45 protein-coding genes (2 of these 45 cut by a window edge) are annotated in these 57671 nt (G+C 60.6%); 36 read left to right on the forward strand and 9 right to left on the reverse strand.

Annotated features, from left to right (window positions below; genetic code table 11):
- Positions 1-559: the beginning of a hypothetical protein gene (locus ACFQDI_RS21950; RefSeq protein WP_377170975.1), read on the reverse strand. It extends 635 nt beyond the left edge of the window; 559 of the gene's 1194 nt are visible here — the first part of the coding sequence; the start codon lies at positions 557-559; the stop codon falls past the left edge of the window.
- 103 nt (positions 560-662) lie between these two features.
- Between ACFQDI_RS21950 and ACFQDI_RS21955 the strand changes: the two genes are divergently transcribed.
- The 16 genes from ACFQDI_RS21955 (at position 663) to ACFQDI_RS22030 (ending at position 24103) form a co-directional block, all read left to right on the forward strand.
- Positions 663-3812, forward strand: a complete 3150-nt coding sequence (locus ACFQDI_RS21955) for a PSD1 and planctomycete cytochrome C domain-containing protein (RefSeq protein ID WP_377170977.1) — start codon at positions 663-665, stop codon at positions 3810-3812.
- A gap of 4 nt (positions 3813-3816) precedes the next feature.
- On the forward strand, positions 3817-5226 hold the full coding sequence (locus tag ACFQDI_RS21960; RefSeq protein ID WP_377170979.1) for a DUF1501 domain-containing protein: 1410 nt from the start codon (positions 3817-3819) through the stop codon (positions 5224-5226).
- A gap of 81 nt (positions 5227-5307) precedes the next feature.
- Positions 5308-6492: a sialidase family protein gene (locus tag ACFQDI_RS21965; RefSeq protein WP_377170981.1), complete on the forward strand. Its 1185-nt coding sequence runs from the start codon at positions 5308-5310 to the stop codon at positions 6490-6492.
- Between the two features lie 16 nt (positions 6493-6508).
- Positions 6509-7753, forward strand: coding sequence for a hypothetical protein (locus ACFQDI_RS21970; protein WP_377170984.1), 1245 nt, complete (start codon positions 6509-6511; stop codon positions 7751-7753).
- Between the two features lie 37 nt (positions 7754-7790).
- Positions 7791-8798, forward strand: coding sequence for a Gfo/Idh/MocA family protein (locus ACFQDI_RS21975; RefSeq protein WP_377170986.1), 1008 nt, complete (start codon positions 7791-7793; stop codon positions 8796-8798).
- Entirely contained in the window at positions 8795-9832 is a 1038-nt protein-coding gene (locus tag ACFQDI_RS21980; RefSeq protein WP_377170988.1) for an alkaline phosphatase D family protein, read from the forward strand. Before ACFQDI_RS21975 ends, ACFQDI_RS21980 begins: the two co-directional genes overlap by 4 nt.
- Positions 9833-9835: 3 nt before the next feature.
- On the forward strand, positions 9836-11950 hold the full coding sequence (locus tag ACFQDI_RS21985) for a PSD1 and planctomycete cytochrome C domain-containing protein (RefSeq protein ID WP_377170989.1): 2115 nt from the start codon (positions 9836-9838) through the stop codon (positions 11948-11950).
- Positions 11951-12007: 57 nt separating this feature from the next.
- Positions 12008-13345 (forward strand): DUF1501 domain-containing protein, encoded by a 1338-nt coding sequence (locus tag ACFQDI_RS21990; RefSeq protein WP_377170991.1) that lies wholly within the window; start codon positions 12008-12010, stop codon positions 13343-13345.
- Between the two features lie 4 nt (positions 13346-13349).
- Complete coding sequence (locus tag ACFQDI_RS21995) at positions 13350-14831, forward strand: DUF1501 domain-containing protein (protein ID WP_377170993.1); 1482 nt, start codon at positions 13350-13352, stop codon at positions 14829-14831.
- A 42-nt stretch (positions 14832-14873) separates the two neighbouring features.
- The gene (locus ACFQDI_RS22000) at positions 14874-16691 is read left to right on the forward strand and encodes a DUF1549 and DUF1553 domain-containing protein (RefSeq protein ID WP_377170995.1); all 1818 of its coding nucleotides are present in this window, start codon (positions 14874-14876) and stop codon (positions 16689-16691) included.
- Positions 16692-16704: 13 nt separating this feature from the next.
- The gene (locus ACFQDI_RS22005) at positions 16705-18090 is read left to right on the forward strand and encodes a DUF1501 domain-containing protein (protein WP_377170997.1); all 1386 of its coding nucleotides are present in this window, start codon (positions 16705-16707) and stop codon (positions 18088-18090) included.
- 25 nt (positions 18091-18115) lie between these two features.
- Complete coding sequence (locus ACFQDI_RS22010; protein ID WP_377170999.1) at positions 18116-19234, forward strand: lactonase family protein; 1119 nt, start codon at positions 18116-18118, stop codon at positions 19232-19234.
- A 56-nt stretch (positions 19235-19290) separates the two neighbouring features.
- Positions 19291-20727: a Gfo/Idh/MocA family protein gene (locus ACFQDI_RS22015; RefSeq protein WP_377171001.1), complete on the forward strand. Its 1437-nt coding sequence runs from the start codon at positions 19291-19293 to the stop codon at positions 20725-20727.
- 17 nt (positions 20728-20744) lie between these two features.
- Positions 20745-21656, forward strand: a complete 912-nt coding sequence (locus ACFQDI_RS22020; RefSeq protein WP_377171003.1) for an aminotransferase class IV — start codon at positions 20745-20747, stop codon at positions 21654-21656.
- Positions 21657-21659: 3 nt separating this feature from the next.
- A complete protein-coding gene (locus ACFQDI_RS22025; protein ID WP_377171005.1) occupies positions 21660-22646 on the forward strand; it encodes a Kelch repeat-containing protein in 987 nt (328 codons plus the stop codon).
- A gap of 32 nt (positions 22647-22678) precedes the next feature.
- Positions 22679-24103 (forward strand): hypothetical protein, encoded by a 1425-nt coding sequence (locus ACFQDI_RS22030; protein ID WP_377171007.1) that lies wholly within the window; start codon positions 22679-22681, stop codon positions 24101-24103.
- 7 nt (positions 24104-24110) lie between these two features.
- Here ACFQDI_RS22030 and ACFQDI_RS22035 read toward each other — a convergent pair whose 3' ends face one another.
- Positions 24111-24476: a hypothetical protein gene (locus ACFQDI_RS22035; RefSeq protein ID WP_377171009.1), complete on the reverse strand. Its 366-nt coding sequence runs from the start codon at positions 24474-24476 to the stop codon at positions 24111-24113.
- 93 nt (positions 24477-24569) lie between these two features.
- Between ACFQDI_RS22035 and ACFQDI_RS22040 the strand changes: the two genes are divergently transcribed.
- Positions 24570-25508: a glycoside hydrolase family protein gene (locus ACFQDI_RS22040; RefSeq protein ID WP_377171011.1), complete on the forward strand. Its 939-nt coding sequence runs from the start codon at positions 24570-24572 to the stop codon at positions 25506-25508.
- Positions 25505-26845, forward strand: coding sequence for a neutral/alkaline non-lysosomal ceramidase N-terminal domain-containing protein (locus ACFQDI_RS22045; RefSeq protein ID WP_377171014.1), 1341 nt, complete (start codon positions 25505-25507; stop codon positions 26843-26845). Before ACFQDI_RS22040 ends, ACFQDI_RS22045 begins: the two co-directional genes overlap by 4 nt.
- A gap of 1 nt (position 26846) precedes the next feature.
- Here ACFQDI_RS22045 and ACFQDI_RS22050 read toward each other — a convergent pair whose 3' ends face one another.
- The 3 genes from ACFQDI_RS22050 to ACFQDI_RS22060 all read right to left on the reverse strand — a co-directional run bounded on the left by ACFQDI_RS22050 (position 26847) and on the right by ACFQDI_RS22060 (position 30595).
- Positions 26847-27551 (reverse strand): 3-keto-disaccharide hydrolase, encoded by a 705-nt coding sequence (locus ACFQDI_RS22050; RefSeq protein ID WP_377171017.1) that lies wholly within the window; start codon positions 27549-27551, stop codon positions 26847-26849.
- Positions 27548-28993 carry an amidohydrolase family protein gene (locus ACFQDI_RS22055; protein ID WP_377171019.1) on the reverse strand — a complete coding sequence of 482 codons (1446 nt, stop codon included), beginning with the start codon at positions 28991-28993 and terminating at the stop codon, positions 27548-27550. Before ACFQDI_RS22055 ends, ACFQDI_RS22050 begins: the two co-directional genes overlap by 4 nt.
- Before the next feature lie 225 nt (positions 28994-29218).
- Positions 29219-30595: a DUF1501 domain-containing protein gene (locus ACFQDI_RS22060; protein ID WP_377171021.1), complete on the reverse strand. Its 1377-nt coding sequence runs from the start codon at positions 30593-30595 to the stop codon at positions 29219-29221.
- Positions 30596-30760: 165 nt separating this feature from the next.
- Between ACFQDI_RS22060 and purM the strand changes: the two genes are divergently transcribed.
- The 7 genes from purM to ACFQDI_RS22095 all read left to right on the forward strand — a co-directional run bounded on the left by purM (position 30761) and on the right by ACFQDI_RS22095 (position 39648).
- A complete protein-coding gene (gene purM, locus ACFQDI_RS22065; RefSeq protein WP_377171023.1) occupies positions 30761-31762 on the forward strand; it encodes a phosphoribosylformylglycinamidine cyclo-ligase in 1002 nt (333 codons plus the stop codon).
- Between the two features lie 32 nt (positions 31763-31794).
- Positions 31795-32475 carry an SGNH/GDSL hydrolase family protein gene (locus tag ACFQDI_RS22070; RefSeq protein WP_377171025.1) on the forward strand — a complete coding sequence of 227 codons (681 nt, stop codon included), beginning with the start codon at positions 31795-31797 and terminating at the stop codon, positions 32473-32475.
- Between the two features lie 146 nt (positions 32476-32621).
- The gene (locus tag ACFQDI_RS22075; RefSeq protein ID WP_377171028.1) at positions 32622-33887 is read left to right on the forward strand and encodes a hypothetical protein; all 1266 of its coding nucleotides are present in this window, start codon (positions 32622-32624) and stop codon (positions 33885-33887) included.
- Between the two features lie 55 nt (positions 33888-33942).
- Positions 33943-35235 (forward strand): diaminopimelate decarboxylase, encoded by a 1293-nt coding sequence (lysA, locus tag ACFQDI_RS22080; RefSeq protein ID WP_377171030.1) that lies wholly within the window; start codon positions 33943-33945, stop codon positions 35233-35235.
- Positions 35236-35255: 20 nt separating this feature from the next.
- On the forward strand, positions 35256-36179 hold the full coding sequence (metF, locus tag ACFQDI_RS22085) for a methylenetetrahydrofolate reductase [NAD(P)H] (protein WP_377171033.1): 924 nt from the start codon (positions 35256-35258) through the stop codon (positions 36177-36179).
- The gene (locus tag ACFQDI_RS22090) at positions 36176-37123 is read left to right on the forward strand and encodes an ROK family protein (protein WP_377171035.1); all 948 of its coding nucleotides are present in this window, start codon (positions 36176-36178) and stop codon (positions 37121-37123) included. The genes metF and ACFQDI_RS22090 overlap by 4 nt, the downstream gene beginning before the upstream one ends.
- A 221-nt stretch (positions 37124-37344) precedes the next feature.
- A complete protein-coding gene (locus tag ACFQDI_RS22095; protein WP_377171037.1) occupies positions 37345-39648 on the forward strand; it encodes an alpha/beta hydrolase family protein in 2304 nt (767 codons plus the stop codon).
- A 54-nt stretch (positions 39649-39702) separates the two neighbouring features.
- Here ACFQDI_RS22095 and ACFQDI_RS22100 read toward each other — a convergent pair whose 3' ends face one another.
- Genes ACFQDI_RS22100 through ACFQDI_RS22110 form a run of 3 tightly spaced genes read right to left on the reverse strand, consistent with a single transcriptional unit; the run spans position 39703 to position 43294 of the window.
- Entirely contained in the window at positions 39703-40287 is a 585-nt protein-coding gene (locus tag ACFQDI_RS22100) for a GNAT family N-acetyltransferase (RefSeq protein ID WP_377171039.1), read from the reverse strand.
- A gap of 2 nt (positions 40288-40289) precedes the next feature.
- Entirely contained in the window at positions 40290-40715 is a 426-nt protein-coding gene (locus ACFQDI_RS22105) for a SufE family protein (RefSeq protein ID WP_377171041.1), read from the reverse strand.
- On the reverse strand, positions 40712-43294 hold the full coding sequence (locus ACFQDI_RS22110) for a protein kinase domain-containing protein (RefSeq protein ID WP_377171043.1): 2583 nt from the start codon (positions 43292-43294) through the stop codon (positions 40712-40714). The genes ACFQDI_RS22105 and ACFQDI_RS22110 overlap by 4 nt, the downstream gene beginning before the upstream one ends.
- A gap of 180 nt (positions 43295-43474) precedes the next feature.
- Here ACFQDI_RS22110 and ACFQDI_RS22115 point away from each other — a divergent pair, with 180 nt between their 5' ends.
- Positions 43475-43906 carry a YkgJ family cysteine cluster protein gene (locus ACFQDI_RS22115; RefSeq protein WP_377171045.1) on the forward strand — a complete coding sequence of 144 codons (432 nt, stop codon included), beginning with the start codon at positions 43475-43477 and terminating at the stop codon, positions 43904-43906.
- Between the two features lie 2 nt (positions 43907-43908).
- On the opposite strand, the gene ACFQDI_RS22120 is transcribed toward ACFQDI_RS22115, so the two are convergent.
- Positions 43909-44481, reverse strand: coding sequence for a c-type cytochrome domain-containing protein (locus ACFQDI_RS22120; protein WP_377171047.1), 573 nt, complete (start codon positions 44479-44481; stop codon positions 43909-43911).
- Positions 44482-44566: 85 nt separating this feature from the next.
- Here ACFQDI_RS22120 and ACFQDI_RS22125 point away from each other — a divergent pair, with 85 nt between their 5' ends.
- The 10 genes from ACFQDI_RS22125 to ACFQDI_RS22170 form a co-directional block, all read left to right on the forward strand.
- Positions 44567-45433, forward strand: coding sequence for an RluA family pseudouridine synthase (locus tag ACFQDI_RS22125; RefSeq protein WP_377171049.1), 867 nt, complete (start codon positions 44567-44569; stop codon positions 45431-45433).
- Between the two features lie 198 nt (positions 45434-45631).
- Entirely contained in the window at positions 45632-49516 is a 3885-nt protein-coding gene (locus ACFQDI_RS22130) for a beta strand repeat-containing protein (RefSeq protein WP_377171051.1), read from the forward strand.
- Positions 49517-49701: 185 nt separating this feature from the next.
- Positions 49702-50394, forward strand: a complete 693-nt coding sequence (gene rpsB / locus ACFQDI_RS22135) for a 30S ribosomal protein S2 (RefSeq protein WP_377171053.1) — start codon at positions 49702-49704, stop codon at positions 50392-50394.
- A 22-nt stretch (positions 50395-50416) separates the two neighbouring features.
- Positions 50417-51013, forward strand: a complete 597-nt coding sequence (tsf, locus tag ACFQDI_RS22140) for a translation elongation factor Ts (RefSeq protein WP_377171055.1) — start codon at positions 50417-50419, stop codon at positions 51011-51013.
- A 372-nt stretch (positions 51014-51385) separates the two neighbouring features.
- Positions 51386-52450, forward strand: a complete 1065-nt coding sequence (locus ACFQDI_RS22145) for a 3-deoxy-7-phosphoheptulonate synthase (RefSeq protein WP_377171057.1) — start codon at positions 51386-51388, stop codon at positions 52448-52450.
- The gene (locus ACFQDI_RS22150) at positions 52447-53442 is read left to right on the forward strand and encodes a bifunctional heptose 7-phosphate kinase/heptose 1-phosphate adenyltransferase (protein WP_377171059.1); all 996 of its coding nucleotides are present in this window, start codon (positions 52447-52449) and stop codon (positions 53440-53442) included. Before ACFQDI_RS22145 ends, ACFQDI_RS22150 begins: the two co-directional genes overlap by 4 nt.
- Positions 53439-54020 carry a D-sedoheptulose 7-phosphate isomerase gene (locus ACFQDI_RS22155; RefSeq protein ID WP_377171061.1) on the forward strand — a complete coding sequence of 194 codons (582 nt, stop codon included), beginning with the start codon at positions 53439-53441 and terminating at the stop codon, positions 54018-54020. The genes ACFQDI_RS22150 and ACFQDI_RS22155 overlap by 4 nt, the downstream gene beginning before the upstream one ends.
- A gap of 21 nt (positions 54021-54041) precedes the next feature.
- Complete coding sequence (locus ACFQDI_RS22160; RefSeq protein WP_377171063.1) at positions 54042-55343, forward strand: flippase; 1302 nt, start codon at positions 54042-54044, stop codon at positions 55341-55343.
- A 6-nt stretch (positions 55344-55349) separates the two neighbouring features.
- The gene (locus tag ACFQDI_RS22165; protein WP_377171066.1) at positions 55350-56900 is read left to right on the forward strand and encodes a DUF3844 domain-containing protein; all 1551 of its coding nucleotides are present in this window, start codon (positions 55350-55352) and stop codon (positions 56898-56900) included.
- Positions 56893-57671, forward strand: partial view of a glycosyltransferase gene (locus tag ACFQDI_RS22170; RefSeq protein ID WP_377171068.1) — the 5' portion only. The gene runs 328 nt beyond the window's last position; only the first 779 of its 1107 coding nucleotides appear in the window; its start codon is at positions 56893-56895; the stop codon falls past the right edge of the window. The genes ACFQDI_RS22165 and ACFQDI_RS22170 overlap by 8 nt, the downstream gene beginning before the upstream one ends.

Below are 57671 nucleotides of genomic sequence, written 5' to 3' on the forward strand. Positions count from 1 at the left end.
TCATGCCCTGCACTTTCTCAGGCGTCATCTTCGCATCAGCTTCTTTGCCAATGCTGCCCCGCAGCAGGTTGTCCCCCTCCCAGTGCCCGAGATAAAAAGTCTTGCCTGTGCCGCTATAGGTCTTCAGCAGATGCACCACCAGTGCATGCAGTTCCTGATATTCCTTGTCTGCATCCGCTTTGGAAAGGCCCTGCTTCCACGACGTGCTGGCAAAGGGCTCCGCCCAGAGCTGGAAATTTGCAAAAGGCATGTCCAGCACCCGGCGGTGGGAGCGCTCATCGCGAGCCAGTTCCACCAGCGAATGCACACCCGGGTATTCCTTGGGCTTGGCCCGCAGGTCAAACTTCATGCAGCTCGCTCCCATGGCTCGAATGACTTCGGCAGACTCCACCAGCGGGTCCTGCTGGGTAAAGTGATATCTGCCCCCGATGGCCTGGGTGCCGAGGATGTAGTTAAAACGGTCGACTTCAGGCAGTTCAGCAGCCTGGATCAGAGGTGCTGTGCTGGTCACGATCAGCAGCAGTAGAGTGGCCAGGCATTTGCGAGGGCAGGGGTGCATCTGGGCCAGGAAAGCACGCTTTGCCTGTCGGAGCACTCAAACTGGCGGGTTTTTGCCAATTTTTGTGTCCAAAAGCGTACTACTCCCGCCTTTTGCTACTGACATGACACGGTCACGCCTACCAGCCTTCCTTTTCCTGCTCTCCTGCCACACTGCGGGCGGGGTGTTTGCCGCTGACGCCGATGCGGAACGCGCGGCCATGAAGTTCTTCGAAAACGAAGTGCGTCCCATCCTGGTGAAACGCTGCTTTGACTGCCACAGCAACACCAAGCAGAAGGGCGGCCTGCGCGTGGACAACATCGGCTACCTCAAGACAGGCGGTGACACCGGTCCGGCCCTTGTCCCCGGCCATCCGGAAAAATCCGCCATGATCGAGGCCATCCACTACAAGGATGAAGACTTCCAGATGCCGCCGAAAAACAATGGCGGCAAGATGCCCGATGCCGAAATCGCCACCTTGGAAAAATGGATCAAACTCGGCGCGCCCTGGCCTGATAATCCTGCGCAAAAAGTGGTCGTGACCGAGGGCGGCTTCACCGAGGAGCAGCGCAACTACTGGTTCTTCAAGCCGGTGGCCAAGGTCTCTCCGCCCAAAGTCGCTGGGAGTTGGGTGCGCAATGACATCGACCGCTTTATCGCCGCCAAGCAGGCCGAGCTCAAGCTCACTCCCGCTGCCGAGGCGGACCGCAATGAGCTGGTGCGCCGCGTTTATTTCGACCTCCACGGCCTGCCGCCCACGCGCGAGCAGATCGACAGATTCGTCAACGACAAGGATCCGCGCGCCTATGAAAAGCTGGTGGATGAGCTTCTCGCCAGCCCAAGCTACGGCGAGCGCTGGGCCCAGCACTGGCTGGACCTCGTCCGCTACGCCGAAAGCGACGGCTACAATGCCGATGAGTACCGCCCCTCCGTGTGGCCTTACCGCGACTATGTCATCAAATCCTTCAACGACGACAAGCCCTACGACCAGTTTGTGCGCGAGCAGCTTGCGGGCGATGAGATCGCACCGGATGATCCCAATGTGCTCATAGCCACCTGCTTCCTGCGCAATCCCGTGTACGAATGGAACCAGCGCGATGTGAAGGGCCAGTGGGACATCATTCTCACCGACATGACGGACACCACGGGCGAGCTCTTCCTCGGTCTAAGCATGGGCTGCGCGCACTGCCACAATCATAAGTTTGACCCCATCCTGCAAAAGGATTACTACCGCCTTCGCGCCTTCCTCGCACCCGTGCAGTGGCGCGACGATCTGAAGCTGGCCACCCCCGCCGAAAAGAAGGCCTTTGCTGATCAGCAGGCCAAATGGGAGACCGCCACCGCAGATATCCGCGCTAAAATGGACGCGATCACCGGCCCGATCGTTGAGCCCAGGGTGGAGCGTGCCCTCACTCGCTTCACGGAAGATCTCCAGGAAATGGTGCGCAAGCCCGATGCTGAGCGCGGAGCTTTGGAACGACAGCTCGCCGGCCTGTGCCAGCGCCAGATGCAGCGCGAGCGCAAGACCTTCGACCCCATGAAGAGCCTCAAGAGCGAGGAGAAGAAGGCCGAATACAAGGCGCTCGAGGAGGAGCTCAAGAAGTTTGACCACCTGAAGCCCAAGCCGCTCATGGATGCCTTTGTCGCTACCGATGCCGGGCCCGTCCCTCCCTCGGTCGCGCTCAAGACCCGCAAAGGCGAGCAGGAAATCGCCCCTGGTTTCCTCACTCTGCTTGAGCCCAAGGAGCCCGAGATCAAACCCATCGGCAACTCCACCGGACGCCGCACCGTCCTAGCCGACTGGATCACGCGTCCGGACAACCGCCTCTCCACCCGCGTCATCGTCAACCGCATCTGGCAGTACCACTTCGGCCGTGGCATCGTCGCCACCGCCAGTGATTTCGGAAAGCTCGGCGAGAAGCCCACTCATCCTGAGCTGCTCGACTTCCTGACCACCAAGTTCGTGGCCAATGGCTGGCACCTCAAGCCGCTGCACCGTGAGATCATGCTCTCCGCCACCTACCGGCAGACGGCGCGTCGCGAGCCCGTCGGCGACATCGCCAAGATCGACCCCTCCAACCATTACCTCTGGCGCTTCAATCCCCGCCGTCTCGATGCTGAGCAGGTGCGAGATGCACTCCTCGCAGCAAGCGGAGAGCTGGATCCCAAATCCGGCGGTCCTGCTGAAGATGGCAACGGCTCGCGCCGCTCCATCTACATCATGAAAAAGCGCAACAATCAGAATGAACTGCTGCGCGCTCTGGATGCCCCGGCCGGATTTGCCAGCACGGCTGAACGCCAGAGCACCACCACACCCACGCAGGCCCTGCAGCTCCTGAATGGCGACTGGCTGCTGGCCCGTGCCCGCAAGCTGGCCGGACGTGTGGAAAACATTGACGATGCCTGGCTGGCCGTGCTGGGCCGTCTGCCCACCAAGATGGAACGCACCAAAGCGGAGGCCTTCCTCAAAAGGCGTGCCGGAACTTCTAGCCAGCCCGTGGCACCTGCCGCAGAGGTTGTTGAAAACAACAGCGGCTTCAAAGAAAACAGCCCGCACGAGCGCCTGCTAGTTCAGAGCGGCACGGAGGAAGGCGACGAGTTCACCGTGGAAGCCATTGCAAGTCTCAACAGCATCGATGCGAATGCCTCCGTGCGCACCATCGCCTCCCGTTGGAATGGAGGGAAGGACAGCCTTGAGTCCTTTGGCTGGAGCCTTGGAGTCACGGGTGTGAAATCACGCTTCAAGCCGCGCAATGTCATCATGCAGGTCGTGGGCGAAGATGAAAATTCGAACATCGGCTATCAAGTAGTGCCGTCAGACATTCATATCGAACTGGGCCGCCGCTATCACATCGTCGCCCGCGTTTCCTGCACCGGTCATACCGTTGCCTTTACCGTGCGCGATCTCGACACACCCGGTGCTGCGCCTGAGTCCGTCGTGGTCCCCATGGACATCCGCGCTAAGCTCAGCGCCGGCACGGCTCAGCTCGTGGTCGGTGGTTTGAACAAACGCGCACCCACCCACCAGTGGGATGGGCAGATCGAGGCCCTGCGCGTGGCAGCCAGTGTGCTGGAAGACAAAGCCCTCAGCAGCGATCCTGAGAAATGGTCCGCAGGCCTCGTCACCTGGCGCTCCGCAGACCCTCTCACCTCACAGTTTGCCTGGTCCGGCTCCGACACCAAGACGGTCGAGGCAGATGATCCTTTCCGTCAGGCCATGAATGACCTCTGCCAGGTCCTTCTGAACACGAACGAGTTTTTCTACCTTCACTAACACCATGAGCTGCAACCGATTCGACATCCCACATACGCGTCGTGACTTTCTGCAAAGCGCAGGCTGTGGCTTTGGTGCCGTGGCCCTGGCGGGCCTCATGAGCGAACAGAGCTCCGCCGCTGCTGCCCTGCAGCTCCCGCAGCGTGTGGCCAAGGCCAAGAGCGTCATCTTCCTCTTCATGGAGGGTGGTCCCAGCCATCTGGACACCTTTGATTACAAGCCCCTGCTCAACAAGCTCGCGGGGCAGTCGCTCCCCGCCAGCTTCAAGCCGCCGATCACTGCGATGGGCGAGGCCAAGTCTCCGCTGCTCGAGTGCAAGCGCACCTGGAAGCAGTACGGCCAGGGCGGCCTCTGGATCTCGGACTGGTTTCAAAACGTGGCGCAGCATGCGGATGACCTTGCTGTGATTCACTCCTGCGCCTCTAGCGGCATCAATCATGCCGGCGGTGTGTGCTCCATGAACACCGGCTCCGTCTTTGGCGGGCGTCCCTCTCTTGGAGCCTGGGCCTCCTATGGTCTCGGTACCGAAAACAAAAACCTTCCCGGCTTTGTCGTCATCAAGGACAGTGAGGCCACCGTGGTGAACGGCGTGCGCAATTGGGGCACGGGCTTCATGCCTGCGGTGTACCAGGGTGTCGAATTCAACTCCGACGGCGTGCCGATCAAATACCTCGACAACCCCAAGGGAGTGGATCGCAAGCGCCAGCGGGACAAGCTCGATCTCCTCGGTGACCTCAACCGCGACTACGGCGCCTCCCGTGCCAGCAATACCGAGCTGGATGCGCGCATCCGTGGCTATGAGCTTGCCTACAAAATGCAGGCTGAGGCCCCGCAGGCGGTGGATCTCAGCAAAGAGAGCGAAGCCACCAAAAAACTCTACGGCATGGACAATGAGGCCACCGCCGTCTATGGCCGCAACTGCCTCCTCGCCCGACGCCTCGTGGAAAGCGGCGTGCGCTTCGTCCAGCTCTACAGCGGTGCTGGTAGCAAGTGGGACAGCCACAAGGGCATCGAGGTCAACCACTCCAGGCTCTGCAATGCCGTGGACAAGCCCATCGCCGGCCTGCTCGCCGACCTCAAGGCGCGTGGCCTGCTCGATGAGACGCTTGTCATCTGGGGCGGTGAATTCGGCCGTACTCCCATGAGCGAGCAGGGCGACGGACGCGACCACAACCCCACCGGCTTCACCATGTGGATGGCAGGCGGCGGGGTCAAAGGCGGCCAAACCTACGGTGCCACCGACGACCTCGGCCTCTATGCCGTGGAGGACCGCCTGCACGTGCACGACATCCATTCGACCATCCTGTACCTGTTGGGAATCGATCACACCCAACTCGTGTACACGCACAAAGGCCGCCCCGAACGCATCGATCAGAACGAAGGCCATCCTTTGACCAAGCTGCTTGGGGCGTGAGCCGGCCGTGCTGCTGGTGATGTGGCTGGACCATCGAGATTCCTTTGCAAAGCCTGCATGGAGTTGCCCGTTTGCCTTCCTATGCATCTTCGCGCCATCGGTCTTCTTATCCCTCTGCTGCTCACGTCCGCTTTTGCCCAGACCGGGCTGCAAAAGAAGGACGTCGTTCTTGCACCGCCGAAAAACCTCAAGACCAAGCTCGCTCCGGGCTATGCCATCCCTGTCGTCGATATCAGCGGAGACAAGGAACGTCAGGTCATCGTGGACCGGGAGAAAGGCCAGTACCTAGGCCACCCCACCACGCTCCTGCTTGAGGACAACAAGACGATGCTCATCGTCTATCCCAAAGGCCACGGGCGTGGCCCCATCGTTTACAAGCGCAGCACCGACACCGGTCTTACTTGGAGCGACCGTCTGCCCACGCCAGAATCATGGAAGACCTCCATGGAAGTGCCCACGCTGCATCGTGTGGTCGATGCCAGCGGCAAAAAGCGCATCATCATGTTCAGCGGCCTTCACCCCATCCGCATGGCCGTCACCGAAGACGATGGCGCCAGCTGGAGCGAACTCGCTCCCATCGGCAACTTCGGCGGCATTGTCACCATGGGCACGGTGATCGATCTGAAAACTCCCGGTCACTACCTCGCCTTCTTCCATGACGATGGCCGCTTCATTCGTGGTGCTCCCGCCAAGGCCTGGCGCTTCTGGGTTTACACCACGCTTTCCAAAGACGGCGGCCTCACTTGGAGCGCGCCAACGCCCATTGCCATGCTGCCAGACGCCAACCTCTGCGAGCCTGGCGCGTTGCGCTCTCCCGATGGCAAACAGATCGCTGTCCTGCTCCGTGAAAACTCTCGCAAGTACAACTCCTTCGTCATCTTCTCCAACGATGAAGGCCAGACCTGGACGGAGCCCAAGGAACTGCCCGCCGCTCTGACGGGGGATCGCCACGTCGCCAAATACACGCCCGATGGCCGCCTCTTCATCAGCTTCCGTGACACCACCCACGTCAGCCCCACCAAAGGCGACTGGGTTGGCTGGGTGGGCAAATACGAGGACATCGTCAATGGTGCGGAGGGCCAGTATCGCGTCCGTATCATGGACAATACCAAAGGCGCCGACTGCACCTATCCCGGCATCGAAGTTCTTCCAGACGGCACCATCGTCACCACCACCTACGGTCATTGGACCGAAGGCGAGGCTCCATACATCGTCAGTGTCCGCTTCAAGCTAGCAGAGCTCGATGCCAAAGCCGCGAAAAAATAAACATCCTTTTTTAATCATGACTTCTCCCGCCACCCGCCGTCATTTCCTTTCCACACTTGCCTTGGGCTCCCTGGCCGCACGTGGGCAGGAGGCTCCAAAGTATCCGCCAACACGCGTCATCACCCAAGGCCCCGGCTTCCACTGGTTCGGCTATTACGACAAGCTCCAGTTCTCCCCGGACAACCGCTTTGTGCTCAGCAACAAAGTCAGCTTCGAACATCGCTCCCCTACCGCCGATGATGAGATCGAAGTCGGCATGGTCGATCTCCAGGACAACGACAAATGGATTCCCCTCGGCAAGAGCCGCGCCTGGTGCTGGCAGCAGGGCTGCATGCTGCAGTGGATTCCGGGCAACGAATTCAAGGTCATCTGGAACGACCGCGAGAAGGATCAATTTGTGAGCCACATTCTCGATGTCAAAACCGGCGAAAAGCACACGCTGCCCAGTCCTATCTACTCGCTGGCTCCCAATGGCAAAGAGGCTGTGAGCTGTGACTTTGCCCGTGTGGCAGACTGCCGCCCCGGCTACGGCTACGCAGGCATCAAAGATCGATTCTTTGACCAGATGGCCCCCGCAGGCAGCGGCGTCACGCATGTGAATCTCGAAACCGGCGCACCCAAGCTGATCGTCTCTCACGAGACTCTTGCCAAGACTGGCACAGTGATGGAAAACCACCCTGACTCCAAGCACCATGCCTACCACCTTCTTGTGGGGCCGGATGGCAAACGCTTCATTATGCTTCACCGCTGGACTCAGCCCAAGGGGGGGCATCTGACACGCTTGATCACGGCAAACATGGATGGCAGCGATCTCCGCATCGTCATTCCGAATGGCTACGCCTCCCACTTCATCTGGCGGGATGCCACCCACATTCTCTCCCAGGCCAAGGACTGGCTCGGCAACAAGGACTGGGGCGACTTCCTCTTTGAAGATAAAGATAGCGGCATCGTCTCGGAGATCGGCCATGGCGTGCTCGACAGCGGAGGCCACCTCACTTACCTCCACAACAACGAGTGGATCCTGAACGACACCTATCCTAAAGGCGTTCGCCGCATCCAGACCCCGCACCTCTACCACATCGCCACAAACAAGCGCATCGACCTCGGTGAATTTCACTCTCCTCGCGAATACACCGGTGAATGGCGCGTGGACAATCACCCCCGCTCCAGTCGCGATGAGCGCTGGGTCTGCATCGACGCTCCGCAGGAGGGCAAAGGCCGCCAGCTTCACCTCATCGACATTCAGGGGCTTCTCACCTGATCAACCCCGGGCCTCCACGACGTAAGATTCACTCCCGATGAAACACGCTCTCTTTATCGCCATCGCATTCCTTGTCTGCACCGCAGACTCCGCATTTTCGCAAGACACACTCAAGCCTCTTCGGGCTGGCATCATCGGCCTCGATACCTCGCACGTGCCGGCGTTCACCAAGCTCTTCAACAACCCCAAGGCCGATGGCGATCTCGCTGGCATCAAGGTGGTGGCAGGCTATCCCGGCGGCACCGACATGCCCGCCAGCAAGGACCGCGTGGCCAAATTCACCGAGCAGGTGCGCGGCATGGGGGTGGAGATCGTGGACTCCATTCCAAAGCTGCTCGAAAAGGTGGACGTCGTGCTCATTGAGAGCGTCGATGGCCGCATCCATCTGAAGGAGGCGCGGGAGGTCTTTAAATCCGGCAAGCTCGTCTATATCGACAAGCCCCTCGCAGGCACTCTCCCGGAGACTATCGCACTCTTTGAGCTTGCGAAGAAACACAAGGTGAAGACCTGGTCGAGCTCATCGTCACGCTTTGGTGCGGATCTTCTCGCTCTGAAAGGGAACGAGGAAATTGGCGACATCCTGGGCGTCACCACATGGGGGCCATGCTCCTACCAAAGCGGCACGCCGGATCTTTTCTTCTACGCCATCCATGGAATCGAGTCGCTCTTCACTCTCATGGGCACCGGCTGTGAAACGGTTTCCCGAAGCAAAGGACCTGTCACCGATCAAGTCACCGGCATGTGGAAAGACGGCCGCATCGGCACCTACCGTGGCATCGTGCGTGGAAAGTCTGAATTCGGTGCCATAGTCTATGGCAGCAAGGGCGTGCGTCAGGGAGCCAAAACGATCAGCTACGAGGCACTGTGCCGCCAGATCGGCAAATTCTTCCGCACCGGCGAGCCTCCAGTGAGCGAGGCCGAGACGATCGAAATCTTCACCTTCATGGAGGCTGCGGATGAGAGCCTGCGCCAGGGCGGCAAACCCGTGGCACTGGCGGAGGTGCTGGCAAAGGCGAAGGAGGAGGCTGCGAAACTGGTGCCATGAATTCTTCCCACACTCCGCTCTCCGGCATCAACAGCCGCCGCCGCTTTCTGGCGGGTCTTCCCGCCATCGGATTGATCGCCGCCCACGCGGCCGATGAAGCCCCCTTGCAGGACATCGTCTTTGGCTCCTGTCTGGACACGCACGATCACCCCATGCTCGATCGCACGCTGACCCTGCCGCGCGATCTTTTCATCTTCATGGGAGACAATGTCTATGCCGACAAAGGCGGCATCCCCATGATGCAGGAAAAGTACACGCTGCTCAAAAACAGCCGCTTTTTCAAAGGCCTCAAAAACAAGCCCATCCTCGCCACCTGGGACGATCACGACTTTGGCGAAAACGACGGCGGTGGCAGCTATCCGCATAAAAAGGAGGCCCAGGTGGAGTTCTGGAACTGGTTGGATGAGCCCGCATCTTCGCCACGTCGTCAGCAGGAGGGAGTTTATCAGGCCCAGACTTTTGGCCCTGCCGGGAAACGTGTGCAGGTGGTCCTCCTAGACACGCGTTATTTCCGCAGTCCCCTCAAAAAGGTGCCGAAGGACAAGGCCATGCTCGGCGGTTCCTACGTGCCCACGGACGACACCTCCACGACCATGCTCGGTGCCGCACAGTGGAGCTGGCTCGCGCAGATCCTCCAGCAGCCCGCCGATCTCCGTATCATCGTGTCCAGCATCCAGTTTGCCCCGGAGGCCCATGGAGGCGAATGCTGGGCCAACATGCCTCACGAGCAGCAGCGGCTGCTGAAGCTCCTGCAGGGGCAGACCTCAGTCATCCTGAGCGGCGACCGCCACTGGTGCGAGTTCTCACATAACGGCGTTTATGACTTCACCTCCAGTTCCATGACGCAGAAGCACCCGCGCGGCTCTCCCACACCGAACAAGTTCCGCTGCGTCTCCAAGACTTATCATCTTCCCAATGTCGGCCAGCTTCACATCGACTGGTCCGCCGCCACGCTCACGGCAAAAATATTCGGCACCGAAGGTGACGCCAAAATAGAGCAGACGCTGGCTTTCAAAGATCTCAAAGTGACCTAGCGAATGCGCCTCGTCATTCCATTCGTGCTTGCAGCCTCCAGCAGCGTTCTCGCCGCGGAGGCGCGCGTGGAATTCAACCGCGACATCCGCCCCATCCTGGCCTCCAAATGCTACGCGTGCCACGGCCCCGATGAAGACAAGCGCGAAGCCGACCTCCGCTTGGACGTGCGGGCCGAGGCCGTGAAATCTGCCATCCGGCCCGGCAAGCCTGAGGCGAGCGAACTGTGGAAGCGCATCACCCACACTGATCCTTCGGACGTGATGCCGCCCCCCTCGTCGCCCAAGCAGCTCACCCAGGTGGAACGTGATCTCATCCGTCGCTGGATTGCCGCGGGCGCCGAATACCAGAACCACTGGGCGTTCGAGCCCATCAAGCGCCCGCAGGTTCCAGCCTCCAGCGGCACCAATCCCATCGACGCTTTCATCGAAGCCCGGCTAAGCGCGCACGGCCTCCAGCCTGCGCCCGCTGCCTCGCCCATCACGCTGCTGCACCGCGTTTATCTCGATCTCACCGGCCTGCCGCCAGCTCCCTCAGACCTCTCGGTTCTCACTCATTGGTCTGACAAAACCTACGAGCAGGTCGTGGACCGCCTTCTCGCATCTCCCGCCTTCGGAGAGCGCTGGGCCCGCCACTGGCTCGACATGGCCCGCTACGCTGACTCCAATGGATTTCTTGGCGACGGCCTTCGCCCCAGTGCCTACCTCTATCGCGACTGGGTCATTCGTGCCTTCAATGCCGATCTGCCATTCGATCAATTCACCATTGAGCAGCTCGCTGGTGATCTTCTGCCCAGCCCCACTCTGGACCAGCTCAGAGCCACCGGCTTTCATCGCAATGCTGCGCTGAATACCGAGGCAGGTGTGGACAAGGAAGAGGCGCGCTACCAAAACCTCGTCGATCGCGTCAATACCACCGGCCGCGTCTGGATGGGCCTCACCGTGGGCTGCGCCCAGTGCCACACCCACAAATACGACCCCATCACCATCCGCGACTACTACAGCTTCTACGCCTTCTTTGACAACACCGAGGACCGCGATGAGGCCGGGACCAAGGCGCAGACTCTCGCGGAAGTCACCAAAGACCGCCGCCAGACCTACGTCCACATGGCCGGAGACTACACACGCCGTGGGCCGGATGTCATTCCCGCCAGCCTTTCAGCGCTCCCTTCCATGAAAAAGCCGCTGCAGCCCGAGCCCACGCGTCTCGATCTTGCACGCTGGCTTGTCTCGCCGCAGCATCCGCTCACCAGTCGCGTGGCGGTCAATCACATCTGGAGCAAGCTCTTCGGCTTCGGCCTCGTCCGCACGCCCGATGACTTCGGCACTGCTGGCGAATCTCCTTCGCATCCAGAGCTCCTAGACTGGCTCGCCTCCGAGTTCATGCGCAAGGGCTGGAGCCGTAAGCAGCTCATCAAGCTCATCGTCATGAGCCACACCTACCGTCAGTCCTCCGCTCACCGCGAGGACATCGTTGAAATCGATCCTCTCAACTGCCTCCTCGCCCGCCAGAACCGCATCCGCCTCGATGCCGAAATCCTGCGCGACTCCGCCCTCGCTGTCAGCGGTTTGCTCAAGCCCACCTTGGGTGGCCCCAGCTTTCGCCCTCCGCTGCCGGAGGACGTCTTCGATGTCGGCCGTTCTTCCAACTGGAAAGCCAGCCCGGGAGACGAAATCTACCGCCGCAGCCTCTACATCATCACTCTGCGCAGTGTGCTCTATCCCACGCTCACCACCTTCGATTCGCCCGATGCTGCAGACGCCTGCGTGCGCCGCGAGCGCAGCAATACCCCACTGCAGGCCCTCACGATGATGAATGACGGCGTCTTTGTCGAGGCCGCACGCGCTCTCGCCCTGCGTGCCTTGTCCGAATCTCCACCAGATACCGCAGCTCGTCTGCGGCACCTCTTTAAGCTCGCGCTCAACCGCGCTCCCCGGCCTGAGGAGTTCCAGCGCCTCACCGACTTTCACACCGAGCAAAAAGCTGCGGTAAAAAAAGACGGTGCATCATCCCTGCAGATTCTTGGCGGCACAGCGCCATCAGATCCGGTGGAGGCGGCGACTCTCGTCGCGGTCGCGCGTGTGCTCATGAACCTCGATGAGTTCATCAATCGCGAATAGTCCCGATTCCTCGCATCGTCGTAGCAAAACCTTTCGCCCTGCCGCCGTATAGACCCCATGCTCACTCTCTTTTCCCGTCAGTCTTCCAGCCGCTGCTGCGATGGTCTTTCCCGTCGCTCCTTTCTCCGAGTCGGCGGGCTTGGGCTGGGTGGCCTGAGCCTGCCAGGACTCCTGCGCGCAGAGTCAGAGCTTGGGCGTGGAAAATCACAGAAGGCGCTCATCCTGGTGTATCTACCCGGCGGTCCGCCGCATCAGGACATGTACGATCTGAAAATGGACGCTCCATCGGAGGTGCGCGGTCCCTTCAAGCCCATCGCCACCAATGTTGGCGGCATCCAGATCAGCGAGCACCTGCCGCGCATGGCAAAGATGGCCGACAAGCTCACCTTCATTCGCAGTGTGGTGGGGGCCAAGGACCGACATGAAAGCTTTCAGTGCGTCACCGGCCGCCTCAGCAACAACGCGCCACCCGGCGGCTGGCCGGAGATCGGCAGCGTGGTTTCAAAGCTCAAAGGCGGCGCGCCCACCGTGCCCGGCTATGTGAATCTTTCGCAGCAGATGAAGCACACGCCCTACAATCAGGGGCGCCCGAGTTTCCTTGGCGTGGCTCACGCGCCCTTCATGCCGCTGGAGCGCGGAAAAGAAGACATGTCCCTCAATGGCGTCACGCTCGAGCGCCTGGATGATCGTCGCGGACTGCTCTCCGCCTTCGACAACTTCCGCCGCGAGACCGATGCCTCGGGCACCATGGCTGGCATCGATGTCTTCCGGCAGCAGGCCTACGGCATCCTCACCTCCTCCCAGCTTGTGGATGCACTCGATCTTTCCAAGGAGTCCCCCAAGGTCCGCGAACGCTACGGCAAAGGCACCGCCAAAATCCAGGGCGATGCCGCGCCGCGTCTCAATGAACAGTTCCTGCTCGCCCGCCGTCTCGTCGAGGCTGGTGTGCGCGTGGTCACTCTCAGCTACAGCTTCTGGGACTGGCACGGGCAGAACTTCAAATACGCCCAGGAAAATCTTCCCGACTTCGACCAGGCAATCAGCGCTCTCGTGCAGGATCTGCATGAGCGTGGCATGGACAAGGATGTGACCGTGCTCGCCTGGGGCGAGTTTGGGCGCACGCCGCGCGTCAATGACAAAGGCGGCCGCGACCACTGGCCCGCTGTTTCCTGTGCTCTCCTCGCCGGAGGCGGCATGCAGAATGGGCAGGTCATTGGTGCCACGGACCGGCTCGGCGCGGAGGCCTCGGATCGTCCCGTGCATTTCCAGGAGATCTTCGCCACGCTCTACAACAATCTCGGCATCAATCCTCACACTAGCACAGTGTCGGATTTCTCCGGTCGCCCACACTACCTCGTCGATAACGAGTTTCAGTCGATCAAAGAGCTGGCCTGACCCCATGTCCCCGCAGGAGCTCATCACCCAGACTCGTCGCGATTTTCTCGCCACCAGCTCCTGCGGCCTCGGCACCCTCGCCCTCGCTTCGTTGTTGAAGCAGGATGGCCTCCTCGCGGCTGAGGCCAGCGTCCCGGCCAATCCGCTGGCCACGCGCATGTCCCACTTCGCACCCAAGGCGGAGCGCTGCATCTTCATCTTTCTTGAGGGCGGTCCCTCACAGATGGATCTCTTCGATCCCAAGCCTCTGCTCAACAGATACGATGGTCAGCCGCTGCCCGACTCCATCGTGGGAAATGCCAAGTTTGCCTTCCTGCAAAAGGACACGGCCACCGTCATGGGCACCAGCCGTGTTTTCAAAAAGCACGGCCAGTGCGGCATGGAAATCAGCGATCTGCTTCCTCACATCGCCACCTGCGCGGACGACATCGCCCTGGTGCGCTCCATGCACACCAACCAGTTCAATCATCTCCCTGGCCAGCTCATGCTGAACTGCGGCGAGTCCCGCCTCGGCCGCCCCAGTGTCGGCTCGTGGGTCACCTATGGCCTTGGCAATCTCTCGCAGGACCTGCCTTCCTACGTCGTCATGGTCAGCAAAGGCCGCGGCCTTCCTGGCGGCAGCTCCACCTGGTCCAGTGGTTTCCTACCTTCTTCGTATTCTGGTGTGATGTTCCGTAATGGGGCCTCACCTGTTTTAAATTTGGACAACCCAGACGGCATCACGCCGCAGATGCAGTCCGCCAGCATCCGTGCGCTGAACGATCTCAACCGCCTTCAGCACAAGCACATTGGCGACCCCGAGATCGCCGCGCGCATCAGCAGCTACGAACTCGCCTTCCGCATGCAGAGCGCCGCGCCGGAGCTGGTCGATCTCAAAGGCGAATCCCAGGCCACGCTCGATGCCTATGGCGTGAACCGCATCGAGCCTCCCATCAAGAGCAACCTCGGCGGCATCGGCAACTTCCAGACCTTTTCACGCCATTGCCTCAATGCCCGCCGCATGGTGGAACGCGGCGTCCGCTTCGTAAACATCATCCACGCCTCCTGGGACCATCACAGCTCGCTCGATCCCCAGCTCGCGCATAATTGCCAAATGGTCGATCAGCCCATCGCCGCCCTTCTCAAAGACCTCAAGCAGCGCGGCCTGCTCGACTCCACCCTCGTCGTCTGGGGCAGCGAATTCGGCCGCACCGCCCTCGGCGAAAACCGCAAGGGCTTCAAGAAGGTCACCGGCCGCGATCACCATCCCTACGCCTTCAGCCTATGGATGGCCGGCGGCGGCATCAAAGGCGGTCAGGTCTATGGCGAGACAGACGACTTCGCCTGGCATGTCGCGCGCGATCCCGTCTCCATTCACGACTTCCACGCCACCATCCTCAACCTCTTTGGGCTCGATCACAACAAGCTCAGCTACCGCTTCCAGGGCCTCGACTTCCGCCTCACCGGTGTGAATCCCGCCAAAGTCGTGAAAGGTCTTCTGGCCTGATTTGAGACCGAAAAAACACCCGGATACCTGCGTAATAGACGGGTGCCTAACGCGTCCTCTCACATCCTCACTCTCTCGCTCCTGCTCTGCGTCACAGCGCAGGCGGCGGCTCCGGCTGTGATTGATTGGAACGCGGCACGCCAGCACTGGTCATTCGTTCCGCCCAAAGTGCAGCCACTGCCAGCGGTGAAAGACGCGTCCTGGCCGCGCGAGCGTGTGGATCACTTCATTCTCGCGCAGATGGAAAAGCGTTCTCTCACGCCGGCCGCTCCGGCAGATGCACGCACGCTGATCCGCCGTGTCACTCTGGACCTCACCGGCCTGCCGCCGACTCCTGAGGAGGTGGCTGCGTTTGTGGCGGACACCCGGCCAGATGCTTACGCACGGCTGGTGGATGGTCTGCTCGGGCGTCGCGCCTTTGGCGAGCGCATGGCAAGCCTGTGGCTCAATCTCGCCCGTTATGCCGAGGACCAGGCGCATCAGGTGGGCAACAACTCCACGCTCAACTATCCGAATGCCTGGCGCTACCGCGACTGGGTCGTTTCCGCGTTCAACTCCGGGCTGCCCTATGATGAGTTCATCAAAAAGCAGCTCGCTGTGGATTTGATCGAACCGCAGAACAAGTCCGATCTGCCCGCTCTCGGCTTTCTAGGGCTGGGGCACAAGCTCTATGCTCGCTCGCGGCTGGATGTGCAGGCGGAGGAGTGGGCTGAAAAGGTGGACGCCGTGTCACAGACCTTTCTCGGCCTCACCGTGGGCTGCGCACGCTGCCATGACCACAAGTTCGACCCCATCACCATGCGCGACTACTATGCGCTCGCCGGTGTCTTCGCCAGCGTGCAGATGGTGAACCTGCGCCCCGATGGCAAGGACGAGGACGGCAAAACAAATGCGGAAAAAATGGATGCTGGAACGCTCCACATCGTGCGGGATGAGTCTTCGCGTGATCTGCCGGTTTATGACCGTGGAGACATGGAGTCTCCCGGCCCCGTCAAGGTGCCTCGTGGTTATCTGCAGGTGCTCAGCAAGAGCGGGCCGGTGAATTTCAAGCAGGGCAGCGGTCGCGGTGAACTGGCGCAGCAGATCGCAAATGCCGCCAATCCGCTCACCGCACGCGTGATAGTGAACCGCTTGTGGGACATGCTCTTTGGAAAGCCGCTCGCACGCACCACCAGCAACTTTGGCTCCACGGGAGACAGGCCTACCCATCCGGAGCTGCTGGATGACCTTGCCCTCCGCTTCGTGCAAAACGGCTGGTCGGTCAAAAAGCTCCTGCGGGAGATTGTGCTCTCCGCCACCTATCGCCAGAGCAGCCTCGGCAGTGAGGCCAATGCGCAGCTCGATCAGGCGAATGAAAACGTCTGGCGCATGGAGCGCCGCCGTTTGAGCATCGAGCAGTATCGCGATGCCGTGCTCGCGGTCTCCGGCGATCTCGACCCCGCAGGCGGAGCCTCGATCGACCTGAGCGCTGCGGACCATCACAAGCGCACGCTTTACACGAAAGTCAGCCGTCGTGAGCTGAACAAGACTCTCATGCTCTTCGATTACCCGGACGCCAACGTGCACGCCGCACGCCGCTCCAGCAGCACCACACCCACGCAGAAGCTGTTTCTCATGAACAGCGACTTCATGATCGGGCAGGCAAAGCGGCTGGCCGCCCGCATTCTGCAAGGTGCGGCGGACGACAGCTCACGCATCCGCCGCATCTATGCCCTCCTCTTTGCCCGAGAACCTCTGGCCGAGGAAGCCGCCCTCGCGCAGGCCTTTGTGCGGGAAACCCCGTCAGACAGCGCGCTGACCGGCTGGGAGCAGCTGGCCCAGGCCCTGCTGGCCTCCAACGAAATGCTTTATGTGGACTGACGCCAGATCTCCGATGAACCGCCGCGAAGCCCTGCAGCGCCTGTCCGCCGGCTTCGGCGCGATCGGTCTCGCCGGCATGCTGGGGGCGCAGGCCAAGGCCGCAGTTCCGCAGCAGGTCACGCCCAAGGCAAAACGGGTGATCTTTCTGTTCATGAACGGTGCGCCCTCGCACATCGACACCTTTGATCCCAAGCCCGCGCTGAAAAAATACGAAGGCCAGCAGCCTTCTGGCAAGCTCTACAAGGCTCCCGTCACCAGCGGCTTCATGTCATCGCCGCTCCAGTTTCACCGCTGCGGTCAGAGCGGCATCGAGGTGAGCGAGAGTCTCCCCCGGCTTGGCAGCATCATCGATGACTGCTGCGTCATCCGCTCCATGCACACCGATGTGCCGAATCATGAACCCGCGCTGCTCATGATGAACACCGGCAACATCCAGCCCATCCGTCCATCACTCGGTTCGTGGGTATTGTACGGCCTGGGCAGTGAAAATGAAAACCTGCCGGGCTTCGTCGTGCTGCGGCCCACGCCGAACATCGTGGTGGGGCCGGCCCTTTGGAGCAATTCATTCCTGCCTGCCGAGTTTCAGGCCACCGGCGTCATCACGTCAGACATGAATGTGGACAAGCTTATTGCCAACGTGCGCAACCCTCTGCTCAGCGCCAAGCAGCAGCGCCGGCAGATCGATCTCATCCAGCACTTTAACCGGCTCCATGCCTCACGCCGTGACAATGACTCGGCGCTTGATGCGCAGATCAAATCCATGGAAACTGCCTATCGGATGCAAAGCGCCGCCAGCGATGCCTTCGACATCAGCCGTGAGCCTGCCAAAATGCGCGAGCTGTATGGTGACACCCCGTTTGGCCGCTCCTGCCTGCTCGCACGGCGGCTGGCAGAGTCCGGCGTGCGCTACATCAGTGTCTATTACACCAGCAGCAACAACCAGCCCTGGGACACTCACAGCGACCATTACAAGCGCCACCCCGAACTCTGCGCCGACAGTGACCGCGCCTCCGCCGCTCTCATCAGCGACCTGAAGCAGCGCGGCCTCCTGGATGACACCCTCGTGGTCTGGACCGGCGAGTTTGGCCGCACTCCTTACGCGCAGGAAAACCAGGACAAGAACAAGAAGACAGATCCGATGAAGCGCGGTCGGGATCATCACCACACCGCTTTCAGCACATTGCTGGCCGGTGGAGGCATCAAAGGTGGCCTTGCCTACGGAGCTTCGGACGAACTCGGCATGAACGCCGTCGAAAAAAAGGTTCACGTTCACGATCTGCATGCCACCATTCTGCATCAGCTCGGCCTTGACCATGAGCAGCTCACCTACCGTTACGCCGGTCGTGATTTCCGCCTGACAGACGTGTATGGCGATGTGGTCACAGACATTCTTGCCTGAGATTTTTTATTTTATGCGTCATCTCATGTCATTTCTTACGGGGGTGCTGTGCATGTGCTCCGGCGGTCTTCCCGGTGCGGAGCCTCTCGTTTTCATCTCCGCCTTTGCTTCGGGAGAAAAGGCAGGCATTCACTCGTTTCGCTTTGACTCAGCGACGGGCACCCTGCAGCCACTGCATCGCACGGCTGACATTCAGAATCCGTTCTTCCTCGCGGTCTCGCCCGATCAACGGTTCCTCTATGCGATCAATGCCGAGAGTTTTGGCGGTGCGGACGATGAGTTTGTGGCAGCCTATGCACTGGATGGCCGAGATGGCCGGTTGAAGCGTCTGAATCAGCATTCTGCACGAGGGACTGCTTCGTGCTACCTCGATGTCGATGCCACAGGCAAGACGGTGGCGGTGGCAAACTATGCGTCCGGAAGTGTGGCCTCGCTGCCGGTAAAGGAGGATGGTTCGCTAGGCGAGGCGGTTTCGTTTGTGCAGCACAGCGGCTCGGGTGCCGATCCCGTGCGCCAAAAGGGGCCGAATGCACACTGCATCGTGATCAGTCCAGACAATCGCTTCGCCCTGGCTGCCGATCTGGGCATTGACAAAATATTGATTTATCAGCTCGATGCGGCCGCGGCCAGACTCACGCCGAACGATGCCCAGCCCTTCGTGAAGATGAGGCCTGCATCCGGCCCGCGCCACATCACGTTTCATCCCAACGGCAGGCATGTGTATGTGATCAACGAGCTGGCAAACACGGTGACGTGTTTCGATTACGCCGCCGACTCCGGCATGCTCACAGAGCGCCAGACCCTCTCCACGCTTCCTGCCGGATTCACTGGCAAAAGCCATACGGCGGACTTGAAAATCACCCCCGATGGCAAGTTCCTCTACGGTACCAACAGAGGGCACGACAGCATCGCATCCTACCGCATCGCAGAGAATGGCATGCTGACACTCCTTTCTATCGATCCCAGCCTCGGCAAAGGGCCGCAGAATCTGCTGATCACCCCGGATGGTCGCTGGCTCCTCTGCGCCAACATGCCTGGAAATTCCGTGGTCGTGTTTAGGATTGATGCAGCAAATGGCAATCTCGCCGCGACAGGCGCTCCTGTCGCGATGCCCATGCCGTCTTGCATTCGCTGGGCAAAGTGAAGTTTTGTGCGTGCAGGTGCTCAGAGCAGCTCTGCGGCTCCGTATAACATCGCACTATGAACCATCTCACGCGCCGCCGCTTTTTTGAAGACTCACTCATGGCCGCGGCGGCTGTGAGTCTCCCCGCACCTCTTTTTTCTGCAGAGAGCAAAGCCGTCAGCGCGAATGAGAAAATCACCGCTGCCATCATTGGCTGCGGCATCCGCGGCAAGGCCCATGCCAAAGAGCTGGTGCGCATACCCGACTGCGATGTGGCCTATGTCTGCGATCCTGATCTGGACCGGGCGGACGAGGTGGGTGAGATCCTGGTGCAGGCCAAGCGGTCGATGCCGAAGAAGGTTCAGGATTTGCGAAAGGTGCTGGAAGACAAGGCGGTGGATGTCGTCTTCATCGCTTCGCCGAATCACTGGCACTCGCTCTCCGCCATATGGGCCATGCAGGCCGGCAAAGATGTGTATGTGGAGAAGCCCGTCAGCCACAATGTCGTCGAAGGACGTCGCATGGTGCAGGCCGCGCGCAAGCTGGGCCGCATCTGCCAGGGCGGTACGCAGAACCGCGCCCGTGGTTCTCTGGCTGAAGCCGTGAAGTACATGAGTGAAGGAAAACTTGGCGAGGTGAAACTCGCCAAGAGCATCATCTACGGCGGTCGTGGTTCCATCGGCGGTCCTGTCGAGTGCGCGATGCCGCCGCGTTGTGACTACAATCTCTGGGCCGGACCAGCACCGCTGGAGAAGCTCACACGACCCAAGTTTCACTACGACTGGCATTGGTTCTGGAACACCGGCAGCGGCGAGATCGGCAACAACAACGTCCACTCGCTCGACATCTGCCGTTGGGGCCTCGGTGTCACCGGTCTTGGCCGCAACGTGCTCAGTTATGGTGGCCGCCTCGGCTACACCGATGTGGCCGAGACGCCAAACTCGCAGGTGGGCATCTTCGATTTCGGCGACAAAACCATCATTTCTGAAACCCGTGGTCTGAAAAGCGCGCCCTTTCACCCTGCCATCAAGTCCATGTGGTTCTTCTACGGCAGTGAAGGCATCATTGCCGACACCAGCCTCTACGACCCCAAGGGCAATCTCGTCCGCGCCTTCGAAGGAAAGTCCGAGAACCATTTTGCCAATTTCCTTAACGCCGTGCGCAGTCGTCGGCAAGAAGACCTCAAAGCCGAGATCGAGGAAGGCCATCAAAGCAGCGCCCTCTGCCATATCGCCAACATTTCCTACCGCCTCGGCGCGCAGACCTCGGTCAACGACATCGCCAAGCATCTCGGCGACATCAAAGTTCACGACGACGTCCAGGAGACGCTGGAGCGCACGCGCCACTATCTCGTCGATGCCGGTGTCGAACTCGACAAGACGAAGCTCACGCTCGGCCAGCACCTCCGCGTGGACGGTGGCAAGGAGTCCTTCCTCGATAATGCCGCTGCAAACGCACTGCTCGGCCGTGAGTACCGCGCCCCCTTCCTTCTGCCCAAGGAATCCGAAATCTGAGCTTCCCTCTCCAGGCCATGACCGAACCTCTAGTCTATCTAAATACCGGGTTCGTTCCCGCCTCGCAGGCAAAGCTGAACATCTATGATCTGGGCATCGTCCTCGGTGCCACGCTCACGGAGATGACGCGGACCTTTCATCACCGGCCCTTTCGGGCCGAGGACCACGTCGCCCGTTTGTGCCGCTCCCTGAAGTATTCAGGCATCACGGTGCCGCTTTCTCCGCAGGAAATGCTCACCCTCACCAACGAGCTCGCGGAGGCAAACTGCCGTCTCATCGCTCCGCACGAAGACATCGGCATCGTTCACTTTATCACCCCGGGTGAAAACACTCTGTATGCAGGCAGTGCCGGCGCCGCAGGGCCGCTCACCCCCACCATCTGCATTCATTCCTTTCCGCTGCGCTTCAGCATGTGGCGGCATCTGTTCACGGACGGAGCCCATGTCGTCACGCCATCCATCCGGCACATTCCGCCACAGTGTCTCGAGCCCAAGATGAAAAACCGCAGCCGCCTGCATTGGTGGCTTGCCGACAAGCAGTCCCAGGCGGTTGACCCACGTGCCATCACCCTGCTTCTCGACCTTGATGGCAACGTCACTGAATGCGCGGGTTCCAATTTCGTCATCGTGAAAGGGCGCACAATCATCTCCCCGACCACCCGCAACATCCTCTGGGGCATCAGCCTGCAGACGCTGAAGGAGCTCGCGCCTCAGATCGGCATGGAGTTCATCGAAAAGGATTTCCAGCCTTACGACGTGGTCACTGCGGACGAGGCTTGGCTCACCACCACTCCCTATTGCATGGCTCCTTGCACTCGGATCAACGGCACGCTCATCGCCGATGGCATGCCCGGCCCATGGTTTAAAAAAATGATCGCCGCATGGAGCCAACGTGTCGGGCTCGACATCGAAGCGCAGATCATGACCTGATTTATGAAGCACCTCCTTCCACTGCTGGCCGGAATCATCAGCCTCAATGCCAGTGCTGCCGAGCCTGACTGGGTGCTTGAATCCACCGCTCCATGGCAGGCACGCGATTCCCAGGCCGAGTGGGTCTTCAAAGATCAGCTCTGGATCGGTGGCGGCTGGTTCCAGTCCTTCCAGGACCCGCCGCGCGATGTATGGTCATCTGCTGATGGCAAAGCTTGGAAGCTCATCTCCGCCAACGCCCCCTGGCTGCATAGCGACCTCGCCATGAGCCTCACCTTTCAGGATCGCCTCTGGATAATGGGCGGCTGGTACAAAGGCCGCCTCCCAGGTCATTCAGCCAGCAATCAGGTCTGGTCCTCCGCAGATGGCGCTGCTTGGAATCAAGTCACATCAGGTGCCAGATGGTCCCCGCGCCTCGCCTCCGGCCTCGTCGAGCATCGCGGCAGGATGTGGCTCCTTGGCGGCATTGAGGACTACTACTTTGGCAATGACGCCAGTTTAAAAAATGACGTCTGGTCATCCGCCGATGGCAAAGAGTGGAAACTCGAAACATCGCACGCCACATGGTCCCCACGCGCCTACCATCAGGCCGTTGTTCTGAATGGCAAAATCTACGTCTTAGGCGGCGGCAACTACGTCCCCGGCTACCATGCAAAGAATGATGTCTGGTCATCCGCCGACGGCGTGAACTGGACCTGCGAAACCGCATCCGCTCCGTGGGCCCCGCGTTTGTGGTTCAGCGCAGCAGTCTATCGCGGCCGCATCTGGGTTCTCGGCGGCTGGTCCAAAGAGAAAGACAACCACGGTGACGTCTGGCACAGCGCCGACGGCAAAAACTGGCAGCGCCTAGAAACCAAGACCTGCTGGAAGTCCCGGCACGAGCACTCGGCGCTCGTTTTTCAGGACAAACTCTGGCTCCTCGGCGGCCACGCCCGCCCGCTTTCCAATGAGGTCTGGTTTCTGAATCTCCCAGCCGATTGGAAGCCGTGACAAAATCTTCGCAGAACCTCTGTATTGTTCCCATGCGCACTCTCCTGCTCGCACTCTTTGCCGCCGCATCCCTCCAAGCCGCTGACACTCCCAAGGCATCCCTGATGGCCGGTGCCGCCACCAGCAACATCACGCCACCGCTTGGCAGCGAGGTCGTCGGTGGGTTCCTCCCTTACCCTTGCACACACATTCACGACGAGCTCCATGCCCGCTGTCTCGTGCTTGATGATGGCCAAACCATGCTCGCCCTCGTCATCTGCGATCTCCTCGGCATGCACCGCAGTCTCTGTGTCGCGGCGCGTGAACTGGTCGAAAAAGAAACCGGCATCCCTGCTGCCAATGTCCTCATTTCAGGCACACACACCCATTCGGCAGCCAATGCCATCGGTGGCCCGGTGCGCTTTTACACCTCCGACCTGGAACTCACGGATTACCAGAAATTCGTCGCTCGTCGCATTGCGGATGGCGTGCGCCGTGCCATCACGCTGCTCCGTCCTGCGGAGATCGCCTTCAGCACCGTTAGCATTCCGGAGCATGTCCATATCCGCCGCTGGTTCCTCCAGCCAGACAAGATGCCGCCCAATCCCTTCGGCAAGATCGACAAGGTCAAGATGAACCCCGGCGCTGGCAATCCGGCGCTCATCGAGCCCGCTGGCGAGCCCGATCCCATCGTCTCCTTCATCGCCCTGCGCGAGCCCGGCGGCCGCATGATCTCCGTCTATTCCGCCTACTCCCTCCACTACGTCGGCGGAGTCAAAGACGCAGACATCTCCGCAGACTACTACGGCATGTACTGCGAGGCCCTCAAGCGTCTGCAAGCTGGCGGCACCGAAGACCCGCCCTTCGTTGCCCTCATGGCTAATGGCACCAGCGGCGACGCCAACAACATCAACTTCCGCAATCCTCAGCCGCGCAAAAAGCCCTACGAGCAGATGCGTTATGTCGCCGAAGACATCGCCGCCAAGGTGAACGCAGCCCTTTCCAAGGTCACCTGGCAGAGCAGCGCTCCTCTTGCCGCCCGCTATCGCGAGCTCCCCATCTCCTGGCGCAAGATCGGTCCCGAACTCATCGCCTGGGCCAAGGACACCGAGGCCAAAACCCCACGCATTCAGGGCAAGGCCGACCTCCCACTCGCCTACGCAGGTCGCGTGCAGCGCCTCGCCCAGGCCAGCCCAGAGACCAAGGCTCCCGTGCAGATCTTCCGCATCGGAGACATCTGCATCGGCACCACGCCCACGGAAACCTTTGCCGAAACCGGCGTCGAGTTTCGCAAGCGCAGTCCCTTTGCCAAATCCTTCATGGTGGAGCTCGCCAACGGCTACTACGGTTACATGCCTACGCCGCGCCATTTCGAGCTCGGTGGCTACGAGACCTGGCCCGGCACCAACAACCTCGAGCCTCAGGCCTCCGTGAAAATGATGGATGCCCTGATGGAGATGGCCGCGGAGGTGAAGTGAACGCCCGCTACTTGCGCAGATCTTTCACCAAGCCGGGGCCGTAGAACTTGCTCACACTTGCCACCCCTCCTCCCTGGTAGATCCAATAGCGTCCGGATTGCGCATGGAGATAGACATCATATCCAAAGTAATCAGCGATACCTTTCGGGTAGGGCACGCGATACACCTCATATTCAGGCATTTCCTTTTTTGAAGGGAAGTCCATGGTCTTGTCCAGCGGTAGCTTGCTGACATCCAGATCATTGGGGCCGGATTTGTGATGAATCAAAATCAGGATCATCTCCTCGCTTGGCTTCTGTGTTTTGGCAAAGGACTGGCCGCCCAGGAGCACCAAAATAGCCAGGGTTGTCAGGAAGGTGAATGCCCGGTTCATATACTCTTATGCTTATTTCAGATACAAGAAGGGACAAGTGCAAACTTGCCCGGACAAGTCGGCAGACCAAGGTCGTATGTGCTACCCACTTGCATGAAATGCCGCTTCCTCCTGCTGTTTTCCATCCTCCTCCTGATGGCCGCTCCGCTGTCGGCTGCAGAGATGCGGGGGATGTGGATTTACAAGACGGATGAAATCGCTGCTTCTCCTGAAGCCAGCGATGCCCTTTTCGACTTCTGTGCTCAGCGCCACATCACTGATCTCTTCTGGCAGGTCCATTTCACCAAACTTGAAAACGGTGGCCGTGAACTGAAAAATGCGGCCCCCACGCGCGCCTTCATCCAGCACGCTCACGCTCGCTCGCTCCGCATCCACGCCCTCTTTGGCGATCCCTCTCACACTCTGCGCGCCAAGCACGGCATCGTGCTCGCCAGCGTGGACGGCATCCTCGCCTTCAATCGCGAAGAACCCCGGGACGCACACTTTGACGGTGTGCATCTCGACATCGAGCCTCACGGCCTCCTTCAGTGGAAGAAAGCCGATCCCGCACAGAAGTGCGATCTTCTGACTCAGTTTGTTGAGGTCAATCACAAAGCCGTTTCCCGGGCTCACACGGCGGAGCCCGGCTTGATCTACGGCGTGGACATCGTCTTCTGGCTCGACAAAACCACCCCCGAGGGAAAGCCCGCCTACCCGGTCAACTATCAAGGTGTCGCCAAAGACGCCGCCCAGCACCTGCTCGATTGTGTCGATCACGTCGCCATCATGAGCTACCGCGACACCGCCGAAGGAAAAAACGGCATCGTCTCCCTCGTCGCCAAAACCATCGCCTACGCGGATACCACCAAGGCCAAAGTCTTCGTCGGTGCCAAGATGGCAAACATCGGCCCCAAGATGGAAGGTTTCTACGGCAAGACCGAAACACAGATGATGTCAGCTCTGCGAGCTGTTGATGACACCTACACCTCGCACCCCGGCTACGCCGGTCTCGCTTTCTTCATGTTCGAAGCCTTCAAAATCATGACGCCATGAGATACGCCTTCATTCTCCTTCTCATTCTCCACGCCACCCTGGCCTCCGCCGCATGGCAGGCTGGCGCAGCGAAAGCCGACATCACGCCCACAGAACCTGTCCCTCTCGCTGGCTATGGTGGCAAGACACGCATGTCCCAGCGCGTGGAGCATCCCATATGGCTGAAGGCCCTCGCGCTTAAAGATGAGTCCGGAGCGACATCCGTCCTCGTCACCGCCGACCTCGTCGGCCTGAGCGACAAAATGGTCGCCATCATCGCCAAGGCAGCGCTCGAAAAACACGGCATTCCGCGTGAGCGCCTGGTCCTCAACGCCTCTCATAATCACTCCTGCCCCATCACCGAGGATGTGCTCTGGCTCTATTACGAGCTCACGCCGGAAGAAGCGACGGTGAAGGACCGCTACACCGCCCTGGTTTATGCGAAGTATGCAGAGGTCATCGGCGCCGCCATCGCCAAACTCGCACCCGCAGAGCTCGCCTTTGATCAGGGCCTTGCCGGTGTCGCCGTGAACCGCCGCCGCTCACGCGGTCCTGAGAGCCGCGCCTTAGGTGGGCAGGTCGATCAGGACGTGCCCGTCATCACCGTGAAATCTGGCAACGATCTCAAAGCCATCCTCTTCGGCTACTCCTGCCACACCACCGCTCTCGGCGGCCTCAGCATCAATGGCGACTACGCAGGCTTCGCTCAGCTTGAGCTGGAAAAATCCTTTCCGGGCTCCGTCGCCCTGTTTGTGCAAAACTGCGGCGGCGATGCCAATCCGCTCCCTCGCATTCGCGGCAGGGACATGGAGGCCACCGAACTTGCCCGCATGTATGGCAGCATTCTCGCCGAGGCCGTGCGTCAGGTGCTCACTGGCACGATGACTCCTCTCAGCGGTCCCATTCACGCTGCCATGGGCCGGACAGAGCTTCAACTCCAGCCCGGCATTCCGCTCGATGAACTCAAACAGCGCCTCCCCAATCTCACCGGCATGCCCAGGCGCGAGTTCGAGCACTTCATCCGCCAGTATGAAACCCTCGGCTCGCCACCGGGCCGCGTGCCATATCCCATCCAGGTCTGGCGCTTCGGCTCCGGTTTCCAGTTCATCGCCCTGACTGGCGAGACCGTGGTGGACTACTCCCTCAAGTTCAAAGCCACCTACGGCTGGAACACCACCTGGGTCTGTGGCTACAACAACGACCTCACCAGCTATGTCCCAAGCCACCGCGTCCTCAAAGAGGGCGGCTACGAAGGTATCACCGGCATGTTCGAATATGGCCACCGCGCTCCCTACACTGAAAACGTGGAGGATTTGATCACCACCAAGGTCGGGGAACTTATGCAGCAGAAGAAGTAGCCTACTTCACCACCGGTGCCGTCTGCTCCGGCGTCACCCTGCCTCCCGGCAGTTCCAGAATTCGGATGTTCCGAAAATGAATCTCCGCCCCTTCCGACTCCAGGCACAGGTATCCTTTGCGCACCGTTGACTGGCTGATGCCGTTCACAAACTTCCCGTTGATTGAGAGCTTCACCGTGCCGTCCACGCACACCACGTCATACGTGTTCCATTCGCCCTTGCCTTTGCAGCGCATCTCCCACGACATGCTGCGCTTTCCACGCGGATTGTCCGGCACGCCCTCCAGCCCGTTCGCGCCAAAGAGCTCGCCAGACACATAGCCCGGGTGGTTAGGCAGGCCATCTTTGCCCGGGTGCAGCTTCGGCCACTCCAGCTCCAGCATCTGCACCTCCATGCCCTTGGGCAGATTTCGGCCTGCAGGCACCGCGCCCTCGCTCCATACAAACACGCCGGAATTTCCACCCGCCTCCATGTGCATCCACTCGATGTGCAGGATGAAGTTCTCATACTGTTTTTCGCTGCGCATCACCCCAATGGGCAGCCCCTTGCACACCAGCATCCCGTCTGTGACGCTCCACGTTTCGGGGCTCGTGTTCACATCCACCCAGCCGGTGAGGTCTTTGCCGTTGAAAAGATTGCGCCATTGCGGTGCGTCTTCTGCGAGCAATGCGGTGCCAAGGATGAGGCTTAGAAAGATGGATTTCATGGGTTGATCCTTACAGCGCGCCCTGGACGGGCTTCTTTCACGAGTTTTCCATCAAGCACGACCGGCACGCCGTTCACGATGACATGCGGAATGCCGGCAGAAGCTGTCGTTGGCGACTCAAAGGTGGCGCGGTCGATCACCGTTGCCGGATCAAAAACGGTGATGTCCGCATCCGCTCCGAGAGCGATCCGGCCTTTGCCTTTCATCATCGGAACGTATCCTTCCAGTCGCTGCGCGGGCAGGATCGTCATCTTGGCGAGTGCTTCCATCAGCGGGAGCAGCTTCTTTTCGCGTGAGTAGTGCCCCAGCACGCGTGCGAAGGTCCCTGCGCCGCGCGGATGCCCTTTGCCATCGATGAAGGGAACTCCGTCACTCGCGATCATCACACCCGGATGTGCGATGGCCATCTCCACATTTTCATCCTTCATCATGTAGATGATCACCCAGCCGCCCTCATTGCGGTAACGTTCGAAACTCTCCTGCGTGAGCCGTTCACCTGTCGCTGCCCAGGCGAGATCACCGTAGTCGATCTTGAGATTGGCCTGCCATCCTGGATTGAACATCGCGGACTCCAGCACGGTGGAGGCAGCAGTGTAGGGGTACACCTCCGTGCTGATGTCCATGCCTGCAGCCTTGCTGGCGTCGATGAGTTTTAAAACTTCCCTCATGTCGCCGATGGCGCTGCTGCCGACATGCACGATGTGCAGCGCCGCGCCGGTCGTTTTTGCGGCGTTGATCGCTTCCTCGATTGCGGCGATGCCAAAGGCGCGCGTATGCACATACGCGGGCACTTTGCGCTCTGCTGCGATGCGGAACATGGCCGCAATCTCGCCCGGTGCGGCGGCAGGCGTGTAGTTGATGCCAAACCCAATGCCCAGCGCGCCCTCATCAAGTCCGCGCTTGATCGCATCTCCCATGAGCTTGAGCTCCGCATCCCTCGCCACCTTGTTCGCACCATCAGGCTCAGCGCCGAGTCCGGCGATCTTGGCACGGTTGACCGCCCAGTGCCCGATCTCCATCCCCGGATGAAATGCGGCAAAGCGGGCGGCGATGTGACCGACCGTGGCTCCGTAGTTCAGCGGCGCCGTGTCTTCCATCGCACGATACCATGCCGCCACCGGATACACTCCTGCTTCCAGGTCTAGGACCGTGGTGACGCCATCACAGGCTTTGATCTGCATGTCACCCGTGGTCTGTCCATGCGCATGAAGGTCGATGAAGCCGGGCGCGACCACGTGTCCTTTCACCTCCAGAATTTTTTTGCCGGGCAGTGGCGTGTCGGAGATCGCGGCGATCTTGCCCTCACGAATTCCAATATGACGAACCGCGTCAAGATTGGTCGCCGGATCCATCACGCGGCCGTTGTTAAGCACAAGGTCGAACTCTTCTGCAAAACACAGGCTGATTTGAAAACACACCGCGAAGAGCAAAAACAATTTCATGAGGGGAAAACGGGATGGCGCGAGAATTCCTTCGCCTTGGCGCCTCTGAAAAGGATGCGGGCTGTCATTCTTATGGTGAATGCCGTTTTGGCGCCTTCACGAGACCTCAGGCAACTGAACACGCTTTTAACAGGTGTGTTTAACAGTCCCCCGGGGCTGTGCACAATGTGAACGTAAATATGCTCAAGCGGGGTTCCTTCGATCAGAGCCTCCGCTGTCAGAGCATTAAAGCAGTTCGGTTATCACTCTGCCGCCTTCGGCAACGATCGGTCGCGGGCGGCCTTGAGGATCAATCCAGTTCGTATTTTGCTCGATACCCAGATGGTGAAACACCGTTGCGGCCAGGTCTCCGGGGGCGACACGGCGGGTTTCGATTTCTCCACCATGCTTGTCCGTGCTGCCGATCACCTGCCCATGGCGCAGCCCGCCTCCTGCCATCACCATCGACATCACACGCGGCCAGTGGTCGCGTCCTGCATTCTTGTTGATCACCGGACTGCGTCCAAATTCGCCCATCATGAGGATCAAGGTGCTGTCCAGCAGCCCGCGGTCTTCGAGATCCGTGACCATGGCGTGCAGCGTGCGATCCATGCTGGGCAGCAGCGGAGTGAGGCCTTTTTTGATTCCTCCCCACTTCACTTCATCGCCATGATGATCAAAGTAGCCCCAGGCGCCGCTGACGGTGACAAACGTTGACCCCGCCTCAATGAGCCTGCGGGCGAGCAGCGCTTTTTCCCCGAGGCTGTCGCGTCCGTATCTGTCTCGCATCGCAGCAGATTCTTCCTCCAGGTTCAGCGCACGCTGGGCACTTCCTTCCATCAGCACCTCATAAGCCTGCTGCGTGAAGTGGTCTGCCGATGCTACGGACTCATTTGCACCGATGCCGCGTTTCCACTGGTCCATTTGCTCGGCCAGAGCACGGCGGCTGCCGAGCCGTTCGATGCTGAGACCTTCCACCAGTTTGAGCCTTCCCGACAAATCTTTGCCGCTCACCGGGTTGAAGGCATTGCCCATGTGGCCAGCCCCCCAGATGTCGGCAGGCAGCGAATCCGCCAGCGCCACATATCCCGGAATGCCCGGCGCATTGGCTCCGCGAAACTTTGCGGCGATCGACCCCATGGACGGATAGCCCCCGCCGTCACGGCCGTCATTGGTGCGTCGTGCCAGGGGATTGCACGCCTGCATGGTGATCGGCGTGTGATCGCTCGCACTGCAGTCCACTGAACGAACCAGCGTCAGCCGGTCCATGATTTTTGCTGTCAGCGGCAGATGTTCGCACACATGAATGCCCGGAACTTTGGTCGGAATATGCCCAAACGGTCCACGAATTTCGCTCGGTGCGTCCGGTTTCGGGTCCCACATGTCGATGTGGCTCGGCCCGCCGGAGAGCCAGAAGAGCACCACATTGGTCTTTCGCGTCGCCTGTCCCGTGGCCGCGGCCAGGGCCTTCTGCTGGAAGAGCGCTGGCAGTGAAATGCCCGCCAGCCCCGCGAGTCCCGTCTGCAAAAAGCCACGCCGGGTCGAGCCGATGCGCAGCAAATCCCCCCCTGCCGGACTGAAAGCCTGTGAAATGCTCGTGGGTGTGGGAAGGCTGGTTTTCATGCGCGTAAAGGCAGCTGCCTGAATAACCTACGGTGCCAGATGGCCGGCCTTGCTTCGGCCGCCCAAATCGATCCCGCGGGGCAGGGGAGGGGGCCCCCCCCATCCGCCAAGTTTCCGTTTGAGCCGCCCCGGCTTTCGGGCTAGGCAACCGGCCACCATTTTCCCATGAGCAGCTCCTCCGCACATACCTACAAACAAGCCGGCGTCGACATTCACGAAGCAGCATCGCTGGTCGATGACATCGGCGTGCTCGTGAAGCGCACCCAGCAGAAGCGGAAGCTCGCAAATCCCTTTGGCCTCTTCGCCGCCGCTTACGACCTCAGCGGCTACAAGCACCCCATCATCCTCACCGGCTGCGACGGCGTCGGCACCAAGATCGAGCTTCTGCTCAAGCACGACCAGCTCGAAGCCGCCGGCAAGGACCTCGTCGCCATGAATGTGAACGACGTGCTCACCACTGGTGCTGACCCCATCATGTTCCTCGACTACGTGGGCATTCCCAAGATCCAGAAGACCCAGATCACCCGCATCATCGCCGGCATGACCGAATACCTAGAGGCATGCAATTGCATCCTCGCTGGCGGTGAGACCGCCGAGATGCCCGGCATGGTTCCTGAGGGCATGGTTGAGCTCAGCGGCTTTGCTATCGGTGCCTGTGAAAAGGAAGACCTGCTCGATCCCGGTACCATCGCTGCTGGTGATGTGCTCATCGGCTGGCCCAGCGCTGGCTTCCACGCCAACGGCTTCAGTCTCGTCCGCCGCATCATTGAGAAGGAAAAGCTTCAGTTCAGCGAAGACGAAATGCGCACGCTGCTCCTGCCCACACTGCTTTATCATGAGCAGCCAGCCGCTCTCAAAGCCGCAGGCATCCGCCCCAGGGCCATGGCCCACATCACCGGTGGTGGTCTGCCAGAAAACCTCGGCCGCATGTTCCTCAAGCGCGGCCTCGGTGCCAACCTCCGCATCCCCTTCTGGCAGAACGACGTCGTCCAGAAGGTCCTCCGCCACGCCGACCCAAAAGACGCCATCGACACCTTCAACATGGGCCTCGGCTGGGTCGCCATCGTCTCCCCGGCAGACGCCGACAAGGCTCTCGCCTGTGGACAGAACGCCAAAATCATCGGCGAGATGGACACCAGCGCCGAAGTCCGCGTCGAGATCGTCTGAAAGATTGGCTGATTTGAGCAGTGAAAGGAGGCATGCACCGCCTCCTTCCTGCTCTTTCCTTTCTTTTCATCGGCCTCCTCAGCACTCACGCTCAGCAGCCTGCCAAGCCCAAACCGGCCCCCAATCCATCCCTGGCACCCATCCAGGATGTTGCCGGTCTTCCTCGCGTACTCCTCATCGGAGATTCCATCTCCATGGGCTACACCCTGCCCGTGCGCAAGCTCCTGGAGGGCAAGGCCAACGTGCACCGCATCCCCACCAATGGCGGCCCCACCAAAAACGGCGTCGCCAACATTGCCAAATGGCTCGGCACCGGCAAATGGGACGTCATCCACTTCAACTGGGGCATCCATGACCTCAAATACATGCCCGACGGCAAGCGCCAGGTCGAGCCCGTCGCTTACGAGGCCAATCTCCGCAGTCTCGTCGCCACGCTGAAAAAGACGGGCGCAAAGCTCATCTGGGCCACCACCACCCCCATCCCCGAGGGCGAACTCAATCCGCCCCGTAAATTCGGCCAGGTCAAAGAGTACAACGAAATCGCCGCCAAGGTGATGGCTGAAAACGGCATCGCCATCGACGACCTGAACGCCTGGATCACTCCCCAGCTCGCCACCATGCAGAAAGCCCGCGACGTGCACTACACCGCCGCCGGCAGCGACTACCTGGCCAAGCAGGTCGCCGCAGAAATCACCAAGGCGCTCGCTAAATAAAGTGGATGCCATGATTGGCAGATGCTTGCTGCCATGCTCTCGTTTCAGCCGGGCCAGAGAACCAGCGGTTACAAAGCCCGCCTCCAATTGTGCCTGCCTCAAAGGTATTCGCGTGCATGATACAGGGCACCCAGCCCGCCTTCGCCATGAGTACCTCGTTCAAGCGCCGCCTGCTCGTCACCCTGTCTGTGTTGTTGTTGGGCGGTTCCCTCCTCCATGCGGTCCCTCCGCCCGCAGACCCCACCCCTGCCGTCAAGCTCAAGGAATCCGTGCTTCCTCCTGGCGTCAGCCTCTCCCAGGGCATCTCTGAAATCACGGGCGTGGCTATCAGCCCGCTCACCGGTGTCAGCGTCGTCGGGGCTTGGACTTATTATAAAACAGAGCCGCAACTGCGTCATCGCCTGCCCTGGTACTGCCACCCTGGCGTGTGGGGCACAGGGCTGGCGCTGCTGGCCATCTGCTTCTTGAAGGACTTTCTCGGCGCCGCTGCACCACCGCTCGTCAAAAAGCCGCTCGATTTCGCCGAGCTCTTCGAAAACAAGCTCAGCGCCCTCGTCGCCAGCGCAGGATTTGTGCCGCTCGTTGCCCTCGCCATGGCCCATTTCAATCAGGCTCAGCCCCAGGCTGTGAATGATCTTGCGGGCTCAGGCCTGGCCGTCATCCCTCTCGCGAGCTGGGTCGATCTTACCGTGCACACCCCCTGGATCACCATTCCCGTCTCCCTCGTGGCGTTTGCGGTGGTCTGGCTCAGCGCACATGCCATCAATGTGCTCATTGCCCTCTCCCCCTTTGGCATCGTCGATGCCGGGCTCAAGCTCATCAAGCTCGGCCTCATGGCCCTCGTGGCCGGGGCCACCTTCATTCACCCCTACGCCGGGGCCGCTGTGTCCCTGCTGCTGATCTTCATCGGCTTCCTCGTCGCAGGCTGGTCGTTCCGTCTCACCCTCTTCGGCACCCTGATGGGCGCCGATTTTCTGCTCAACAGGCGCGCTGCGGCTGCCGATCTTACCATTGGCGTTCGTGGTTTCCTCGCCCGCCGCACCGAGGGCGTGCCGGTGCGCACCGCAGGCAGGCTGAAACATGACGCCTCCAGCGGCCTGGTGTTCAGCTACCATCCCTGGCTGGTGCTCCCCGAGCGCCAGATCCCTCTCTCGGTGGCAGATGCCCCCAAGGTCATCTGCAAGGGGCTGCTCCATCCTTCGCTGGCCCATCGGGAGGACTCCTCCTCGGCTTCCACCCGCAGTGCTCTCATCCTTCTGCCGCGTTATCGGGGGCTGGAGGACATGATTGCCCGCCATTTTGGCTGCCAGCAGGTCGTGGACGGTGCGCTCCTTCGCGGCTTCAAGGCCATGCGCCAGTGGTTGGTGGGCATGCTCTCCCCCGGCAGAAAACTGGTGGAAATGCACCCATGATGAACCGCAGCAGGGTTGCGCAGGGCTGAATCCCGCCTATCTACGCGGCCCGCTTATGCACAGTTTCCGCTATCACCAAGGCCAGCTTTTTGCCGAAAACGTCCCGCTTCAATCCCTTGCCGAGAAGCATGGCACGCCGCTGTATGTTTACTCCAAGGCCACCATCACCGGCCATTTCACCCGCTTGGACGCCTCCCTGGCCAGGCTGAACCACCTCATCTGCTATGCGGTGAAGGCCAATTCCAACATCGCCGTGCTCAGCACCATCGCCAAGCTTGGCGGCGGCTTTGACATTGTCTCCGCAGGCGAGCTCTACCGCGTCATCAAGGCCGGTGGCGATCCCGCCAAGTGCACCTTCGCAGGTGTGGGCAAAACCCGTGACGAGATCGAATACGCTCTCAAGCAGGGCATCTACTGCTTCAACGCCGAATCCGAGGCCGAACTGCATTACATCAACCAGGTCGCCGGAGAGCTCGGTATGAAGGCCCCCGTGGCCGTCCGTGTGAACCCCAACGTGGACGCCAAGACCCACGCCAAGATCACCACCGGCAAGAGCGAGAACAAATTCGGCATCGACTTCGACCAGATCCTCGACGTTTACGCCCGTGCGGCCGCCAATTGCCCCAATCTGGTCATCAAGGGCCTGCAGATGCACATCGGCTCCCAGCTCACCAATGTGGACCCCTTCCTTGAGGCCGTGCAGAAGGTCATCCCTCTCGTGACGGAGGTGAAGAAGAAACACGGCATCGAATTCTTCAGCATCGGTGGCGGCATCGGCATCAACTACAAGCAGAGCCTCGACTCCGGCGACGCAGCCTGGTGGCAGGAAAACGCTGAAGTCCACCCTCTCACCGTTCAGGCCTACGCCGAAGCGGTGGTGCCTCATCTGGAGCCCCTCGGCCTGCGCATCCTCTGCGAGCCCGGCCGCTTCATGGTCGGCAATGCCGGCGTCATGCTCACCCGGGTGCTTTATGAAAAGCGCGGTGCCGCCAAGGTCTTCAAAATCGTCGATGCCGGCATGAACGACCTCATCCGCCCCACCCTGTATGAGGGCTGGCACCAGATCGTCCCGCTCAAGCAGCCCGCAGACGCCACCGTGGAAAAGGTCGATGTCGTCGGCCCCATCTGTGAATCTGGCGACTTCCTGGCCCAGAACCGCGAAATCCCGCTCGTCAAAGAGGGGGAATACCTCGCCGTGCTCAGCGCCGGAGCCTATGGCTTCACCATGGCCTCCAACTACAACACCCGCCCCATGCCTGCCGAAATCCTCGTGGATGGAGACAAGGCCACCGTGGTGCGCGAGCGCCAGACCCTCGAAGACGTCCTCAAAGGCGAGCACCTCGCCTGATCAAACTGCGAACTCCCGACATGCACATCGCCGACATCCTCCAATCCCAGCGCCCCACGCTCTCGTTTGAGTTCTTCCCACCGAAGACCGCCGAGGCCTTTGAGGCGCTGTATCAGACCATCGGCGAGTTGGAGGCCTTCAAGCCCTCCTTTGTCAGCGTGACCTACGGCGCAGGCGGTTCCACCCGCGAGCTCACGCACGATCTGGTGGTGCGCATCAAAACCACCACCAGCCTCGATGCCGTGCCGCACCTCACCTGCGTCTGCCACAGCGAGGCGGACATCGCCGCCATCCTGGAGCGCTACGCCCAGGCGGGGGTGAGCAACATCCTCGCCCTCGGTGGCGACCCGCCGAAGAATCTCGCCGGCTACGACCGCTCCAAAGATGCCTTCCAGCACGCCGCCGACCTCGTGGCCTTCATCAAGAAGTTCAACGACACCGGCGCTCATCCTGACAGGCGCGGCTTCGGCATCGGCGTTGCCGGTTTCCCGGAAGGTCATCCCAGCACGCCCAACCGCGTCCTGGAAATGGATTACCTCAAGGCCAAGGTCGATGCCGGCGCGGACTACATCTGCACCCAGCTCTTTTTCGACAACCACGACTTCTACGACTTCCGCGAGCGCTGCCACCTGGCCGGGATCAACATCCCGATCATTGCCGGCATCATGCCCATCACAAGCGCCTCCGGCATGCGCCGCATGGCAGAGCTGGCTGCCGGTGCCCGCTACCCGGCGAAGCTCCTCCGCGCCATCCAGCGTTGTGGTGGAGATGAGGCCGCCGTGCAGAAAGTCGGCATCCACTACGCGACCGAGCAGTGCCACGATCTTCTCGATCACGGCGTGGACGGCATCCATTTCTACACCCTCAACAAATCCCACGCCACGCGCGAGATCTACTCCAGTCTCGGCATCCGTGACTCCGCCGCTGTGCGGCCGCATTCATGAGCGAAGAAGCCCCCCTCATCGCCGCCATCGAGGCAGGCGGCACCAAGTTCGTCTGTGCCGTCGGTACCGGGCCCCATGATGTTCGTGATGTCACACGCATTGATACCACCACGCCTGAGGATACTCTCGCCGGCGTGACACGCTTTCTATCGACGGCTAAGTCCAAGCACGGCTCCATTGCTGCCATTGGCATCGGTTCCTTTGGTCCTATCGACCTCGACAAAAAAAGCGAGACCTACGGCTACATCACTTCCACCCCCAAGCCTGGCTGGCAGTTCACAAACATCGTCCCCAAGCTCCAGGACCGCTACCATGTGCCCATCGCCTGGGACACAGATGTGAACGCCGCCGTTCTTGGCGAATATCTGTGGGGTGCCGGGCAGGATACAGATCCGCTCATCTACATTACCGTTGGCACAGGTGTTGGAGGAGGAGTGCTCATCAATGGCCAGCTCCTCCATGGCATGCTGCACCCTGAGATTGGCCACATGCTGGTGCCGCCGCCGCAGAATTCCTCGGCCATTCAGCACGCCTGCCACTGCCCATTTCACAGCAGCTGTGTTGAAGGCTACGTCAGCGGCACCTCCCTCGCTTCACGCTGGGGTGTCAAGGCCGATGCTCTCCCGCCCGACCACCCCGCATGGGAGGAGGTGGCGGATGTCATGGCCCACGCGCTCATGAATCTCGCTCTCAGCATTTCCCCAAAGCGGATCATTCTTGGTGGCGGTGTCATGAGCCAGGAGCACATCCTGCCCCTTATCCGTGGCAGGCTGCACAAGCTCAACAACGGCTACCTCCGTGTTCCTGAGCTTGGCCGTAACATCGACGATTTCATTGTCGCTCCTGGGCTGGGTGCACGCTCCGGGCTCCTCGGTGCTCTGGCACTGGGCAAGTATGAGCTCGACAGGCATCTGGGCCAAAGCTCAGAGGCAGCTTTCCGCTAAAAGCGCCTTCATCATTTTGCAGACACGGGGGCCTCTTGGCATCTGTGCCTGATCACATCCCGCTGCAATTCGTAGCAGGGGGGCAGCAGCGAAGCATTGGGAGGCTGGCCTGGGCAGGCGTTCTCCCAATCTCCTGCCGGTTAAAAGCCGCTTTTGCAGGTGGGGGCTGACAAATTCCCATGGGCTTGCAAGACTGGAATGATGACCGTTGATTCATCACCATGAAAATCCCGACCATCTTTGCTTTCCTCCTCTTGGTGGGACGTGTCCTCGCACAGCAGACTGAAACACTGCCTGGCACGCAGCCGCTCCTCAAGGATGGCGACATCTCACAGCAGATGCATGCGGCGGCGTTGGAAGACATGGATCAGCTGATCACCAGCTCGCTGAAAACACGCGAACGTTACTGGCATAGGGATGTGTCTTCTCCGCAGGCTTATGCAGAGTCGGTCCGCGAGAACCGCGAGCGCTTCAGACACATCATTGGTCTCAGGGACAAGCGAGTGCCTGTGGCCTTGGAGCGCTATGGGGACGAGACCAACCTCGCGCTCGTGGGCAAGACGAAAGCCTACCGCATCTACCAGGTGCGCTGGCCCGTCCTGGAGCAGGTTTCAGGTGAAGGTCTGCTGCTGGAGCCCAAGGGGAAGCCTCGTGGCTACATCATCGCTCTTCCAGATGCTGATCAGACGCCGGAGCAGATCGCCGGTTTGTCTCCTGGCGTGGCGCCGGAGGCACAGATCGCCCGCCGCTTCGTCGAAAACGGGTTTGCCGTCATCGTTCCCGTTTTGATCAGCCGCAGCACTGCCGGTTCCGGCAATCCTGAGATCCTCATGACGAATATGCCGCATCGTGAATGGATCCACCGGCAGGCCTACATGATGGGTCGGCATATCATTGGTTATGAAGTTCAGAAGGTGCTGGCGCTGGTGGACTGGATCAACATTCACCGCCACGACCAGATCGGCGTCGCAGGCTATGGCGAAGGCGGGCTCATCGCCATGTATGCCGCCGCCGTGGACACCCGCATCGACGCCGCTCTCGTCAGCGGGTATTTCAAATCCCGTCAGCGCACGTGGCATGAACCCCTCTACCGCAATGTCTGGGGCCTCCTGGCTGAGTTTGGCGATGCGGAGATTGCCTCTCTCATTGCGCCGCGCGGCCTTGTCATTCAGTACGCGGATGAACCGGACGTTGCAGGCCCGCCAGAGCCCAAAGGAAAAAAAGGCCAGGCAGCACCCGGCAGACTCACCACGCCTGAATTTGACGAGGTCCAGGAGGAGTACTCACGCATCGACTCTTTGGTGCCGACGAGCCTTCAGCATCGGTCCCTCGTGCGTGGAGATGCAGCCGCCGCCAGCGCACTTTCCAAGCTGCTCAAAACCGAGGTGAGCATGGCGCTTTCCAAGGAACTCCCACAGAATTTGCGCCAGACCTACTTGCCTGCAGTTCGTCAGCTGGCTCAGCTCAAAGAACTCGAGGCTCATGTGCAGCGCCTGATCCGTGGCTCGGACAAAGTCAGGAATGATTTCTTCCTCTACAAGGCCATGCCTGAGCTCAGCAACGATGCCTGGACCTATGCGCAGTTTGCCGACAAAAAGCCGGACAAATTCATCGCTGCGGCAAAAGACTACCGCAAAACTTTCTGGGATGAAGTGATCGGCCGCATTGACTCACCGCTCCCCACGCCCAAACCCCGGTCACGCAAAATTTACGACAAGCCCAAATGGACCGGCTATGAAGTCGTGCTGGATGTCGGAGGCGAAGGTTTCGCCTGGGGGGTGCTCCTGCTGCCCAAAGACCTGCAGCCCGGAGAGAAGCGTCCCGTCGTCGTCTGCCAGCATGGACGTCACGGTGTGCCTTCAGATGTCATCGAGGGGGACAAGCTCGCCTACCACGACTTCGCCGCGCACCTGGCTGAGCGTGGTTTTATCGTTCTCGCTCCGCACAATCTGTACAAAGAGGAGGAGCAGTACCGCACCCTCTCACGCAAGGGCAACACCGTGAAAGCCTCCATGTTCTCCGTCATGCTCCGCCATCACGAGCAGTGGCTCAAATGGCTAGCCTCGCTGCCGCAGGTGGATGAGAAGCGCGTCGGTTTTTACGGTCTGAGCTACGGTGGCGAATCCGCCGTCCGCATCCCCCCGCTGCTCGATGGCTACTGCCTCTCCATCTGCTCCGGCGATTTCAATGACTGGACCCGCAAGGTGGCCACCACTGAGGACAAGCACAGCTTCATGTTCACCGACGAGTGGGAGATGCCCTACTTCAACATGGGCAGCACCTTCAGCTACGCCGAGCTGACCTACCTCATGTTTCCCCGCGCCTTCATGGTCGAGCGCGGGCACCACGACGGCGTCTCCATCGACCCCTGGGTCGCCTACGAGTACGCCAAAACCCGCTGGCTCTACGCCCAGTTCGGCATGGAAGACCGCACCGAGATCGAGTTCTTCAACGGCGGCCACACCATCAACGGCCAGGGCACCTTCGAGTTCCTCCACAAGCAGCTCAGCTGGCCCAAGCGCTAGCAGCAGTCCCGTAACCCGAGCATCCATGTTCGGGTTCCTGCAGACTCCTGCTGGTCACAGCTCCTTCGTCCAATACGTCAGCGTCTTCGGAGACTCCTCATCTTCCCCGATCTCCTTCCACACAAAGGTGGCCTGCAGTTCCGGGCGCTTTACATACCCCTGGCTCCGCCAGAAATCATCCAGTGGCCGATATCCCTGCGGGCGCAGCGGATGCGTCTCCAAGCGGTCCACCGCACAGAAGGTGCTGAGCTTCAGCCCCAGCTTCCTGGCATGAGCCTCACGCCGCACAAAGAACTCTTTGCCGATGCCTCTGCCCCGATACTCCGGCAGCAGGATCGATTCGCCGAAGTAGCAGATTGTGGAAATATCATAGCCCCCTTGCACAAACGGGGCTTTGAATTCCGGTCCCTCATCCGGCATCGGCAGGCACGTGGTGGCACCCACCACCTTGTCCTCATCAAAGACCAGCACCACAAGGCTGCCTTCGGATCTCACATACGTGCCCAGGTAATCACGCTCATTTTCCAGATTGCCCACGTAGAGATAGGGGTATTCATGGAAAACCGAGATGCGCAGGGCCCCCAGGGCGTCAATGTGGGAGGCCAGTTCGGCACCGTGGAAGTTTTGCAGACGAAGCATGGTCAGTTAGAAGCGGTGGAGGTGGAAAACTGCTCCGCCATGGCGCGGATTTTGAGCCGCATGTTGGCCAGGCCGTTGAGGCGGGTAGGGGAGAGCATCTTGGTAAAACTGCAGGCCTCCCACACACGCGGCTCTTCAGCCGCCGCTTCCGCAGGGGTCGCTCCGCTGTACAGGTCACACAGCAGCGAGGCCAGCCCTTTCACCATGGGAGACTCCGCATCGCAGGTGAAGCGTGTTTTTCCCTCAAGACACTCTCCATGCAGCCAGACGCGCGAGACACAGCCCGGCACTAGATTGGCCTCCGTTTTGTGGGCCGCATCCAGTTTCATCGCCGTGCCACGGGACACCACGGCATTCAGGCGCTCATGCGGGTCAGGGATGAAATTCAGGTCGTCGATCAGCGCCTGCTGTTTTTCTGCGAGGCTCATTTCAGCTTTGCCAGTCGGCCCTTGCTCCAGTTCAGCCCCGTCTGAATGGCTTCGTCATTGGCGATGGCGGCCGCCAGTTTCTCCCAGATGGCCACCGCATTGGCAAAGGCGGCCTTGGCTTCAGGCTTTTTGCCCGCGCTCTCGCTGGTGTGCCCCAGTGAACCATAAAGCTGAGCCAGCTGGCTGGCCCACATACGGCGCTCAGGGGTGAGCTTGTCGCTGGCAGGCTGCGCCTGAATGAGGGCTTCCAGAGATTCCACTGCCTGTTTTGCGATCGGAATGGCGGCTGAAGTCTTGCCGCTGTCGGCCAGCAGTTCCGCATATTCGCCGCGCAGCTTGGCCAGCAGGAACCCGTAGCGCACGTTGTCCTTGTCGTCTGCGATGATTTCGTTCACCAGCTCGATGGCGTCCTGCTTCTTCTTGCTGGCCTCTGCCGGGTTGCCCGCATCCCTTGCCAGCGAGGCTATGGCGCCATAGTTGCGGGCCAGAAGGTACTTCACCTCAGCCCACTCGGGCAGCAGGCGGTTGAGCTCCAGCAGGATCGGGACGGCCTGATTGTGTGCCTCTCTGGCATCAGAGCCGCTGAAATGACGTCCGATCAGCTCTGCCAGCTCGGTGTAGGCCTCCGCCAGCAGCAGCGCCTGGTCCTGGTTGCGTGGGCTGCTGCCCAGCACCAGCTCGCCCATGTCTTTCACAGAGTCGATCAGAGTGTTCAGAGCCTCCTCGACCTTGCCCGCATCACGCTGGCTGATGCCCTTGGCAAACTTGGCGCGTGCGAGGATGAATTTCTCGTCGTTGATCAGGTCGTGGCCGATGATCTTGGCATCTAGGATCGTGGGCACACGCGCCAGCGCCTGCTCAGAGTCGGCCACGTCACCGTTGCGCAGCGTTCGCAGGCCATATTCCAGCCAGGCACGGGCGCATTCGTTGCGGGCGAGGCGGTTCTTTGGATCTGCGGCGAGTCCTTTGTCGAGATTGACCGTGGCTTCCTTGAGCAGGGAGAGCGACTCGACATGCCGCCCCTCTCTTCCGCGAATGTCTGAAAGCAGCAGGCTGTAGCGGCCCAGCCACTGCTGGTAGAGCGCGATCTGCGCCCCTGCTCCATTTCCTTTGCTGATGAGTTCGGCCGCCTGGTCACGGGCCTTGGTGAGGAACACGACCGCCTGCGCCGTGTTTCTCAGCTTGAGGTGCAGCTGGCCGATGTTGCCATACGCGCGCAGCCGCTCCACGCCAAGCGCCGGAGATTGCTCCAGCAAGGGCAGCCCGCGCATGCAGTACGCCAGCGCATCCTTGAGCTGCTCCTTCTGAAAGCCTGCCTCCATTTCATTACCCGTCGGTGTCTGCAGCAGCTGTGTCAGAAACTGGTCCACGGCATTCTGCGAGTTTTGGAGGTTCTGATCCGCCACCGCCTTGGCGTTGTGCTCGTTGTCACGCTCGCTTGTCAGCTGGGCGATGCGGCTGTGAAGCGCATCACTTTCCATCTTGTGCACATCATTGATGCTGGAGATCAGCTGCTCCGCCTTCTGCAGGCTGCGCCGGGTCTGGAAAGCATAGACAAAGCAAAGCGCAAAAATGGCCAGCAGCGAGATGGCGGCGGTCTGCCAGGTGAGCACCTTTTTCGCCTGTTTCTGCCGCTCGCGCACGGTCTGCTCCCGCGATTCCTCCAGCAGATAGTCGCTTTCCAGCACTTCAAATTCGCGCACGATCTCGCGCATGTCCGCCCAGCGTGCGGCCGGATTGAGATCCAGCGCGCGTTCGATGATGCTGCGGCGGCGCTCCTCCCACTTGGACTGTGCCGTTTGAGGCCAGTAGATTTTCGGCTGCGCTTTGACTGCGGCCAGCAGGGCATTGCTGTCCACCTGCACCGCCAGTCCCGCCGCCGCCTGCTGGCGGGCGCGCTCGACCTCGCTTTCCCACATCTCCGCACCGCGTGGCAGTGCGCCGTTGAGCAGGCGGTAGGCGAGCACTCCAAAGCTGTACACATCCCAGGACGGCCCGTAGCCCGCAAAAACACCATCAGGATTTTCCGCCTGTTCCGGGCAGAGATGCACAAAGTGATCCGTCAGCTCAAGGTGATGAATGCCCCCCACCCAGCCTTGCGCGATGTCCGTGAGGCGGACAGAGGACTCTGCATCGTCCTCCAGCAGGATGTTCGACGGACGCAGGTTGCCATGCGGGATGCCATGCTTGTGCAGCCAGGCAAGTGCATCGGCCACCTCATAGATGTGCCTCCAGGCCTGCTCCGGCGGCAGGCCACTGCAGGCGGACTCCAGCGTCGGCGTCTGCCACAGGCGCCGGCCATGGCTGTCTTTCGTCATCACTCCCACCAGGGGCATGACGCAAAAGTAGGGCGTCCTGTCGAAACTGTAGTTTTCCACCGGCAGCACGCCGCGATGGTGAGGCATCTGCTGCAAAGCGCGGAAGGCGGTGGCCAGCGCCTTGCGGTTGATCGCCATCGAGCTGAACACCTTCACCGCGCAGGCTTTGCCGTTGGTGGACACCGCCCGGTACACGGCTCCGCACCTCCCGCTTCCGACCAGGTCCTGCAATTCATGTCCGGCGATTTCGGGCAGACTCATGCGTGCTTCAGATGTCTCTAGGGGAGAATGGTTGACCCAGGATGACGCGAAAATTGGACTGAAGCGACACCATGGGCACGTACGATGGTGGCGGAATGGGAAATCTCAAATCTCAAAATGACCCGTTGCAAAAATCACGTGCTACAAGGGCTGTAACAGCCATGCTGGGGCGCGAGCCGCATGAGACCCACAAAGCCTGACCATCGCCACGAAATCGAGGCCATTTACGCCGAACTCGAGCGTCGGCCACTGCCCCGACAGTGTGAAATGCGTACTGGCTGCTGCCACTTTCGGCTGGCTGGCCACACTCCAGTGCTGACGCTGGGAGAGGCCCTCTATGCAGCCCAGGGCGTTCGTGCCAGCGGGCGCAAGGCCTTGAAACCTCACCCGGACGGGGCGTGCCCTTTGCTGGGCCGTGATGGCCGCTGCACCATTTACAAGCACCGCCCTTTTGGCTGCCGGACCCACTTCTGCGCCGAAGCCGGCGGCATGTACCCACGCAAACACGTGGCAGATCTCATCCAGCGTCTCGAAGCTCTGGACGAGCGCCTTGGCGGCAGCGGTTCCCGCCCGCTTGAGGCTGCCGTCAGCGATGCGCTGGCGAAAATGTGACCTCAGGGGGCCGCACAATCGCGGGCCAGCTTCTGGCTCGCTTCGGACAGCCTTGACATAGCCACGGCGGCCTCTTTGCCGTTTGCGGGCAGTCTCAGCACCACGGTGTCTCCCTCCAGGCGTACAAAACCCGCCTTGATCGTTTTGCCTTCAGTGCTGGTCCAGCTCATGATCGGCGGCAGCGATTTTTTGACAGCCACCGGGGCCATTTTGGGGGCGTCCTTTTCAAAGCTGGCTCCCTCAGTGATCCACTCCGTGATCTTTTTGATCTCCGAGCTGGAGAGGTTCTCATTCGGCGGCATGTGATTCTTGCCGTCATTGACCAGCACTTCGAGGAAATGGCTCTCTGAAGGTTTCCCGGGCCGGATCTGCGCCACATCGTTGTCCTTGATGTCCAGTTTGAAAGTTTCCAGGTCATCAAACACAAACCCCCCCTTCTTTTTCCCAGTCTTCACACTGTGGCATTCATAGCAGTTCCGCTCCAGAATCGGCTGGATGTCCTTCTGAAAATCCGCCGCAAAGATGGATGAGGCGGCTAGGAATGGAAAGATCAGGGCAGGGCGGGGCAGGGGCATGGGGCGCGCGTTTTTTTGACTCACCAGAAACGTGCCATTCCGCTTTTCCTTAGCCAGCATCTTTTTTCCGTGGCATGTGGGCCTCATGTCAGATCAACGCACCGTCACAGCCGCCGCCGAACTCCTGCCGTTCCTTTTTGAGAACTGGCCCGAGACGAAGCGCACGCGCATCAAACAATGGCTGAAATACGGCAGCGTCCGGGTCAACGACCATGCCGTGACCCGCCATGACCACAAACTCACGCCCGGCGACAAGATCACCATCAAGGTGGAGCGCGCCCCGCGCGCCGGTGTCAAGCCCATGCCCGCCGGCCTCAGCATTGTCTATGAGGACGCGGCCATCATCGTCCTGAACAAAGGGGCTGGCTGGCTGACCGTGGCCACCGACTCCGGCAACGGCCGCACCGCCTATGCCGCCCTCACCGACCATGTGCGTGCCACCGATGCCCGTAACCGCGTCTGGATCGTCCATCGCCTCGACCGCGACACTTCCGGCCTCATCGTCTTTGCCAAAACCGAGCCCTTCAAGCGCATCCTTCAGCAGAACTGGCATCGTTTCGACAAAACCTACCTCGCCGTTGCTGAAGGCGTCATCAAGCGCGACTCCGGCACCCTCCGCTGCTACCTCAATGAGGAGTTTTCTCTCCGCGTCCGCAGCGTCCCGCCGGGCGAAGACACTCGCGAGGCCATCACCCACTTCAAGGTGCTCAAGCGCGCCGCCAGCACGACACTCGTCGAGCTCAAGCTCGAGACTGGCCGCCGTCATCAGATCCGGGTCCATCTCTCCGACATGGGCCACCCGATCGTTGGAGACAAGCCCTACGGCGCCACCACCGACCCTGCCAGACGCCTCGCACTTCACTCCAGCGAGCTGCACTTCATCCATCCCGCCACGGAGGAAAAAATGGACTTCGTCCTGCCGCTGCCGGACGTGCTGGCAAAGCTGGTGTAGCGCCTGCCGCCAGCAGCTTCTACGGGATTCATCCCATGCGGTGGTTGCTCCTGATTTTGGAGCGGCATTTGCTGTCTGAAATTCTGGCGTTGTGGCGTATGCTACCCGTCTCCCCCCACCTGAGCCAGGACACTTGTCTGGCGAAAAAAACTCGTCGATTTGAAAGCTGTTTTTTCCTCTGCCCTCCCGCCATCATCTATGCCTTCGGCCAGCTCATTGCTGCTGTCAGCGCTGCCGCTGCGGGGCCGTCACAAGCCTCTGAAGACGCTCATCGCATGGAGCATGATGCTCTGTACACATCTGGGGCTCCAGGCTGCCAACGACCTCTACTGGGACACCAACGGCACCGCCGACGGCTCGGGTGCCGCCACGGGAACCTGGGGCAGCAGTTTGTTTTGGAACACCGATCCCGCTGGCGTCAGCAACACCTTCCAGAGCAGCACCGACGGCAGCAATGATCTCCACTTTTCCGCAGGCACCAACGGTACCCTCGGAACGATCACCGTGAGCGGTGCCCAGCTCGCTCACGGCCTCTATTTTGAAGAAGGTGCGGTCACTCTTAGCGGTGGCACTTCCATCACGCTAAGCGATGGCGCCATCATCGACAACGTCACCGGCGTGATTCCCACGATCTCCACCGCGCTGGTCGCGACCGGCTCTGTCACTCTCACGGGCACGCGCATCTGGCTGAACAACCCCTCCTTCAGCGGTGGGGGCACCCTCAACGTCAATACTTCCAACGCCACTCTGCTGGAAAACAGCGGCGCCTTGAACGGGCTGTCCAGCATCAACATCAACAGCGGGGGCCTCGACATCCGGCAAAACCTCGGCGGATCCACCAATTACAACTATGCCGCAGGCACGACGCTGAACTTCGTCAACTCCAGCGGCCTCAACACCAACATCACCACCGCGGTCACTCCGTCCGTCACCTGGCTGGGAAACATCACCGTCGCCAGCTCCAAGGTGGCCACGCTCAGTGCCTTTGGCACCGGCAGCATCTTTTCCATCAGCGGAAATATTTCTGGCGCCGGCGGCGTGACGATCGGCGGTTCGGGCATCATGGTGTTTGCAGGCACAAACACCTACACGGGCACCACGACGGTCAGTGCGTCCACCCTGCAGATCACCAGTGGTTCGGCCATTGCAGACACGGCGCTCGTCTCCATGGGCACCGGATCATCCACCAACACTTTGGATGTTCAAAGCAGCGAAACGATTGGTGCCTTGAGTGGTGGCACTGCGGCGTTCAGCGTGGTGAATCTCGCTGCAGGACGGACTCTGACCCTCAGCTCAGGCACGCAGACCTACAGCGGCACCTTTGCCGGCAGCGGCAGGCTGACGGTGGCGGGTGCCGCTCAGACACTCGCCAGTGCCGTCAGCCTTGCGGACGTCAGCGTGACCAGCGGCATCCTGACGCTGTCTGCAGCCAATACCATCACCAACGGTCTCAGCCTCAGTGGCGGCACCGTGGTGCTGCTCAATGCGGGAGCTGCGGGCAGCGGCACCATTCAGGCCAGCGGCGGCACGATCCAGGTGGGGGTGGCCCGGGGCAGCTCGCTCACCCTTGCGAATGCGATCACTGTCTCCGCAGGCACCCGCACCTACCTTTCACCCCAGGCCAATGGCGGCGCCTCAGGCACCGCAACCATCAATTTTGGAGGCACGCTCACCATCAGCTCAGGCGGCATCCTAACTCTGGGCACGCCTGGTGGCAACGCTGCCTACGGCACCACCAATGGGGCGCTTGTCTTTGGCGAGGCCGTCTCCTCCGGCACCAAATTCCAGCTCAATGGCAGCAGCTTTACCGTCAGCGGTTTGAGCACCGGCACTGTCGCGCCTGGCTCCGCCACTGTGGAAAATGGCGCCTCCACCGCAGCCACCCTGACAGTCGCACTTGGTGCTGCAACATCCAACACTTACGCCGGCACCCTGCGCAATGGCGGTACCGGCACACTGGCCCTGATCGTCAATGGCGCTGCTGACTCGGTGCTTACCCTCTCTGGCGCCAGCACTTTCACTGGCAGCACCAGCGTCACCTCAGGCAGTCTGGTCTTGGCCAGCAGCCTTGCTTTGCAGGGCAGCACCGTCACCACGGGAGGCACGGGGCTTGTGTTCGCTTCATCCGTGGCCGGCCACAGCTTCACCCTCGGCGGTCTCAGCGGCACGGCAGACCTTGCGCTCACAGACAACGCCTCGGGTGCCGTGACACTCATCATTGGCGCCAACGGCACCTCACAAACCTATTCGGGAGTCCTGAGCGGCGCTGGAGCCCTCACCAAGGTGGGGGCGGGCACCCAGACCTTCAGCGCGGCTCAGACTTACACAGGAGCTACCACGGTCAATGGCGGCACCTTGAAGATCCTCTTTGGCAGCGGTGCACCCACCAGCAATATCATTGATCCTGGTTCAGCGCTCATTCTTGGCGGCGGCACGTTTTTGCAGCAGCAGAGCACCGTGGGACCCAACACCCAGACCCTGAATGGTGTGACCATTCGCGCGGGATCCTCCGTGGTGAACCAGGTCCGCGTGGGGGGCGGCACCATGCTGCTGACTCTGGGCTCGATCACGCGTGAAGCCGGCGGCACCGTCGCCTTCAGCGCCAACGGCAGCGGCACCTCCGGCCTCGCCTCCAATGGAACAAACACCGCATCCGGCATCATCGGTGGCTATGCCACGTACTTTAATTTCAATGGCGGTGCCACCCTCACCAACGCCACCGACTGGGCCACCTACAGCGGTGGCAAGATAGTCTCCCTCTCAGCCGGCTCCTACAGCAACACCGCTGCCACCACAGCCGCCACCAATCTCGACCTCACGGCCAGCGTCACGCTCAACTCCAATGCGGCTGTCGGCAGCATCCGCTTCAACAACGCCATCACCACCCCGACGCTCACGCTCAGCGGTACGCACACGGTCGACAGCGGCGGCATCCTGGTCACCTCCAATGTCGCCGGCAATGCCACACGCATCACCGGCGGCTCGCTCACTTCAGGCAACGGGCAGGACATCATCATCATTCAGAACAACACCAGCGCTGCCCTCACGGTGGACGCCACCCTGACCGGTGCGGTCGGGCTGACCAAAAGCGGCGGAGGCCAGCTGATCCTCGGCGGCACCAATGACTACACAGGCACCACCTATCTCAATGGCGGTGTCACAAGCATCAGCAGCAATGCCGGCCTCGGCTCAGTCACCACCGGCTCGGCAGTCAGTCTCAATGGCGGCACCCTCTCTGTCACGGCATCGGTCGCACTCGAAAACAACGGCGGTGCCCGGCGCAATGTGGTGCTCGGCAGCAACGGCGGCACCCTGGACGTTGCTGCTGGCCAGACGCTGACAGTTAGTGGTGCGCTCAGCGGTGACGGCGCGCTGAGCAAGACCGGGGCGGGGACGCTGGTGCTCAGCGGCAACAGCGCTCAAACCGGAACCACGACCGTCTCAGCTGGAAATCTCCAGGTCGGCTCCGGCGGCAGCGGTCAGACGGGAGTCGGCCAGATCTTCCTCAGCGGAGCCGATGCCGTGTTGTCTGGCACAGGCCAGGTCCTAGGCAGCACCACCGTCACACAGGGCACCGTGAGGCCCGGGGACAGTGGCGGTGCCTCCATAGGCACCCTCAATACCGGCGAACTCGTTTTTACCCCCGCCACAGCCACAACGGTCATTCAGCTTCAGATCACCGGCTCTGCCACCGCTTCCACCCTTGCCTCCGACAAAATCATCATCGGCGGCGGGCTCACCTTGAACGGCAGCAGCAACATCGTCGTCGATGGCAGCGGCTACACGCCCACGTTCGGGGACACCTTTGTGCTTCTCGACTGGAACACCGTGCTCGATACCGGTTCCACCTCTCTTTTCAGCATCGGCACCAACGGACGCACAGGGGCCAACATCGGCAACGAGGGTAACCTAGATCTCCCTGATATCAGCTCCTACAGCCTTGCCTGGGAGATTCGCGACTTCGGCGGTAGCGGTTCCCTCACCCTCGTCGTCGTCCCTGAACCCGCCCGCTCCTTGCTCCTGCTGTTTGCCCTACTGCCGCTCTGTCTGCGCCGCAGGAGAGCAGCTTCCGGCGGCATGTGACAGTTCCGCAGCAGAAAAACCGCTTGCCGTCTCAGGGGATGCCGGTAACATCGCGCCCCCTTTTGCCGGGCCACGTTGGTCAGGCCAAAGGGCTCAACCCTAAGCCCGTTCGACCGGATCAGCCCTTGTGGCTGAGCGTTTTGCAGCTCAAAGCGTGCGGAAGACAGGCGCCTTCTATCAAATACATGTCAACACAGATCCTCGCCGAACTCGTCGAAGCCGGAGTCCATTTCGGACATCAAACCAAGCGCTGGAACCCCAAGATGAAGAGCTTCATCATGGGCACCAAGAACCAGATCCACATCCTCAACATCGAGGAGACCGTGAAGCAGATCGACAAGGCTGCTGATTTCCTCGCCGACCTCGCCCGCCGCGGCAAAAAAATCCTCTTCGTCGGCTGCAAGCGCCAGGCTCAGGAAGCTGTGAAGCAGGCCTCCGAAGCCTGTGGCCAGTTCTACGTCAACCATCGCTGGCTGGGCGGCACGCTCACCAACATGGAGACGATCAAGAAGAGCATCGCCCGCCTCAACTACCTCGAAGACATCGAGAACAAGCCCGAATTCAAGCTCATGTCCAAGAAGGAGCTGGCCGGCCTCAACCGCGAGCGCATCAAGCTTGAGCGCAACCTGCGCGGCATCCGTCACATGGGCAAGATCCCTGACGCTGTCGTCATCGTTGACTCCGCCCGCGAGCACATCGCCGTCCATGAGTCCCGCCGTCTTGGCATCCCGATCGTCGCCCTCGTGGACACGAACGCCGACCCGAACATCATCGACTACCCCATCGCCGCCAACGACGACGCCATCCGCTCCATCCGCATCATCCTGCAGAAGCTGATCGACCCCGTCATCGTCGCCACTGCCGAAGCCAAGAAGTAATCTTCACCCCCAAAAACCAACCATGGCTGAAATCTCCGCTAAACTCGTCATGACCCTGCGTGAAAAGACCAACGCAGGCATGATGGAATGCAAAAAAGCCCTCACGGAAGCCGGTGGCGACCTCGAGAAGGCAGAAACCATCCTCCGCAAAAGCGGCACCATCAAGGCCGAGAAGAAGGCCGACCGCCAGACCAAGGAAGGCATCATCGCCTCCTACATCCACATGGCAGGCCGCATCGGCGTGCTCATCGAAGTGAACTGCGAGACCGACTTCGTCGCCCGCAACGAAAACTTCCAGGCCCTTGTGAAGGACATCTCCCTTCACATTGCCGCTGCCAACCCACGCTACCTCCAGCGCGAAGACGTTCCTGCGGACCTCATCGCCAAGGAGCGTGAAATCGGTGCTGAGCTCGTCAAAGGCAAGCCTGCCAACATTGTGGACAAGATCGTTGACGGCAAAATGGAAAAGTTCTTCGCCGACAACTGCCTCATGGAACAGGCCTTCATCAAGGATCCCGAACTCACCATCGCGAATCTGGTCAAAGGCAAGATCCATGAGCTGGGAGAGAACCTCGTCGTGCGCCGTTTCGTGCGCTACGCCGTGGGTGAAGACATCTGATCTGCTCCTCCAGTAGTTTCTTTAAAAGGCGGTCGGCAACGACCGCCTTTTTTTGTCTGCGCCTCAGACCTTGGTGCTCTCAAAGGGTGATTTATAAACACCTGCTAAATATTTAGCTTTGCCAAAACATCCCAGAGGTGTAAAATTTCCGTAATTGGCATATTTGCTATGAGTGGAAGTCCACAATTGGCGCTGCTTGCCTGCGTTCTGTGCGCACCCCAATGCCATCCACCTGCGGTGGTGCCTGAGTAATGGGCACCACGGGCGGCAGCTTGCCGCAAGTCTGCAATTTCACATCTTATCAGAACTTTTGGTTTCCTCTCCCGCCAGATTCCTCCATTCTGCGCGCCCGCTTTTGTCCCCCCTTTTGCCGTGAGCCAAACCCATCCCACTGACGACCTCCGCGTCGCTGAAATCCTCCCTCTCATCCAGCCTGCTCTGCTCATGCACGAGTTCCGCCTTGGAGAGCAGGAGTCCGCTTTTGTTGAAGGCTCGCGCAAACGTGCCGAAGCCATTCTGACTCTGAAGGATGACCGCCTGCTTGTCGTCGTCGGCCCTTGCTCCATTCACGACACCAAGTCCGCCCTCGAGTACGCCCAGCACATCATCCAGGCGCGTCAGAAATACGCCGCCGATCTGGAGATCGTCATGCGCGTCTATTTTGAAAAGCCGCGCACCACCGTCGGCTGGAAAGGCTTCATCAATGACCCGCACCTTGACGGCACCTTCGACATCAATGCCGGCCTGCGTGGCGCTCGCGACCTCCTCATCAAGCTCACCAAGCGCGGCGTCCCCGCCGGCACCGAGTTTCTCGACGTCATCACCCCGCAGTACATTGCCGACGTCGTCGCTTGGGGAGCCATTGGCGCCCGCACCACGGAAAGCCAGGTGCACCGCCAGCTCGCCTCCGGTCTCTCCATGCCCGTCGGGTTCAAGAACGGCACCGACGGCGGCATCCAGGTCGCGCTTGATGCCATTGAGGCCGCCAAAGGCCAGCACTGCTTCCTCTCTGTCACCAAGGATGGCGTCGCCGCCATCGTGAACACCAAGGGCAACAACGCCTGCCATGTCATCCTGCGCGGCGGCAAAGGCGGCACCAATTTCGATGCCGCCTCCATCAAGATCGTCGCTGACCAGCTCACCGCACGCGGACTCCCCGCCAGCGTCATGGTGGACTGCAGCCACGGCAACAGCCTCAAGGATTACCGCAAACAGCCCCTCGTCTCCGCTTCTCTGGCACAGCAGATCGCCTCGGGCAGCACCGCCATCACCGGCGTGATGATCGAGAGCCACCTCGTCGAAGGACGCCAGGACACCAAGCCCGGCCAGCCGCTCACCTATGGCCAGAGCATCACCGATGCCTGCGTCTCGTGGGAGACCACGGAGGCCATGCTCGAAGAACTTGCCGCCGCAGTTCGCACTCGCCGCAGCAAATGACCTTCACCCGCGATCATCTCCGGCGTCTCGCGCAGGGCCGCATCCTCGTGGTGGGAGATGTCATGCTCGACCACTTCATCTGGGGGCATGTCCGCCGCATTTCGCCAGAGGCGCCCGTTCCCATCGTGGAGGTGACTCGTGAGGAGTTTTATCCGGGCGGAGCCGCCAATGTCGCCCGTAACATCTCCCCGTTCTCGCCAAACACCCATCTCATGGGCCGCGTCGGCAATGACATGGCGGCGGACAAGCTCCGCGCCCTCCTGACCGAGGACAAGGTCGATCCCGCACCGCTGCTGGTGCATCCAACACTCCCCACCATCTCCAAGGCACGCGTCTCCGCACGCCAGCAGCAGATCGTGCGTGTCGACCGTGAAAAACTGCTGCCCCTCACCGAGGCCGAGCTTGTCGAAGTTGAGCAGCGTCTCCGCGATCTCGCGCCCCGGCTCGATGCAATCATCCTGGAAGATTATGGCAAAGGCTTCATGACCGAGCAGCTCATGCAGCTGGTCGCAAAGATCGCAGCCGAGCATAACCTCATCGTCACCGTCGATCCTTCACCACGCAATCCCTTGCCCTGGGCTGGTGTCTCACTGGTGAAGCCCAATCGTCTCGAAGCGTTTGCCGCAGCAGGTCTCGAGGATCACCTCTTGCCCGAAGCTCCGCTCGAAAACAAGGAACTCCTCGAGGTGGGGCGCATACTGCTCGCCAAATGGAACGTCGCCAGCATTCTCGTCACCCTCGGGGAGCAGGGCATGATGTTGTTTGAGCGCGGCCAGCCCCCTCACCACATCCCGACGCGCGCGCGTGAAGTCTTTGATGTCTCCGGTGCCGGGGACACCGCCATTGCTCTGCTTACGCTTGCTCTCGCCACCGGCCACAGCCTGCGAGAAGCCGCCGAAATTTCGAATCACGCCAGCGGCATCGTCGTTGGCAAGCTCGGCACCGCCACATTGACGCCAGACGAGCTGCTGGCAGCCTTCTCATCCCAATGAGCACCGATTTCACCTCTCTCTTCAAAACGCACCTCAGCGAGCATCAGGACGCCATCGCCAAATTGAGTGCGATGAGCGATCAGATCGCTCCGCTTGCTGCAGCCTGGCTCACAGCGCTCAAGGACGGCAAAAAAATCATCTTCTTCGGCAACGGTGGCAGCGCTGCCGATGCGCAGCATCTCGCCGCCGAGTTGGTTGTGCGTTACCGAATCAACCGTCCCGCCCTCGCTGGCATCGCGCTGACCACCGACACCTCCATCCTCACCGCGCACAGCAACGATTTTGGTTACGACACCGTCTTCGCCCGTCAGGTCGAAGCCCTCGCCCAGCCCGGCGATGTCGTCCTCGGTATCTCCACCTCGGGCACCAGCAAAAACGTCCTCCTGGGACTTCAGGCCGCCAACAGGCGAGGCTGTGTCACCATCGCATTCACTGGCGAAAAAGGCGCGGACTGCGCCGCTGAAGCCGCGCATTGTTTCAAAGCCCCCTCCGCGATCACCGCGCGCGTTCAGGAATGCCATCTGCTGATAGGTCATCTCCTCTGCGATTTGGTGGAGCAAAGCTACGCGGCGGCTTGAAGACCGCACCTCGCGTCCTATATGGCCGCTGGAAGTCACATCCTCAAAACGTTTTCGCTCGCGACCACGCTCCGGGCGGTGCGCCTTGGCCTGAGCTTCTTGCTCACCTGCGCCCTTGCGCGGTATCTTGGCGGCGCCGGTTTCGGCCAGATCGCTGTCGCCATGGCCGTTGTCTCGGTGCTTCAGAGTGTTGGAGAGCTCGGCTTCGCCCGCTACACCGTGCGTGAGCTCATGCGGCAGGGCGCAGATCAGCCTGCCGTTCTTGGCCTCACCATCACATCCCGTTTCATCGTGTCCGCCACTCTGTTTGCGGGTTTGATCGTCTGGGTCGCATGGCGGAGGCCGGAAGGCGCGCTTTTGCTTCTTGTCTACGGCATACAGCTGCTCACCAATCCCGCCACCGAAATCCTCGCATGGCTTGAGTCTCACGGCCGCGTCTCGCAGTCCGTCATCGCCCAGTTTGCAGGTTTCATTGTCAGCGCCGCCTGCATTGCGGCAGGCATCGGCTGCCGTGCTCCTTTGTGGTTCTTTGCACTGACCTATGCGCTGGAAGGCTGGGTCTTCCTTTCCCTATGCGCATTCGCGTTCCGGCGTAGCGGCGGCAGCATCCGCTGGGGGGGCTTTGGATTTTCTCGCGCCATCGCACTTGTCAGCCGGTCCTGGCCGGAGCTGGCCTCCCAGGCGGCGCTGATCCTGCTGTTCCGGCTCGATACCATGATGATCGAATGGCTGTGTGGTGCCCAGGAGGCCGGCATCTATGGTGCCGCAGTGCGTGTGTCTGAGATGGCCTACTTCATGCCCTCCATTCTGGCCACACTGTTCCTGCCCCGGTTGATGCGGGACCGCCAGGACTCGGCCGCATGTTTTGAGAAAAGCGTCGTCGATTACTTCTCCACCTCCGTCATGCTCGCCTTGGCCGTTGGTGCCGGTTTGCTGCTGCTCTCTCCATGGATGTCGCTGGCATTTGGTGCTGCATTCGGCCGCAGTGCTGAGATGCTTCGCGTGCATGCCTGGGCCTTCATCCCGTATGCCATTGGAATCGCCCGCACGCAGATCTTGACCGTGGAGGACAGGCTGGCTGCCAACCTTCCCTCCGTCATCGTGGCAGTTGCAGTGAACGCCTGCTTGAACATGCTCTGGATACCCGTGCATGGCGGTGTGGGGGCGGCATGGGCCACCCTGGTGTCTTACACGCTGGCCTGGGTGGTGTGGACATATCTTTCGCCATGGCTGCGTCTGAATGTCTCCGGCCTCCTGACACGTGCCTTCATGGGGCTGCCGCGGTTCACCCTGCTGCGCATGCGCTCGCTTCTTCACCCCTGATTTTTTATGCAAAGCAGGGCCATCATCATCTTTCTCGGCGGAGTCGGCGCCATTTATGTCATGCTGTCCGTGCTGCTCGGTGGTGGCAACACCATCGGCGCGCTGGCCCAGTTTCTCTCTGTGGGTTCGTTCATACTGGCGGTCATCCAGCCCCGCATGGCGCTTTACCTCATGGTCCTCTATGCCGGTTACAGCGATCTTCTCAAGCGCATGATGGTCTTCGACGGTCATGTCACCATGAACGACATCATGTGGGTGCGTGCTCTCTGTCCGCTGACTCTCGCCGGCATCTGCATCGGCACCCTGGTGAGATCGCTTCATGACGGCAGCCTGCATCACAGGCGCAGGCTGCTTTCCTTGCTCGTCTGCTTCCTCGGCTTCTTTGTGTCCGGGGTTTCTGCCCTGCGCAGCGGCAGCGGTTTCAATGCTGCCGCCACTCAGCTGGCAGACGGTGCGGCCTACATGTTTCTGCTGTTTGTCGTTCCCTGCATCTTTCGCACCCCGCAGCAGATCGTCGCCTTCATCAAATACTGCCTCATCGTCTTCATTCCTGTCGCCCTGTATGGCATCAAGCAGCAGATCTTCGGCCTGAGCGAATTCGAAATCGAATACCTCCAGTCCGGCCTCACCGTTCTTTCCAAGCATCTTGATGACGTCCGTCCCCGTCCGTTTTCCACATTGGTGGACAGCTCCCCTTTTGGCACCACTTGCGCTGTTTGCGCCTGTCTCGCGCTCATGGTGCGTCGCCACCATCGCGATACGGGCACCCGTGCCTGGGGAGGCATGAGCTTCGTTCTTTTCATCCTCTTTGTGGTCGCCTGCCTCGCCAGCATGGCGCGCATAGCCAACATCAACTGGCTGCTGCCCATCCTGCTGCTGCCGGTGCTGCGCAGCGCACGCGGCACCGCGGTGCTCTATGCCACAGTCGTCAGCATGTTCGTCACGGCCTGCATTTTTGCCCAGGAGCTGATCAACGCCGTCACCAGGCTCACGCTTTGGGCGCTCGAAAATTTTGGCGGCACCGCCATCGGTGTGCAGTTTTCACGCTTCTGGACTATCTGCGACCGCCTTGATGGCATGCATGACATTGCACACAATCCTCTCATGTGGACCATGTTTGGCTACGGTGCCAAAGGTGCCTCTGACCTGCACGACGCACACCTTGTCGCCAGCCATGATCTTATTTCCAACATGCTCCTTGAGATAGGCTGGCTGCCGCTTGGCATACTGCTCATCATTGCAGCCGTCGCTCTGCAATCATTTCATCGCAGCGTGCTCAGGTTGCGTGGCACACCTGTTTTCAGCATCTGCCTTTGGATGGCGGGTATACTGTTCGGACTCCTGGTCCACAATGTGTTTGCCGGCAATGTGACATCCACATTCCCGGTGAATTTCTTCTGCTGGTTCATCGCCGGGGCGCTGAATGCCTGCATCATCCATCAGGAGGGCTTGCGGGCGCAAAAACGGCCGTCGGTGCACCCGGCCCCACAGCTGAGCCCACCCCCGCTTGCACATGCTGGCACGGTGCCGTTTCATCGAAACCTCCCCTATGGCTGATTCCTCACCATTGGTTGTCCTGGCGCCTCATTCCCTGCTCGACTACACCGGCAGGCCCCGGCGCTTTTTGGATGCTGCCCCCATGCCTGCGCATGGCAAAGCCCTCGTCGGTGCATGGTTTCAGAATGATGAGCGGCTGGAATGTGAGTACCACCGCCGGCAGTGCGGCGCTCTGCGCCGTCTCGGAGCCGCGTTTCTTCTCATCTGGCGGAACCGCAGCGCCCTCCGCCGGGCGCGCATGATCTACTGCCTCAACGGCATGCATTACACAGTGCTGCTGTTGCTTTCTCGCTGGGGTCTGTTTTGCACCGAAGGGAAGACCGTTCGTCGTGTCGCCTATCACGACGCTGCCTTGGAGCGGCTCGCCTCTGGCCTGAAGACCGCCTCTCCAGCTTTTCAGATCGAGTGCATTACCTCGCACCAGTTTGCCGCCATCACTTCGAGGCTCGGTCGTGACCGCGTGCTCCTGCGGCCGTGGAAAATCGACACAGAATGGTTTCAGCCGGCGGAGGATGTGCCTAAGACCCGCATTTTGCTGCCGGGCAACATCAGCCGTGATGAGTCGATCGTTGCGCCGCTGCTGCATCGCGGATTTTCCATCACGCGCATTGCCCGCATTCCATCCCTCCAGGCACGTTTTGCCGACGAAATTGCCAACCCGCGTTTTGAGCTTGTCACCAATGCCTCGCATCGTGACTACCTGGGGCACTTGCATGCCGCTCCCGTGGTGCTTCTTCCCATCGTGCCCTGTGACAATCCTGCTGGCCTCAC

Source organism: Prosthecobacter fluviatilis (assembly GCF_042655725.1).
In the GTDB taxonomy this organism is placed as follows: domain Bacteria; phylum Verrucomicrobiota; class Verrucomicrobiia; order Verrucomicrobiales; family Verrucomicrobiaceae; genus Prosthecobacter; species Prosthecobacter fluviatilis.

Bases quoted from the DNA above. Each gene is read 5' to 3' on its own strand.
- ACFQDI_RS21955 (WP_377170977.1), top strand. From the start codon at position 663: ATGACACGGTCACGCCTACCAGCCTTCCTTTTCCTGCTCTCCTGCCAC.
- ACFQDI_RS21960 (WP_377170979.1), top strand. From the start codon at position 3,817: ATGAGCTGCAACCGATTCGACATCCCACATACGCGTCGTGACTTTCTG.
- ACFQDI_RS21965 (WP_377170981.1), top strand. From the start codon at position 5,308: ATGCATCTTCGCGCCATCGGTCTTCTTATCCCTCTGCTGCTCACGTCC.
- ACFQDI_RS21970 (WP_377170984.1), top strand. From the start codon at position 6,509: ATGACTTCTCCCGCCACCCGCCGTCATTTCCTTTCCACACTTGCCTTG.
- ACFQDI_RS21975 (WP_377170986.1), top strand. From the start codon at position 7,791: ATGAAACACGCTCTCTTTATCGCCATCGCATTCCTTGTCTGCACCGCA.
- ACFQDI_RS21980 (WP_377170988.1), top strand. From the start codon at position 8,795: ATGAATTCTTCCCACACTCCGCTCTCCGGCATCAACAGCCGCCGCCGC.
- ACFQDI_RS21985 (WP_377170989.1), top strand. From the start codon at position 9,836: ATGCGCCTCGTCATTCCATTCGTGCTTGCAGCCTCCAGCAGCGTTCTC.
- ACFQDI_RS21990 (WP_377170991.1), top strand. From the start codon at position 12,008: ATGCTCACTCTCTTTTCCCGTCAGTCTTCCAGCCGCTGCTGCGATGGT.
- ACFQDI_RS21995 (WP_377170993.1), top strand. From the start codon at position 13,350: ATGTCCCCGCAGGAGCTCATCACCCAGACTCGTCGCGATTTTCTCGCC.
- ACFQDI_RS22005 (WP_377170997.1), top strand. From the start codon at position 16,705: ATGAACCGCCGCGAAGCCCTGCAGCGCCTGTCCGCCGGCTTCGGCGCG.
- ACFQDI_RS22010 (WP_377170999.1), top strand. From the start codon at position 18,116: ATGTCATTTCTTACGGGGGTGCTGTGCATGTGCTCCGGCGGTCTTCCC.
- ACFQDI_RS22015 (WP_377171001.1), top strand. From the start codon at position 19,291: ATGAACCATCTCACGCGCCGCCGCTTTTTTGAAGACTCACTCATGGCC.
- ACFQDI_RS22020 (WP_377171003.1), top strand. From the start codon at position 20,745: ATGACCGAACCTCTAGTCTATCTAAATACCGGGTTCGTTCCCGCCTCG.
- ACFQDI_RS22025 (WP_377171005.1), top strand. From the start codon at position 21,660: ATGAAGCACCTCCTTCCACTGCTGGCCGGAATCATCAGCCTCAATGCC.
- ACFQDI_RS22030 (WP_377171007.1), top strand. From the start codon at position 22,679: ATGCGCACTCTCCTGCTCGCACTCTTTGCCGCCGCATCCCTCCAAGCC.
- ACFQDI_RS22035 (WP_377171009.1), bottom strand. From the start codon at position 24,476: ATGAACCGGGCATTCACCTTCCTGACAACCCTGGCTATTTTGGTGCTC.
- ACFQDI_RS22040 (WP_377171011.1), top strand. From the start codon at position 24,570: ATGAAATGCCGCTTCCTCCTGCTGTTTTCCATCCTCCTCCTGATGGCC.
- ACFQDI_RS22045 (WP_377171014.1), top strand. From the start codon at position 25,505: ATGAGATACGCCTTCATTCTCCTTCTCATTCTCCACGCCACCCTGGCC.
- ACFQDI_RS22050 (WP_377171017.1), bottom strand. From the start codon at position 27,551: ATGAAATCCATCTTTCTAAGCCTCATCCTTGGCACCGCATTGCTCGCA.
- ACFQDI_RS22055 (WP_377171019.1), bottom strand. From the start codon at position 28,993: ATGAAATTGTTTTTGCTCTTCGCGGTGTGTTTTCAAATCAGCCTGTGT.
- ACFQDI_RS22060 (WP_377171021.1), bottom strand. From the start codon at position 30,595: ATGAAAACCAGCCTTCCCACACCCACGAGCATTTCACAGGCTTTCAGT.
- purM (WP_377171023.1), top strand. From the start codon at position 30,761: ATGAGCAGCTCCTCCGCACATACCTACAAACAAGCCGGCGTCGACATT.
- ACFQDI_RS22070 (WP_377171025.1), top strand. From the start codon at position 31,795: ATGCACCGCCTCCTTCCTGCTCTTTCCTTTCTTTTCATCGGCCTCCTC.
- ACFQDI_RS22075 (WP_377171028.1), top strand. From the start codon at position 32,622: ATGAGTACCTCGTTCAAGCGCCGCCTGCTCGTCACCCTGTCTGTGTTG.
- lysA (WP_377171030.1), top strand. From the start codon at position 33,943: ATGCACAGTTTCCGCTATCACCAAGGCCAGCTTTTTGCCGAAAACGTC.
- metF (WP_377171033.1), top strand. From the start codon at position 35,256: ATGCACATCGCCGACATCCTCCAATCCCAGCGCCCCACGCTCTCGTTT.
- ACFQDI_RS22090 (WP_377171035.1), top strand. From the start codon at position 36,176: ATGAGCGAAGAAGCCCCCCTCATCGCCGCCATCGAGGCAGGCGGCACC.
- ACFQDI_RS22095 (WP_377171037.1), top strand. From the start codon at position 37,345: ATGAAAATCCCGACCATCTTTGCTTTCCTCCTCTTGGTGGGACGTGTC.
- ACFQDI_RS22100 (WP_377171039.1), bottom strand. From the start codon at position 40,287: ATGCTTCGTCTGCAAAACTTCCACGGTGCCGAACTGGCCTCCCACATT.
- ACFQDI_RS22105 (WP_377171041.1), bottom strand. From the start codon at position 40,715: ATGAGCCTCGCAGAAAAACAGCAGGCGCTGATCGACGACCTGAATTTC.
- ACFQDI_RS22110 (WP_377171043.1), bottom strand. From the start codon at position 43,294: ATGAGTCTGCCCGAAATCGCCGGACATGAATTGCAGGACCTGGTCGGA.
- ACFQDI_RS22115 (WP_377171045.1), top strand. From the start codon at position 43,475: ATGAGACCCACAAAGCCTGACCATCGCCACGAAATCGAGGCCATTTAC.
- ACFQDI_RS22120 (WP_377171047.1), bottom strand. From the start codon at position 44,481: ATGCCCCTGCCCCGCCCTGCCCTGATCTTTCCATTCCTAGCCGCCTCA.
- ACFQDI_RS22125 (WP_377171049.1), top strand. From the start codon at position 44,567: ATGTCAGATCAACGCACCGTCACAGCCGCCGCCGAACTCCTGCCGTTC.
- ACFQDI_RS22130 (WP_377171051.1), top strand. From the start codon at position 45,632: ATGCCTTCGGCCAGCTCATTGCTGCTGTCAGCGCTGCCGCTGCGGGGC.
- rpsB (WP_377171053.1), top strand. From the start codon at position 49,702: ATGTCAACACAGATCCTCGCCGAACTCGTCGAAGCCGGAGTCCATTTC.
- tsf (WP_377171055.1), top strand. From the start codon at position 50,417: ATGGCTGAAATCTCCGCTAAACTCGTCATGACCCTGCGTGAAAAGACC.
- ACFQDI_RS22150 (WP_377171059.1), top strand. From the start codon at position 52,447: ATGACCTTCACCCGCGATCATCTCCGGCGTCTCGCGCAGGGCCGCATC.
- ACFQDI_RS22155 (WP_377171061.1), top strand. From the start codon at position 53,439: ATGAGCACCGATTTCACCTCTCTCTTCAAAACGCACCTCAGCGAGCAT.
- ACFQDI_RS22160 (WP_377171063.1), top strand. From the start codon at position 54,042: ATGGCCGCTGGAAGTCACATCCTCAAAACGTTTTCGCTCGCGACCACG.
- ACFQDI_RS22165 (WP_377171066.1), top strand. From the start codon at position 55,350: ATGCAAAGCAGGGCCATCATCATCTTTCTCGGCGGAGTCGGCGCCATT.